Origin of the sequence: Collinsella sp. HCP28S3_B9 (assembly GCF_052066095.1) — a bacterium.
GTDB lineage: Bacteria > Actinomycetota > Coriobacteriia > Coriobacteriales > Coriobacteriaceae > Collinsella.
In genome coordinates this window covers 1-57671 of the sequence record NZ_JBQHST010000002.1, presented here as the reverse complement: position 1 = coordinate 57671, position 57671 = coordinate 1, and the positions used below count along the sequence as shown (strand labels likewise).

The window sequence follows — 57671 nt, the reverse complement described above, 5'->3', positions numbered from 1 at the left end:
CCGGGGACGTCATGCAAACGCCGGCGCAGTCATGAAAGGAACTCACAATGAGCGTGGAAAAGCAACTCAAGGCCAAGTCGGGCTACGGCATGCTCGTCTCCGTGGCGGTGGCGCTCATCGTCATCATCGGCCTCTTTATCTGGAGCACCATCGGGCTCGCGAGCACGCCCGACGGCGTCGACGCGCCCGCAGTCTACGGATGGGGGCTCGGCCTCAGCATCCTCGCGTTTTGCCTGTGGTTCATCCCACTCAACGGATTCTTCTCGCTGCAGCCCGGCCAGGCGCGCGTGTGCATCCTGTTCGGCAAGTACGTGGGCACCGTCCGCGACGAGGGCTTCTTCTGGGCCAACCCGTTCTTTAGCAAGAGCATGGGCGGATCGGCCGGGATCGGCGAGATGATCGAGCTCGAGATGAGCGATTCCAAGGCCGCCAAGGCCGCGGCGCAGAAGGCCGCCAAGGGCAACCCCACCACTATCTCCACCCGCGTGCGCACCCTGAATGGCGAGCGCCTGAAGGTCAACGACAAAATGGGCAACCCCATCGAGATCGCAACCGTCGTGGTGTGGCACGTCGCCGATACCGCCAAGGCGCTCTTCGACGTCGACGACTACCAGAGCTATGTCGCCATGCAGGCCGAGACGGCGCTGCGCCACGTGGCGAGCGTGTACGCCTACGACCACCTGGAGGACGAGTCCGATGCCGCCGGCGCCATCACGCTGCGCGCCAATGTGGAAGAGGTCTCCGAAGCCCTGCGCCGCGAGCTCGCGATGCGCCTGGCGCCCGCCGGCGTCGAGGTCGACGATGCACGTCTCACGCACCTCGCCTACTCCCCCGAGATCGCCCAGGCGATGCTGCGCCGCCAGCAGGCCGAGGCCGTCATCGCCGCACGCAAGAAGATCGTCGAGGGCGCGGTCTCCATGGTCGACATGGCCGTGAAGGAGATGGCTGCCGGCGGCACCATCGAGCTCGACGACGAGCGCAAGGCGCAGATGGCCAGCAACCTCATGGTGGTGCTCTGCGGTGAATCCGAGGCGCACCCGGTGCTCAACGCAGGCTCGCTGTACTAACCCCAACACCAATGAGTAATATGGGGACGGGTGCAAAATTGCACATTCGACAAGAAGGCACGTCATGGCACGCAAGCAGTATCCACTCCGTATAGACCCCGCTATCTGGGAGGCCGTCCAACGCTGGGCGGACGATGAGATGCGCAGCGCCAACGGTCAGGTGGAATGGATCTTGCGAGACGCCCTCAAACGCGCGGGAAGGCTGCCGAAGAAAGAGCCCTCGTTCAAGGGCACGCCCAAAGGCGAAGAGGGCTAAGCCGGGAAGACAGGGCTCGGCCGCTGCCGACGTCGGGACAAAGCCGCGCCCCGCGCCGCGGTCGAGGCAGAGCTGAGCCCCGCCGCTCCAAAGTCGAGCCGAACGGCGGGGCCAACACCAACCCAAAGCAAGCTCGCCCCCTCTATACGCACCAACCGGTCCCCGGAGGCATCCGCCTTTGGGGACCGTTCTTTTCCCAGCTAGATGTCGTATATAAAGCCTTTTGACAGCTCGATTTTGCCCCGTGGGGGTCAAATATAAAGACCTTTGATGGTACGATGCTCGCGTCAATGACATGGTGGCTCTCGACAGGGGTCACCCCGACCCTCTAGGGAGCAAACGCATGGAGCTGGGCTCGCACATCAAGGAGCATCGCACGGAGCTCGGACTGTCCCAAGACGATCTGGCGGAGCGCATCTACGTGTCGCGCCAGACCATCAGCAACTGGGAGTGCGGCCGTACGTATCCGGATGTCCAGAGCCTGCTGCTGCTTTCCAACGTGTTCGGGGTGACCGTGGACTCCCTCATCAAAGGAGATGTGGAAACCATGGCACAGGTAATGAACGAAGCGGTCAAGAAGTACAACGCCCTATCCACAATCACGGTCGTGAGTGCGGTCGTGTTTTTGGTGCTGAGCGCGTGGGCGGCGTTCCAGTTCGAATGGGGCTGGGGCATGCACATCGCGCCCACCGCGGCGTTTGCCGCCGTGGCGCTCGTCGTGATGCTCGTGGCGTTCGTGTATATGGAACGCATGAAGAAGCAGCACGACCTCGTCACGTACCGCGAGGTGTTGGCGTTTAGCCGCGGCGAGCAGGTCGATCGCGACACGCTCGAGGGGCGCCGTGAGCGCGAGATGAACCCTTGGGTCAAGGGCACGCGCAACGCGGTGCAGATCATCATCGGCGCCATCGCCGGCGGACTGGTGGGCGTCGGCATCGGCATGCTCGCCAAGATGCTGAGTTAAAAGCGCGGGTACGCACCCGTTCCCCGAAATGGTATCCCCCTTAGCCCCCATTCTGAAGATGTATGCCAGAATGGGGGCGATTCCCGTTAGGAGGTGCCCCATGAACGTCACCGTACGCGCGTCCCTCATCGCATTGATCGCAATCGTTGGCGCCTGCTGGGCAATCCCCGTCCTCCTGGTGAGGGTCGTCCCACCCGATGCCGGCATGATCGCCATGATGGAGCTGATCTACCCCGTGCTCCCCGCAACTGCAATCACCCTCGGCCTGCTCGCCGCGAACTCCGCGAGGACGCTCTTCTGGGTACCCGCGGCGCTCGGAATCGGACCCGCGGTCCTGTTTCCCCTCAAGGTCGAGGGCAGCCAGGACCTTGCGTTCCATGGGGTTGCCTATACCGCAATCGGCTACGCCGCCATGGGCCTGTACACTTGGACGATTGCTCGACAGCATCGCTAAGCCATCGCCCCGCAAGCCTCCACAAGCCAAATCTCCCCGCGGCGATGGCACGCATCGCAGCAACAATCATGCAGGTAAACCCCGTGCAAAACAGTTTTTGCAGCGCCCGGCAAGCCTTGCCGCATATGATGTACAACAGATTCGATAGCGCACCCTACGTGTTCGCGGGACGCTCCTTCACGACCGGGAGGTGACGATGGACATCAGCAACCAGATCAAGACGCGGCGCGAGGCGATGGGGCTCTCCCAAGAACAGCTCGCCGAGAAACTCTACGTGTCGCGTCAGACGATCTCGAACTGGGAGCGGGACAAGACGTATCCGGACGTCCAGAGCCTGCTCATGCTGAGCATCCTATTCGACACCTCCATAGACACGCTCGTGAAGGGAGACGTAACCGTTATGGAAGAGGCAGTCGAAAGAGATCGCAAGCGCATGGGAACGCGGATGCTGCGGCTGGCGGTGGCGTTCGCACTGATACTGTCGCCGGCGTTTAACTGGATGGAGGGCACCTGGGGCGCCGGCTTCGCCGCGGCTGCGGCGTTCCTGCCGGCGATAGCGGCGCTTGTTGTCGCAACCGTCCTCGAGCGCATCAAGCGCGAGAACGACCTGGTGACCTACCGCGAGATCCTCGCTGTCCGCAATGCAGACAGGTGCTTTACAGCCACAAGCGCGATAGTTTCAACAACAAGATGCAGTGCCCCAGAGCCCCTAGCAGTCGACGATGGTCTTGCCGATCATGATGTTGAGGATCTCGACGTCGGTATCCTTCATGCCAACGCGGCCCACATAGCCCATGCTGGCGATCGTCTCTTCCACCGTATCCTGAATCAGGCCCTCGCCGGCACGGAAGCCGCGGCCCTGCATGGCCATATCGTGGCCCAGAATCGCCGCATCAACGGCAGCGGAAATCTTAGCGGCGCAGCTTGCCTTGGCGCCATCGCACACGATGCCGCCCACGTTACCGAGCGTATTGGAGACCGTCGCGCCGATCTGCTCGCGCGTGCCACCGCACAACCAGGTAATCGCCGCGCCGGCACCACACGCAGCGCAAATAGCACCGCAAAACGCCGAGAGCGCACCAATATAGCTCTTGATATGCACGGCAATAAGATCAGACAGCATCACGGCGCGCACCAGGCGCTCGTGGTCGCAGCGCAGGTAGTCGGCATATTCCATAACGGGCAACGCACAGGTAATACCCTGGTTGCCCGAGCCGCACACAATGGCGACCGGCAGCGCACAGCCGTTCATGCGGGCATCGGACCCGGCGGCCGCACGGGCACGGGCACGGCAGGCGACGTCGTCGGCACGAGCGCCCAGCAGCGTACGGCCTACCTCAGCGCCCCAAGCGTGCGCCAGGCCCTCGGCGCTTATTGCGCCGTTCAGCTCAATCTGACGTTCAACGGCGGCGCGAGCACCCTCGATGTCGCCGTCCTCGATAAAGTCGATGATGGATTCGATCGACATGGGCGTGTCGGCCTTATCGGCGGCACGCTCGGCCACGACGCGCTCGGCGCAGGCGTCACACTCCCCCGCCGACTTGCCACACACCGGAATACCGTCGAGCGTATGGCACGTAACATTGGTGTGGTGGTCGGTGATCTCGACGACCGCGGTATGGCCCCCGGCAGTGGCAGTTACCTTGATATAGAGGTTAGGCACACCCTCGACAAGCGACACGTCGCAGTAGTCAGCGTCGGCGAGCAGCTCGGTCACGCGAGCGCGGTCTGCATCGTCAACACTCTCGAGCACCTCGAGCGCGCTCTTGGCGTCACCGCCCACGGCACCCAGCACGGCCGCAGCCTCGATACCGTGCATACCGCCCGAGTTGGGCACGGTCACGCTCTTTACATTCTTGATGATGTTGCCCGAGCAGGCAACAACCATATGTTCGGGTTCGCAACCGAGCGTCTGGCTCGCCAGCGCCGCCGCATAGGCAACGGCAATGGGCTCGGTGCAGCCGAGCGCACAGACAAGCTCGCGGTTCAAAACATCACAAAACGCGGTATCACGGATGGAATCGGTAGGCATAGGTATCTCCTACATGTATAACGGGTTGCTCTCGCAAGTATCAACTTCTCCATTTGATAACAAGGCACCAAAAACCGCAAGTCGAGTTCCGGCAGACGGCCGCCAGAAGCAAATTGGCGGCATTTTTCGTGATGGGCTAATGTTCGCGTCCGCTAAAGCGTTTGACCAAAAAACGCCCGAGTGTTTAGGCAAAAGACGCGCTATCATGCAGTCGAACGCGGTAAAACCTTTAGCAATTCCGCCGCACGGACCAGAGAGGAACCACTCATGAAGATCGGTATCGGCAACGACCACGCCGCCGTCGAGCTCAAGAACATCATTTCCGAGCACCTGAAGGAGCGCGGCTGCGAGGTCGTGAACTTTGGCACCGACACCTCCGAGAGCTTTGATTACCCCATCGCCGGCTACAAGGTGGGTAAGGCCGTGGCCAACGGTGACGTCGACCTGGGTATCCTAATCTGCGGTACCGGCGTCGGCATCAGCCTGGCCGCCAACAAGGTCGAAGGTGTTCGCGCCGTCGTATGCTCCGAGCCCTTCAGCGCCAAGCTCTCCCGCATGCACAACAACACCAACGTGCTCGCCTTTGGCGCCCGCGTCGTGGGCTCCGAGCTCGCCAAGATGATTGTCGACGAGTGGCTCGATGCCGAGTTCGAGGGCGGCCGTCACGAGCGTCGCGTTAACCTCCTCAACGAGATCGACCACACGCGCGGCCTCAAGGTCGTCGACGAGGCTTAAAGACCTACAAAGCCATACGCTAACGCCAGCCCCCGCCCGGAAGAAACATCCGGACGGGGGCTGTTTAGTAGATTTTTGGGATATACCTAGAAATCTACTGGAATAAAAAGGGCGCCGCGGATGGAATTCCGCGGCGCCAAAGCCACACGCTAACAGCTTTGAGGAGTCAAAGCTGGTTTAGCCAAAGAAGCGCTTGATCTCGATCTCGGCGTTCTCCAGGCAGTCGGAGCCGTGGATCACGTTGGCGTTGACATCGACAGCGAAGTCGCCGCGAATGGTGCCGGGGGCAGCGTCAAGCGGGTTGGTAGCGCCCATAAGGGTGCGCATCTTGGAGACAGCAGAAAGACCGGAAACGACCATCTTGACGACCGGACCGCTCGTCATAAAGTCGCAGAGACCGCCAAAGAAAGGCTTGTCGGCCAGATGAGCGTAGTGCTCCTCGACGGTAGCGCGCTCGAGCGTGGTCATCTCCATGCGCTCGATGACAAGGCCGCTGCGCTCAATGCGAGCAACGATCTCGCCGATCTTGCGATCGCGCACAGCGTCGGGCTTAATCATAATGAAGGTCTTCTCGATAGCCATAAGGTAGCCTTTCAAGTAGGTTCGCGCGTGCCCAAGTCCCATTCCGGCACCCGCCTGGACTGCATCGTAACAGAGTTTTAGCTGCAGTTAAACAAAAAACTGTTTATTGAAACACTACAATTTATTAAAACGTTCCATATGTGTCACTTCTGTTTCGAAGCCCGATTAGAGTACCATCCGACCGCGCATCAACCGCACCGAACCGAGCGGACGGTCGGTTGCCGCCCGTGAACGTAGCCCCTTCACAACCTGCCCAAAGGTCCTACAGAAGTTATCGACAAGCCCCTTTCCCATTGCAACAAAATACGGGCGTCCACTGCAGCAGACGCCCGTAAAGGCAAAAACGATTTATCAATAAATGGCCAAAGCCGCTTCAACTAAACCCTTACTTTGCCCCATGGCCCATCTCGACGACCTTGGTCAGCGATCCAAGCACACCTTCGTCGGCAACGAGTTGTGCCTGGGCACGCTGCAGCTGCACGGCAACGGCGGCAGGGGCGGTACCGCCCTCGGTCGTGCGTGCAGCGACAATCGACGGGATGTCGAGCGCCTCGGTAATGTCGTGCTCAAAGAGCGGGCTTGCCTCTTGGAACACCTCAAACGGCAGGTCCTCAAGATTGCAGCCGCGCTTCTCGCACATCAGGACCAAATGGCCCACCACGGCGTGGGCCTCGCGGAACGGCAGGCCACGCTTGGCCAGGTAGTCGGCAACGTCGGTGGCGGCAAGGTGCCCCACGCCGCACTCGCGCGCCATGGCATCCTCGTTGACGGTCCAGGTCGAGATCATACCGGCCATAACGGACAGGCACTGCATGAGCGTATGGGCGGTATCGAGCGCGCCCTCCTTGTCCTCCTGCAAGTCCTTGTTATAGGCGAGCGGCAGGCCCTTCATGGTCACGAGCAGCTGCACCAGGTTGCCATAGACTCGGCCGCTCTTGCCGCGGATAAGCTCGGCAAAATCGGGGTTCTTCTTCTGCGGCATGATGGACGAGCCAGTGGAATACGAGTCGGAAAGCGTGATAAAGCCAAATTCGGAGCTCGACCACAGCACGATCTCCTCGGAAAGACGCGACAGGTGCATCGCCATGACGGAGCCGGCGTAATGCAGATCGAGGAGGAAATCACGGTCGGAAACCGCATCGAGCGAGTTGGGAATCACGCCCGCAAAGCCAAGTTCGGCGGCCGTCATCTGACGATCGAGCGGATAGCTCGTACCGGCAAGCGCGGCAGCGCCCAGCGGGCAGTTGTCGGCAGCATCAAAGGCGGCCTTCAGGCGTGTAAAGTCGCGCGCGAACATCCAAGAATACGCCAGCAGATGATGCGACAGCAGCACGGGCTGAGCATGCTGCATGTGCGTGTAACCCGGCAGAATCACCTTGTCGTACTGTTTGGCCGCATCCACCAGCACGTGGCGCAGCTCAAGATTGGCCTCCATGAGCTCCTTGGCCAGCGCCTTGACGCCCAGGCGTGTATCGGTCGCCACCTGGTCGTTGCGCGAACGCCCGGTATGCAGGCGCTTGCCCGCCTCGCCGATGCGACGGGTCAGCTCGCTCTCGATGGACATATGAATGTCCTCGTCGTTGATATCGAAGGTGAAGTTGCCGGCATCGATATCCTGTTCGATTGCGGTCAGACCCTCGGCAATCGCCTGCTCGTCCTTTGCACTGATAATGCCCTGGGCCGCCAGCATCTTGGCATGTGCCTTAGAGCCAGCGATATCCTGCTTATAGAGATGTTTGTCGACCGGCAGCGACGCGCCAAACTCCTGCGTGACCTCGGCCACGCCTGTCTCAAAACGACCGCCCCAAAGAGCCATGGAACCGTCCCCTTTCTCCAAATACCAAAACAAGCGCCCAAAGCAAAGCGCCATGTCGCTAAAGCGATTTATCAACCGCTAGTTTTGCACATTCCCCACCGAGCGCGAGACCATGTGGCTAATTTGCAAAGAAGTGACGCACCAGGCACTTGGCGCCCATCGACTCCCGCCAGCCGTTGCTCGCCGAGCCGTCAATCCATGTCTTCAGGCTCATAGGGACATCCTCGACCTTTGCAGCATCGAACTCGGGCGCGAGGGCAAGTAAAGCATGCGCGATAGCATTGAACATAATGGATACTCCTCAGATATATATAGGCGCAGAGCCGTCAAATTGATAGAAGGAGCCCCGCCGGACAACCCCGGCGGGGCTCGGACTCAGCCGCAGGCGCGGCATCATATATGCGGGCGGAATGTAGGGGCCACCGATGTTAAGAAGTGTCAGCAAGCATAACGAAAGGTAGGGACCCCATGCGCCCGTTATGTATCACGCGGATGGGCCGCGCGGATACCAAGGGAGAAAGACTTAAGCCTAGGCGGCAGCAGAGCTGGGACCCTGGACCTTGGCCCACGTCTTGAGCGACAGCGTGTCGATCTCGATAAAGCCGGCGCTGGCCTTCTCGTCAAACGTGGTGTCGCGGTCGTAGGTGGCCAGACCGTAGTCATAGAGGCTGAAGGGGCTCTTGCGGCCGACAACATGGCAGTTGCCCTTAAAGAACTTCAGGCGGACGGTGCCGGTCACGAACTTCTGGGTATCGGCCATAAAGGCGTCGAGTGCGTTTTTGAGCGGGCTGTACCACTGGCCGTTGTACACGGCGGTGGCCCAATCCTGCTCGAGCTTAATCTTGGTCTTGAGCAGATCGCCCTCGACGCAAATATCCTCGAGCGCCTTGTGGGCGGTGATAAGCGTCAGGGCGCCGGGAACCTCATAGCACTCGCGGCTCTTGAGGCCCACCAGGCGATCCTCGACCAGGTCGAGACGACCAAAGCCGTTATCGCCCGAAATCTTGTTGAGGGCGATGACGATCTCGGAGAGCTTCATCTTCTTGCCGTCGACGGCGACGGGCTTGCCGGCCTCAAACTCAATCTCGGTGTAGGTCGGGGTGTCGGGCGTGTCCTCGGGATTCTTGGTCATAACCCAGGCGTCGTCGAGCGGCTCGTTCCAGGGATCCTCCAGGTGGCCGCACTCAATGGCACGACCCCACAGGTTGTCGTCGATGGAATAGGGGTTGTCGTTGGCACCCTCGGGAACCGGCACGTTGTGGGCGTGAGCATAGGCGACCTCGTCGGGACGGCACTTCAGATCCCACTCGCGAACCGGGGCGATAACCTTAAGCTCGGGGTCGAGGGCCTTGACGGCAGCCTCAAAACGAACCTGGTCGTTACCCTTGCCGGTGCAGCCGTGGGCGACGTAGGTCGCGCCAAACTCGTGGGCGACCTCGACAAGCTTCTTGGCGAGCAGCGGGCGAGACAGAGCGGAAAGCAGCGGGTACTTGTTCTCGTACATGGAATTTGCGGCGATGGCCTTGGTCAGGAACTCATCGGAGAACTCATCGCGCAGGTCGAGCACCTGGCAATCAAGAACGCCCAGGTCGAGCGCTTTCTGTTTCTTGGCATCCAGGCCGGTCTCCTCCTGGCCCACGTTGCCGCAGACGCAAACGACATCGAGATTCTTCTCGTCCTGGAGCCACTTGACACATACGGATGTATCAAGTCCACCGGAATATGCGAGAACGACTTTTTCCTTGCTCATGGCTGTTTCCTTTCGCCCTTGGTAGCTAGTTAGAACATCGGTCAGTTGCAAGTCATTTCAAGGTCACGTACCGTGCAATATCAGGTTAAATAGCAAAAATCAGCACATACATGCCCTAGAAACATGCAGCAATGTCGTGCTAAAACCCAACGACCTTAAAATGACTCTGTTGAGGCAATTCGCCCCATGCGGACAGAGACGATTGTTATCGTCGTCGGGAAATTGCGCGCTGGCGTCGGATGGCATTGTCTGCAGTGGTGATGATCTTTACGAACTGCATCTGCCTCTCCTTTCACACATCGCCGGGCGCAATTCTAATATCGCAAACGGTACCTTTTCCTCGGTAAGCGGCTCTTTTGCCGTCTCCGTTTTCGATGGTCGCTATATTACGCTAAAGTGCCCGCTGCACAAGCGACAAATTCAAATTTCTGAAAAGTTATTTCATTAGTTTGTGAAATGCAGTGCAAATACGCTCCGTTCCTGCGAAAATACGCCTGATTACGAGTTGATGGTTATAACGTCTGAAACAATTTCGAAACGAAAGGCTCGCTTTTATGCAAACTTACGAATCGGACGCCAATATCGGAAACATTAAGCTCATCGCCGTCGACATGGACAAGACGCTGCTGACCGACGAGCGCGTGCTGCCGCAAGGCCTTGACGAACGCCTGGACAAGCTCGCCGAAGCCGGCATCGTATTCTGCCCCGCCAGCGGACGTCCCGCCCCCAAGCTCGAGGAGATGTTCGAGGGCATCAAGAACCGCCTCGCCTTTTGTCCCGACAACGGAGCCTGCGTCATCTATCGCGGCAACTATATCTATAAGAGCAATATCGATGTGGCGCTGTATCAACAGGTGCTCGCTCGTGCCTCGGAGGATTCTCGCGCCGTTCCCGTCCTGTGCTGCTTCGACGAGTTCTACGTGCTTGCCCGCGACCATCAATACCACGACGAGATCAGCGTCTACTACAACACAATCAACTACGTCGACAGCTTTGAGGGCATTGATTTCGAGTCCAACAAGATTTCGATCTTCTTCCCCGCCTACGATGCCGAGCCTGCGTTCCGCGAGACCTATAACCCCGCGTTCTCGGACAAGCTCTACGTCACCAATGCGGGTCGCGAGTGGATCGACTTTATGAACCTGGGCGTCGACAAGGGCGCCGGCGTCGCGCATCTGTGCGAGCACTTGGGCATCGATATCGCCGATGCCGCCGCCGTGGGCGACACCTACAACGATATACCTATGCTCGAGCGCGTCGGGCATAGCTTTATCGTGGACAATGCCGAAGAGCATATGAATGCGCACGCCAAGTGGCGCATTCCGAGCAACAACGACGGGGGCGTACTGACGCTCATCGACGCCATCTTGGCGGCTCGGTAACGTAGCTCGTCGGACCTGGCCGGGCGAGGCGGGTAAGTTTTTCGCTCGGTCAGGTCCTGGGCTCGCTCGGAAAGCACATTAAGTGCTTTCCGGCTCGTGCGGAATCTACGAAAAACTTACCCGCCTCGCCCGGCCAGGTCCTTGGGTGACTTACTTGCCGCCTGGATGGCATCTTGGCGCCTAGATACTTTGGCTGAATTTAATTGAACGAAGGACGCTCCTTGTTGATGAGGGGCGTCCTTCTGTTTTTGGTTACTTTGGAATTGTGGGCGCTTTCCTATTTCGCGTCGGCCCAGGTTATGCCGGTGCTGGCTTCGGCGATGAGGGGTACGCGGAGGTCTACTACGTGCTCCATGACGTCTTGGACCATGGCGGTCAGGCGCTCGACTTCGTCGACGGGGCACTCAAAGTCCAGTTCGTCGTGCACCTGCAAGATCATGTGGGCGGCAAAGCCCTCTTCTTCCAGGCGGCGGCTTACGCGGGCCATGGCGATCTTGATGATGTCGGCGGCGGTGCCCTGCATGGGGTGGTTCATGGCCGTGCGCTCGCCAAAGCCACGGAGTTGCGGGTTTTTGGCCTTGAGCTCTGGAATATGGCGACGACGACCATACATGGTCTCGGCATAGCCCGTCTGCTTGGCGCGCGCCACCACGTTGTCGAGGAACGTGCGCACGCCCGGGTAGGCCTCGTAGTAGCGATCGATCATGCCGCGCGCCTCGGCCATCGAGATATGTAGCGACTGCGACAGACCGTACGCCTGCTGACCATACACAATGCCAAAGTTCACGGCCTTGGCGCGACTGCGCAGGTCGGGCGTTACCTCGGACACGGAAACGCCAAACACGCGCGCGGCCGTCTCGGCATGGAAGTCCTCGCCCTCGTTAAAGGCGCGCACCAGGTGCTCGTCACCCGAGAGATGCGCGAGCAGACGCAGCTCGATCTGCGAGTAGTCCACCGCCAAAAAGACACTGCCCTCGCCTGCCGAAAACGCCGTCTTAACGGTACGGCCCAGCTCAGAGCGCGTCGGGATGTTCTGCAGGTTCGGGTCGCTCGAGGACAGGCGACCCGTTGCCGTGATGGTCTGGTTGTACGTGGTGTGCACGCGACCGTCACCACGGCGCAGCGGACCTAGCGTGTCCAGATAGGTCGACTTAATCTTGGACTTCTCACGCCAGTCCAAAATCAGGCGCACGATTTCGTGGTCACGGGCAAGGTCGCTCAGCACCTTGGCGTTGGTCGAATAGTACCCGCGCTTGGTCTTTTTGAGGCCCTTGGTCGGAAGCCCCATAACGTCAAAGAGCACGTGCGAGAGCTGCATGGGACTGCCGATGTTAAACGTCTCATCACCTGCCAGGTCGCGAATGCTGCGCTCGACCTCGGCAATCTGAGTCGCCAGGCCCTCGGACAGGCTGCGCAGCCGGTCGGGATCTACGAGCATGCCCGCGCGCTCCATCTTGGCAAGCACCGGCACGAGCGGCATCTCAATGCCATCGAACACGTTGGCGGCGTTCTCGCGGGCCATGCGGTCGCGAAGCGGCGCCACGAGTGCCAGCGTCAACGCCACGGTACGGGCAGCAGGAGCAGGAGCGTCCTCGCCAGCACCATCCGCACCGCGCGCCGCAGGCAGCGCCATCTGCAGATAGGTATCGGCCAGATATGCCTCGTCAAACTCGGAACGGTCGGAATCCAACAGGTACGCGGCAACCACGGTATCAAAGATGCGCACGGAATCGACTGCCAGCGGGTCCATGAGCTCGGGCTCAGAAGAATCGATGGGCGAAAGCTCATGCAGCAACGCCTTCATGTCCGGGCTCGCCACGCGGCCCTCCATAAACAGGCGCGCGAGCACGCCAGCGATAACGCCGTGGGCAGAATTGAAGCCCTCGACAGCGGCAGGCGTGCCGTCATCGGCTTCCTCGAGCGCAAAGAGCCCCTTGGGCGTCGCCAGCCACAGCGTACGCGTCAGGCCAAAGAGCGCACCCTCCTCCTTGTCATCGTCCACCACGGCGGCGACCCACTCGCCCGCATCAATCGCGCGAGAGATCTCGGCCGCCACAGCAGCAAGTGCCTCAGCATCGCCGGCGGCGGCACGCGAAACCGCGGGTATCTCGAACGCGCTGGCAGCGGGCACGACCCCGCCCTCGCCGCCAATCAGCGCCAGGAACCGGTTCTGCATGGCCGTAATGCCAAGGGCGCCCAGCGCCGCGGACACCTCATCGGCAGAAAACGATGGGAAGGACGTCGCGTCAAAGTCGAGCTCGACAGGTGCATCGGTGCGGATGGTCGCAACCTTGCGGCTCAGCAGCGCATCGTCGATGTGTGCACGCAGGTTCTCGCCCATCTTGCCCTTGACCTCGTCAGCATGCGCAATGACCTCGTCCAAGCTGCCGTACTGCGCGATGAGCGCGCTCGCCTTTTTGGGGCCGATGCCCGGTACGCCGGGAATGTTGTCCGACGTATCGCCCTTCAGACCGTAAAAATCGGGCACGAGCGCCGGCGTAATGCCGTGATACAGGTCGTCCACGCTCTCGGGCGTCATGATCGCCACGTCGGACAGGCCCTTGCGAGTCGAGACCACGTTGACGTGCTCGGTCACAAGCTGATACATGTCACGGTCGCCGGTCACCAGCAGCATGTCGCAGCCGGCCTCCTCACCCAGGCGCGCCATGGTTCCCAGGATATCGTCGCCTTCCCAGCCCTCGGACTGCAGAATTGGCACGTTGAGCGCCGTGAGCAGCTCCTTAATCATGGGAAACTGCGCATGCAGATCGGGGTCCATGGGCGGGCGCTGCGCCTTATACTGCGGCAGCATCTCCATGCGCACGCGCGGCTTGCCCTTGTCAAACGCCACGACCACACCGTCGGGGCTAAAGGCATCGATCATCTTAAGAAACATGTTCAGAAAGCCAAAGATCGCGTTGGTAGGGCGACCGTCCGGCGCGTTCATGGTCGGCGGCACGGCGTGGAAGGCGCGGTGCATGAGCGAGTTGCCGTCGATAACGGCAAAGGTGCGGCGCTTGTCAGACATATTGAATACCTCGCTTTGGACTGGGCACGGCTTGCTCACTCCAGTTTACACGCTCCCCGCCCCGCGGCCACCGCACATCAAGCTCCCCCGCCACCGCGCGTTCCCGAGTGATACGATGGCTCACGGTACAACAACCAGCACGATCGATCCGAAAGGAGCCTGCGTCATGGAGCGTCCCTGCGCATGGAAAAAGTACACGCCACAGCAAATCGAGGAGCTCGAGGAGCTTTGCCGCGGCTATAAGCAGTTTTTGAGCGAGAACAAGACCGAGCGCCTGTGCGTCAAGACCGGCATCAAGATGGCCGAGGAGGCGGGATACGTCGACCTGGAGACCGTGATCGCCGAAGGCCGCGAGCTCAAGGCAGGCGACAAGGTGTACGCCGCCAACCACGGCAAGGATCTTATGCTCGTCAACCTGGGCACCGCCCCGCTCGAGCAGGGCTTTAACATCCTGGGCGCCCACGTGGACTCGCCGCGCCTGGACCTCAAGCAGAATCCCGCGTTCGAGGCCGGCGACATGGCCTACCTCGACACGCACTACTACGGTGGTGTCAAGAGCTACCACTGGGTGGCCTCCCCGCTCGCACTCGTGGGCGTCATCTGCAAAAAGGACGGCACCACCGTCGACATCAACATCGGCGACAAGGCCGACGATCCGGTCTTTACCATCTCCGACCTGCTGATCCACCTCTCGAGCGAGCAGATGTCCAAGCCCGCCAAGGACGCCGTCGACGCCGAGATCCTCGACGTGATCGTGGGCGGCCGTCCCGTAAAATTTGACGAGGACGACAAGGACGCTCCCAAGGAGCCCGTCAAGCAGATGTTCCTGGATATCCTCAAGGAGCAGTACGACGTCGAGGAGGAGGACTTCCTCTCCGCCGAAATCGAGGTCGTGCCCGCCGGCCCCGCCCGCGACATGGGCCTCGACCGCTCCATGATTTTGGGCTATGGCCACGACGACCGCGTCTGCGCCTACCCCTCCATGCTCGCCCAGATCAATGTGGCCAACGTGGAGCGCACGAGCATCACGCTCATCGTCGACAAGGAGGAGATTGGCTCCGTGGGAGCCACCGGCATGACAAGCCGCTTCTTCGAGAACACCGTCGCCGAGATCATGACGCTCGCCGGCGAGGGCAGCCCGCTGGCCCTGCGCCGCGCACTCGCCCGCAGCCGCATGCTCTCCTCTGACGTATCCGCCGGCTTCGACCCAGGCTACGCCGGCAAGTTCGAGACCAAGAATGCAGCCTTTATGGGTCGCGGCCTGTGCTTTAACAAGTACACGGGCAGCCGCGGCAAGGGCGGCTCCAACGACGCCGACGCCGAGTATATGGCCCTCATCCGCGACATTATGGACGAGGCCGGCGTGGACTTCCAGACCTGCGAGCTCGGTCGCGTCAACGCGGGCGGCGGCGGCACCATCGCCTACATCATGGCCAAGTACGGCATGAACGTCATCGACTCCGGCGTTGCCGTCCTGTCCATGCACGCCCTGTGGGAGGTCGCCAACAAGGCCGATATCTACGAGGCCTATCGCGGCTACAAGGCCTTCATCGAGCGCGCCTAATCAACCCTTCATCAGTTGCGGTGAGATACGGACTAAACTGGCCCATAAACGGCCAAAACAGACCGTATTACACCGCAACTTCCTTTTTGACAGAGGAGAGTCCATGCTGCAGGTCATCATTTCGCCCGCCAAGCAGATGCGCGCGGCCCAAGATGCTTTTGAAGTCCTGGGCATTCCACCTTTTGTGCGCGAGACGGCTCGCCTCCACCGCGCACTGCTAGATATCGAGCGGAATGAAGGCAGCGGCAGCCTGCAGGCGCTGTGGAACGTGAGTGACAAACTGCTGGGGCCCTGCCTCAACACCCTGCATGAGTTCGAGCCCATCTTGCAAAGCGGCGATCTCGACAATCCCGCACTCGCCCGTCACCTCTCCCCTGCCGTCATGTCCTATCACGGCATTCAATACCAAAGCATGGCGCCCGAGGTGATGGATTCCGCACAGCTCGCATGGCTGCAAGACCATCTGTGGATCCTCTCGGGCCTTTACGGATGCGTACGCCCCTTTCATGCCGTTGAACCGTATCGGCTGGAGATGGGCGCGAAGCTTGCCGTCGACGACGCCCGAGACCTCTACGCGTTTTGGGGCGACAAGCTCGCACGGGTCATCGCTCCGGCAGGCTCCAACGCCACGATCGTCAACCTCGCCAGCGCGGAATACGCCAAAGCCGTTCTGACCCGCCTCACCACCGACGCCACGGTCGTCACATGTCTCTTTGGCGAAGGCATCCGCAACGGCAAGCCCATCCAACGCTCGACCGCCAGCAAAAAAGCGCGCGGCTCCATGGTGCGCTGGATGGCAGAAAACAAGTTCGAGGATGTAAGCGGGCTCACCGCGTTCGACGTTGGTTATCGTTACTTTCCCGAGCTTTCAAATAAAAACACTTTGGTCTTCCTGAACGAACAGGCCTTGTAGGACTACCGCTACTCTTGAATGTGCTGCCTAGGCACGGCGTCTATTCCGCCAGGCCGTCGGCTTTTGCAATCTCGCTCGTCGAGCCATCTTGGTAGGTAACCTTAACGTGCTCCACCTCGGACGCCTCAACACCCGACGGAGGCTCCAGGCGCCATTCCGTCAGGGCTATATCCATGGTCGTGGGTACATCCCCCTGATCTTTGAGCTCGACCGACAACGTCCTAAGCGACGCATCGAAGGTCACACGCTCGATCTCTTCACCAGGAATGGAACCACCGCTCAGCTGCAGTTGCACAAACTTGTCGCGCGGATACCAATAGTCGCCCGGCGCGGCAACGGTATTGCCACCCGCGACCTTCGCCGTCATAATCGGCAGGCTATCGTCCGCCTCAAACGTCCAGGAAACTCCCCCACGCCCGCCAAATGTCCAGATACAACAGGCAATCACCATCACGACAAGAATCGCGAAACCAATTGCGACCAGCCCATGATGGGCGCGGCTCTCCTCGGCCGACACATCCCACTGCGTCTCTCGATACAGATGCTTGTCTTCCATGTTCGCCTCCCCGCGGGCATGCTCGTCGCGTCAATCGTACCCATTCGAGCTATACTTGAGCCCGCCACATAAACGGGGAGCTTGCAGGACAAGACGGCAGGCTGAGACTGGGCGCGCCCGCCCTGACCCGCAAACCTGATATGGGTAATGCCAACGAAGGGAGCCGTGCCAATGAGCACACAGACCGAGCCCAAGCTCGTCACGCAAATCGATTTCGCCCGCGCCGGACAAATCACACCGCAGATGAAGGAGGTTGCCGAGCGCGAGCATCGCGACCCCGAGTACATCCGCGAGCGCGTGGCCGACGGCCGCATCGCCATTCCCGCCAACATCGTGCATATCAAAAAGGGCATGCGCGCCTTTGGTGTCGGCGAGGGCCTGTCTACCAAGGTCAACGTCAACCTGGGCATCTCGGGCGACAAGGCCGATGCCGCCGAGGAATGGAAGAAGGTCAAGATCGCCGAGGACTTTGGCGCCGACGCCATCATGGACCTCTCCAACTCGGGCAAGACGCGCCAATTCCGCCAGCAGCTCATCGACGAGACGCCGCTCATGGTAGGCACCGTCCCCATGTACGACGCCATCGGCTACATGGAAAAGCCGCTTGTCAAGCTTACCAAGGACGACCTGTTCGAGGTCGTGCGCGCGCACGCCGAGGACGGCGTGGACTTTATGACCATCCACTGCGGCATCAACAAGTCGGTCACCAAAACCTTTAAGGAGACCGGCCGTCTCATGAACATCGTCAGCCGCGGCGGCTCACTGCTGTTTGGCTGGATGGAGGTCACCGGCAACGAGAACCCCTTCTACGAGTACTTTGACGAGCTGCTCGAGATCTGCCACGAGTACGACGTGACGATTTCGCTCGGCGACTCCTGCCGCCCGGGCTGCCTCTACGACTCCAACGACGCCACCGAGACCGCCGAGATGATCGAGCTGGGCAAGCTGTGCAAGCGCGCTTGGGCCGCCGGCGTCCAGGTCATGGTCGAGGGCCCGGGTCACATGGCGCTCGGCGAGATCGCCGCCAACATGAAACTGCAGAAGCGCCTGTGCCACAACGCCCCGTTCTACGTGCTCGGGCCGCTGGTGACCGATATCGGCGTGGGCTACGACCACATCACCGCAGCCATCGGTGGCGCCATCTCCGCGAGCTCGGGTGCCGACTTTTTGTGCTACGTGACACCGGCAGAGCACCTATGCCTGCCTAACGCCCAGGATGTGCTCGACGGCCTCATGGCCACCAAGATTGCCGCACACGCCGCCGACATCGCCAAAAAGGTGCCCCACGCCCGCGACATGGACGACAAGATGGGCCAGGCACGCCGTAAGCTCGACTGGGACGCCATGTGGAAGTGCGCGCTCGACCCGGTCACCGGCAAGAAGCGCTACGAGGAATCCCCTGCTGCCACCGAGGGCACCTGCACCATGTGCGGCAAGATGTGCGCCGTCCGCACCGTCAACAAGGTGTTCGAAGGCACGACGATCGACCTCGGCATGGAGGACTAACTCGTCACCGGATCCATAATCGGCCACAAGGCGTTCGTCAATTGTTGACGTGTGAACATTTTCTTACATTTACGTAAAGATTGCGCCACCCGCCCGGGATCGGCATACAGCCGGCCCGGGCAACTTTATAATGCGGGCAGGAGACCCATTTGAATCCGACCGAACAAGGGAGCGAACATGGATCGTAGTAAGGTACCTGCCGTCCTGTCCATCGCAGGATCCGATTCCAGCGGCGGTGCCGGCATTCAGGCCGACATCAAGACCATCACGGCGCACCGCCTGTATGCCGAGACGGTCATCACGGCCATCACCGCACAGAACACCCTAGGCGTCACCGCCGTGCAGAACATCTCCCCGGATATTGTCGCGGCGCAAATCGATGCCGTTTTTGACGATATCCGCCCCAGTGCCGTCAAGATCGGCATGGTTTCTTCTGCCGAGATTATCGAAGTCATAGCCGACCGCCTGAGCGCCTGGGACGCACAAAATATCGTCGTCGACCCCGTCATGGTCGCCACTTCGGGCGCTCGTCTCATCGCCGAGGACGCCACCGAAGCGCTTACACGCCGCCTGTTCCCGCTGGCGACCGTCATCACGCCCAATATTCCCGAGGCCATGGCGCTGCTCGACTACGAGGTCGATTCCGAGCGCACGCAGCAAAACGCTGCCATGCTCCTCACCCGCCGCTTTGGCTGCGCGTCCCTCGTTAAGGGCGGGCATTTTGTCAACGAGGCCAACGATGTGCTAGCAGAGCCCGCGCCGCTCGATGACGAGGGCAACCACCTGGGCGATCCGCTCACCACGTGGTTCCGCCACAAGCGCATCGAGACCGACAACACGCATGGTACCGGCTGTACGCTTTCGTCCGCCATCGCCTGCGCGCTGGCCCAGGGCATGGATCTTGCCGATGCCGTCAACGCCGGCAAGGCCTACCTAACCGGCGCTCTCGCCGCCGGCCTGAACATGGGCAAAGGCTCCGGCCCCGTCAACCACATGTGGCAGTACTAAAAAAGCCAGCAGCCAAAACCACCGCACAAACCACCACAAAGGCGCCTGTCCCTTTGTGGTGGTTTGGGGTCGCGCTACTGACCGAGCATCTCTTGGAGCTTGGCTGCCACGGCGTGGCCCAGGCTCTCGTGGCTTTCGGGCATCATGTGCAGATAATCGATATCGCCCAGGTCGCGCTGGGCCACGCCGCACCAGCGCACATCGTGCGCATAGCGCACCGCGGTGCCATCGCGCATGCCCGCCGGATCGTAGCCATAGGTATTGCTGTCACCAAAGCACAGGACGTTTTTCATCGCAAGCCCCTCCTTCAGTAAAAAGCCGACGGGAGCAGCCCCTCCCGCCGGCTCGACCTATCTGTCAGCGCGCACCGATTACAGATACTTGCGCCAGTCGTCATCATCCTCGTCGTCCTCGGCAGCGGCATGAGCCTGCTCGGCGGCACGGGCGGCCGCGGCACGGGCGGCAACCTGGGCATAGGACTCCTCGTTGCGCTCGGGGAAGCTTGCCAGCACGTGCTCGAACTTGGCAAAATCCTCGTCCCAGCGCGTAGAGGGCACGGCAAAGAAGACCTGCTTGACCTTAAAGTCGCCCGATGCGAGCTCCTTGCGGAAGAGCTCGGCCACGGCCTCGGCGTCAAAGCCGTTGTTGTCACAGCCCCAGGCGCCCAGCACGAGCTTCTCGCGACCAAGCTCGTCGCAGATGGCCAGCACAAAGCGGATGCGATCGCGCAGGGCGTCCAGCAGGGCATCGTCACCCACGCGATACTCCTGGCGAGCGCGCTTGGCGTTGGGCGCAGCGGCAACGATCACGTCGGCGTACGCATGCACGTGGTTGCGGTCGAAGCGCACCGCAGGCACCACCAGCGCACGGTTGCGGTACAGCTCACAGTTGATGTTGCGGCGACGGTTCTCGCCGTACCATTTGCGCTGTTTATCGAGCACATTGTACAGATACGAATCGGCACAGAGCGTGGCCTCCTGACCCAGATAGCCCTGGATGTAGCCACCGCCCGGGTTGGTGAACGAGGCAAAGGCGAGCACGGCCATGTCGCAGAACTGCGCGTAGCCTCGGCCGTTATCCAGAATGGCCTGCGTGGCAGAGGCGTCGAGCACGGTGACCTCGGGCAGGACCGGAGCGGGCTCCTCGGCAGCAGGCGCGGGCTCGGTCTCCGTGGCTTCCTCTGCGGGCACAGGCTCGGCCACAACCTCGGTCTCGGCAGGCGCAACCTCGGCGGCCTCAGACTCATCGGCAGCCTGCTCTTCGGCAGCAGCCACCTGGGCCTTAGCCTTCATCGCCGCGACAAATCCGGCAGGCATACCCTCGAACTCGCGCACGCCGGCAAGCGAGCGCTCGATATCCTTTGCGCACGCTTCGGACACAGTCGCCACGTGACGCTCGGCGGCCTTGGCACGGGCCTCGCGCTTGGGATTGGGCTGTCCCGCGCGGTTGGGCCTACGGTTACGGTTCCTGTTGTCGACGTCTGCCATAAGTGGTCACCTTTCTCGGTCGCTGCCGCTATCGGCTTTTCCCATCCATGATACCCCGCCGCGTACAAAAAAGGCGGCCCCGAAGGACCGCCTTTCGCATCGATTTGCGCGCGGCAAGCACCGCTGCAATCTGGCACTAATCGCGACGACCAAGGATGTTCAGGATGCGCAGGAACACGTTGATAATGTCCACGAACAGGTTGGACGCCATGAGCACGGCGTTGGGCAGCGTGGGCGGCACCGTCGTGGCCACATAGGTGTCGTAGCCAATAAAGCCGGCGAACACCACAATCACGATCAGGTCGGTGATGGTCTGCGAGACGCCCATGAACATCAGCACGATCTCGACCAGAATCGTGGCAAGCAGAATGCCAAAACCAATGCCATACACATGCTGGAAGAATTTGGGGAAGGTCACGCCCAGTGCGCCAAAGACAAAGGTGATGGCGGCAGTGGCGATAAAGGCGGTGTTGATGGTGGGCAGGTCGTAGTTGGCAAGGCCAAACGACGCGGTCAGACCAAAGGTGCTCGCAAAGATTGCGTAACCCGCGAGCGACAGGCCCACGGACTGTTTGCTGGCGGCGGCCGACATCATGACGATGCCGACAATGGTCAGGATAAACGAGCCAAAGACCAGCGGCAGGGCGGCGCCACTCATCATCATGCGCGCAAACGACATGGTGCCCGTAAAGTAGGCGCCAGCGCCCATAGCGCAAAAACCCAAAAAGATCAGGGCAGACATGGCAAGGTTGTACGCGCGCGGCGACATCTCCTTGGCACGGCTTGCGCCGGTCTCGATGGGGCCGTTCTGATAGCCCTGGATATCGTTCATAATTTCGTCCTTTCAAAAAGCGCCGCGACAGCGCCGTAGGTGACAAGATTCCTGCCATTGTACCCGAATGGCGCGCGCTCTTACCCGCGGCGCTCACTCTCGAGTGTGCGGTCGAACGCCCACACCCACCACCGCATCAGATGAGCCTGCGAGCCATCCGGTCGCTCACGCGCCTGGTCTTCCAGATACAGCTCGGTCGTATGTCCGCCAAAACGAACCTTATAGGTTGCCGTACGAATGCCGTGAACCGTCAGGCCAAAACCGGTAGACGAGACAATCTCGTCAATCGTAAAGCAGCGACCGTCGACCCAGCAGACGGTAACCGGCACAACTTGTCCGCCCGCGAGGATGCGGGCCACGACGTCCACATACTGCTTGTGCACGCGCCGAGTTTTGCCATCTGTCTGTCGATATTCCATGCCCCTATTATCGAACGCATGTTTGCATATTGTAAAGCGAACAGACTGTGGTTTTGGGGTGTCGGAGCGAGCGCACGTGTCCTCACGGCGTGTTAGCAAAAAGAACACCCGCGGTCAACAGGGCTAATATTCAATTTTAGTGCCAAAAAATTCACTTCTCCCGTCAGAACTCGGTAAAGAAACCCGCAGGAGGTGATACGATTTATCATGTTTTTGTAACGTTTCTGCAAACTTCGAGAAAGCCCATATATGGACGTAACGTTCTCAGCCTTCCTCGGCCAACTTGTTTCGAACCCAGTCCTTGCCGTCACCGTGTTCCTCGCGCTCGGCGCCATCTTCGTCAACGGATGGACCGACGCGCCCAACGCCATCGCGACCTGTGTCACCACGCGTTGCATGCCCGCCCGCGCCGCCATTCTCATGAGTGCCGCGTTCAACTTTTTGGGCGTGCTCATCATGACGCACTTTAATGCCAGCGTTGCCAACACCATCTCCCATATCGTCGACTTTGGCGGAAACAGCACCATGGCGCTCGCGTGCCTCTGCGCGGCCCTGTTCTCCATCGTCGTCTACGGCGCCACGGCATCGCGTTTTGGCATCCCCACCTCGCAGAGCCACAGCCTCATCGCCGGCCTGACCGGCGCTGCCATCGCCCTCGGCGGCGCCAGCAGCGTCAATGTCCACGAGTGGATGAAGGTCATCTACGGCCTGGCGCTCTCCATCGGTCTGGGCTTTGTCATGGGCTGGGTCCTGTGCAAGCTCGTCTCGATTCTTTTCGCTGCCGCCAACAGGCGACGTGCCAACGTCTTCTTTAAATATGCTCAGATCGCGAGCGCCGCGGCCATGAGCTTTATGCACGGCGCGCAGGATGGACAAAAGTTCATCGGCGTGCTCTTTTTAGGTGTCGCCTTTGCCAACGGACAGACCGGCGTCGGCGACGCCGGCATCCCCATCTGGATCATGCTGCTGTGCTCGGCCACCATGGGCATCGGCACCAGCGTGGGCGGTGAGCGTATCATCAAGTCCGTCGGCCAGAGCATGGTTAAGCTCGAAAAGTATCAGGGCTTCTCTGCCGACCTGGCAGGAGCCGCAAACCTGCTGCTTGCCACGCTCACCGGTATCCCCGTGTCCTCCACGCACATCAAGACCTGCGCCATCATGGGCGTCGGCGCCGTCAAGCGCCTCTCGGCCATCAACTTCGGCGTGGTCAAGGACATGATGTTCACGTGGTTCTTCACCTTCCCCGCCTGTGGACTCATCAGCTTTGTCATGGCCAGGCTGTTCATGATGTTCCTCTAGTCAAACCGAATGTCCATCCGGACCGCATTACCTCGCCCACCCGTCTTCGCCCCGAAAGGACCACTCATGGCAAAGAAACCCGATTCGTTCTACTTTGACAACTACGTCGCCTGCGCCGACTTCGCCGTTCAGGCAGCCGAGCTGCTCACCAAGATTTTTGAGAACTTTGACCCCGCGCAGATCCACGACATGCTCGAGAAGATGCATGCGATTGAGCATGCAGCAGACAAGAAGCACCATGAGCTCGAAGACGCCCTGCTCACGGCCTTTATCACCCCGCTTGAGCGCGAGGACCTTAACCTCATGAGCTGCTCGCTCGATACCGTGCTCGACCGTATTGAGGGCGTCGTGCAGCGCCTCTACTTCACCAACATCCAGAGCATCCACCCCGATGCCATCGTGATCGCCCACAAGGTGACCGACGCCTGCCGCGCCATGAAGGACCTGATGGTCGAGTTGCCCAACTACCGCAAGTCCAAAACGCTGCGCGAGCTCGTCATCCAGATCAACACCATCGAGTCCGAGGCCGACGAACTCTACATCAACGCCATGCGTAACCTGCACGTCAACGGCAAGGACCCGCTCGAGGTCATCGCCTGGCGTGACGTGTACGCCTTCTTGGAGTACTGCGCCGACTGCTGCGAGAATGTGGCCGATGTCGTGGATTCGATTGTCATGAAGAACAGTTAATTGGGGGTACGTATCCCACCGGCGAAGGGCCGGCACCTGTTTGCTTTCTCACTCCGGCTGCGTAGCAGAGTCGTTCGAAAGCGGTTAATTAGTGGTATGCGTCCCACCGGCGAAGGCCCGGCACCTATTTGCTTTCTCTCTCCGGCTGCACGGCAGAGTCGTTCGAAAGTAAATAGGTGTCGGGCCTTCGCCTTGCGTACCGCCATTGGGAACCTTGGCTGATGATTTGAATTCAATGGGGGTTTGGCTGATGCGGCCTTTTATACCTGATTGAATACTTTGGAACTGTACCGAGCGTTTGGGTGGATGGTGCTTTGGGTACCCTTTATTTTACTTTGGATTTGTTTGCTGACTTTGGAGGGTTTGGTTATGGGGTATTTGGATCTGGCTCGGTCTCGGTATTCTTGTCGTTTGTTTGAGGATCGTTCTGTTGAGCAGGCTGTAGTGGATACCATTGTTGAGGCTGGGCGCATTGCTCCTTCTGCTTGCAATAATCATCCAACCCGTGTGATGGTGTTGGATACGCCTGAGCTTCTGGAAAAGGCGGCTGCTTGTCAGCCTCGGTTTGCTCGTGATGGGTCCATCTTTGGCGCTCCGCTCATCTTCCTCGTTTGCAGCGTTACCAACGATGCTTGGGTGCGTCCCTATGACCAGATGAACTCCAGCGCTATCGACACCTCGATTGTTTGCGATCAGATGATGATGGAGGCCGAGGAACAGGGCCTGGGAACGTGCTGGGTATGCCATTTTAAGCCCGAGCTAGCCCGCGAGCAGTTCAACCTGCCCGAGGGCGTTTATCCCTACCACATGCTCGTCTGCGGCTATCCCGCCGACCATATCGCCGACCCCGAGCATCGCGAGGCCCGCACCATTCCCCTATCCAATTTCCTCCTCAAGTAGTTTTTTGGCCCATGCCCTAAAATCTACCTTTTACCGCTCAAACGTTCGCCGAGTTCTGCCCTATCGCACGCAGAGCTCGGCGTTTTGTTTCCCAACCCGTATACAGCTACAAAAAAGGAGCTCGCAAGCGCGAGCCCCTTTTAAGAGCTAGATTGTAGTTTTGGCGCTAGTCCAGGTCGTCCGCGGCAAAGTTGTCAATCGGGGCGAAGGGGTCGGCCACGGGGACAACCGGATCAGCGACAGGCAGCGGCTCGGCGGCAGGCATGGTCACGGCAGGAGAAGCCGCAGAACCGACCGGCGTAGAAGCCAGCAGATCGGCCGGGAAGGAATTCTGAGCATCGTCCATAAAGTGCTGAATGAGCTTGAGATACTCGGCCTTGAACTCCTCGCGGGAAGCCTTCAGACGGTCAATCTCCTCGAGCTCGGCCTGCTTCTCGGTCAGGGCCTGACGGATGACCTCGCGGGCCTTGGCGTCGGCCTCGTTGCGGATGCGGTCAGCATTCTCGTTAGCGTCGTTGACAATCGCCTCGGCGGTCTGCTGAGCCGCAATGAGAGCGGCGGAAATCTGACGCTCCTGAGCGGAGAAATCAGGAGCGGGAGTGGCGACAGGGGCAGCCTGAGCGGCAGAATCCTGGGCCTGCGCAAGCTGAGCCTGCGTATCGGCAAGCTGCTGCTCGGTGGCGGTCAGGCGACCCTTAAGATCAACGATCTTGGCAAGCATAGCGTCGACCTCGGAGGACAGGGTCTCCAGGAAGACGTCGACCTCGGCGGGATCGTAGCCGCGCTTGGCCTCAGAGAAGGTCTGAGCCTGGATGTCAGCAGGGGTAATAGCCATAACAAGTTCTCCTTTATCATCGCCTTGGCGCTAAGCGCCCGACATAGGTTACTGAGCCAGTCCTATACGAGTATACCTATAAGTAGCTGCAGAATGAGCTTCTGCACCAACTGCAACGCAATAATCGCAACGACCGGTGAAAAATCGATACCGCCCATCGGCGGCATAAACCGGCGAAACAGGTTGAGCCAAGGGCCGCAAACGCCGTCGAGCACCGCCGCGATATCCTGTAGCAAACCACCCTGCTTCATGGGAATCCACGTCATAAAGCAGTAGACCACAATCAACGTGGAATAAAAATTAAACAGCGTGTTGACAAGCTGAACGATGGTGTAGATGTTGATGGGAATCTCCTCACCTTGTCTTTACTTGAGATAGCCGTCGGCGCGAAGCTTCTTAAGATCCGAATCCTTGACCTCGCAGCCGGCGGGCAGCACCATAAACACGCGATCGCCCACTTCTTTGACCGAAGCGCCCAGTCCGCAGGCAAAGCCATAGCTAAAGTCCAGGACGCGTTTGGCGACCTCGGTGCGAACGCCCACAAAGATCAGCGCGACAGGCTGCTTGGTACGCACGCGGCGCACGACCGTCTCCACGTCGTCATAACTCTCCGGACGAAGAACGTAGGCCGGCAACTGAGGCGTGGCGTTGATGATATTGCTCGCATAGGCAGAGGCATCGCTCGGCGTTGAAGCAGGAGCGGGCACAGCGGCCGCGCGGACCCGAGCGTTCTCGGCGTAGCTTGACGGCGTGTCATAGGCGCCGGGACGATAACCGCCTGCAGCGGCATCCTGAGAGCGCGAAGGCGGATTGTACGTCGTAGCGTGACGGGAGTCGTCGCCGATCAGTTGACCGGAACGCGTGTACACAGCAACTGACTCAGCCTCTCCGCGGCGTGTCTGCCCCAGCAGTCCATTGCTCGGTTCATCTTGCGTGTAGAAGCCCTCGCCCGAAGCACCGCTGTAGCCGTTGTTCTGATAGCCGTCGTCATAGCCGTCATCGTAACCGTAGTCATCATCCTGGCCATAACCCTGGTCATAACCCTGCTGGCCGCCTAGGTGCATTTTATTTTTAATTTCGTCAAGGAAACCCATGGTTGTGTCCTCTCACGGTCTAATGCAGGCGCTCTGACAATCAGCGCGCACTTCAGGCTCTTATTTTACTTCAAACTCCGGGCTGAATACTACCCTGCCCAGGCGAACAAGCGTCGAGCCTTCCTCAAGGGCAGGCTCAAAGTCCTCGCTCATGCCGCAAGAAAGCTCAGGCAGACACAGATCGGGGTGTGCCGTCTCCAGCTCATCCCTCAACTCACGCAGCCCGGCAAAGGTGCGGCGCGCCACATCCTTATTCCCCCGGGGTGCCATGGTCATAAGCCCCTGCACACAAATTCCCTCAAGTTCCGCAAGCTCGCCAGCCGCGGCACGAACCTCATCGGGCGAAAAGCCGCCCTTGGACTCCTCCCCGCTTACATTGACCTCGATCAGCACCCGCTGGGGAGCAAAAAGCTCGCCCGCTTTCATCTTGCGGACGGCACGGCTCGAGATAGCCTGCGCCAAATGAAGCGACCCCACCGAATGAATCAGCTCGGCCGCACCCAGCACCGCATTGATCTTGTTGGTCTGAAGATTACCGATCATATCGAAGCGCACCTCGGGCAGCTCCGGATGCTCCGCCAGCCCCGCAAGCTTGCGAACAAGCTCCTGCGGACGGTTCTCGGCAAAATGACGATACCCTGCCTGGATGGCGGCAACGGTCTCATCGACGCCAACGGTCTTGGAGACGGCAATCAGACGTGCGGCATCGTGAGAACGGCCCGCGCGATCGAGTGCGGCATAAAAGCGTTCGAGAATCTGCTCGCGGCGAGCGCGCATCACGTTCAAATAATTATCCATTGCCAATCGCCTCCGCTAACAGCCATACAAGTAGTCCCATGCTAACGCAAGAGCGCGGCCCTGCATGTGCAAGGCCGCGCTCACTTAGGTATTTACAATCTTTCGACGAACGGAGCTACCCTACTCCTCGTCATCCTCGGTATCGTCCTCGTCCTCGAGGTGCTCGAGCAGGTAGCGAAGACCCTCGCTCACCTCGTTAGCGGGCACCTTGGCAACAAAGCGCGCATCGACAGCGGGCCTCATGATGACGCCCTCGCCCGAAGGCACGCGCATGCTCTCGAGCTCATCCTCGTCCGTACGGGCGATATCGCCCGCGTTCATGCGCTGGCCGGTCAAAAGGAAGGTCAGACGGCAGGCGGCATCGATGGAAATCGAGGCGATGCGATCGAGGTAGCGCGAAACCATGATGGCGCGGCGCAGATCGTCATAGTTGCTGTCGTCGTCCATAAACTCGCCCGCGTCCATGCGGTTGAAGGTACGGAAGAACTTCTCATAGGCCGCATGCACCGGCTCGTCCTCGACGGCCAGGTTGCAGATGATGGACATGTCGTTGGTGACGAGCGCGGAAAGCGACGAGCCCAGCACCTGGTATACGGCTTCGGCCTCGGCCTCAACCGTACCGACGAGCTCCTGGGGCAGCGAGATATCGGCCTTGACCATATGACGCGTGGCGCGGCAGATCTGGCGAACCTTATCGGTCATGCGCTGCAGGTTAAAGTCGACGTAGATGATCGTCTGCAGCAAGCGGAAGTCGGAGGCGACCGGCGACTGCGTAGCGATCAGGTTGTAGCACACGGCCTCCAGGTTGGCGCAGCGCGCGTCAATCGAAAGCGTGCGCTTCTTGGTCTTGGTGGCGAGCTTGCGGTCGTCGGTCACATAGGCCTTCACGGCGTCATGAAGAGCCAGGTCTACAGCCTCGTAGATGCTCAACATCTCGTGACGAGCCTCGACGAGCTGACGGGAAAACAGTTTGCGCATGGTTCACTCCAATCAGTTGGGTGCGGTCATGCCGCCCGCACAGTGAATACGCACCGGACCAGGTCCGATCGGCTTGGGACTAGTCGCACCGATCAGCCAAAGCGGCCGGTGATATAGTCTTCCGTCCGCGAATCCACCGGGCTGGTGAAGATCGCGTCGGTTTGACCATACTCGATGAGCGTGGCGGGCTCGCCGGCAACCTCCTGCAAGAAGAAGGCGGTGTAGTCGCTAATGCGAGCTGCCTGCTGCATTGAATGTGTGACGATGATGATCGTCATCTCGGGCGCCAGCTCGGCCATCAGATCCTCGACCTTGGAGACGGACGTGGGGTCGATGGCGGAGCAGGGCTCGTCCATCAGAAGGACATCGGGCTGCACCGCGAGCACACGCGCGATGCACAGACGCTGCTGCTGACCGCCCGAAAGCGCCAAACCATCCTTGTTGAGCTGATTGGATACCTCTTTCCAGAGGTTGGCGCGCTTGAGCGATTCTTCCACGATGTCATCGAGGTCGCTTTTGCTAGTCACGCCCTGCAGACGAGGGCCAAAAGCAACATTCTCGTAGATGGATTTAGGGAACGGGTTGGGCTGCTGAAAAATCATGCCCACGCGGCGGCGAAGGTCGACCGGGTCGACGCCCTCGGCATAGATATCGTTGCCGTCGAGCGTCATGGTGCCCTCGACGCGCGTGCCCTCGATAAGGTCGTTCATACGGTTGATACAGCGCAAAAACGTCGATTTGCCGCAGCCCGAAGGGCCGATAAACGAGGTAATGGCGTTTTTGGCGATGTTGAGGTCGAGCCCCGTCAGCGCATGAAAGTCACCGTACCAAAAGTTGAAATCCTTGGCCGTGATGGCCGCTTGCTCCAGCGTGGGAGCGGACTGATAGACGGACATGGGACTCCTTAACTAGCGGCGTTTGCGCGACAGATAACGCGCAAACAGGTTGAAGGCCAGAATAATCGCCATCAGCAAAAGCGCGGTGCCGTAGGCTGCGTTCATGTTGATGCCGTCATTGGCAAGCAGATAAAGGTGAACGGTCATGGGACGGCCGGAATCGAGCGGCGAAATAGGCAGGTTGATGGCCTGGCCCATGGTGTAGAGCACCACGGCGGTCTCGCCGATGGCGCGGCCGATGGCAAGTACGATGCCGGTGGCGATGCGGCCAAAAGCCGAAGGAAGCACGATCTTGGAGACGACCTGCCACTTGGTGGCACCCAGGCCATATGCGCCCCAACGGATATAGCGCGGAACGGCGCGGATTGCCTCCTCGGTGGTACGCATGACAATGGGCAGCATCAGAAGTGCGAGCGCCAGGGCGGCCGAAACCATCGAAAGACCCAGGCCCATGGCCTCGACAAACAAGGCGTAGCCAAAAAGGCCCATAACAATGGAGGGCACCGAGGCCAGGGCATCGGCAGCATAGCGAATGATGTCGACAACCTTGCCCTGCTTGGCATATTCAGCCAGATAGACCGCAGCCAAGACGGCAACTGGCGTGCAGATGAGCATGGCGAGCGCCGTCACGTAGACGGTCGAGACGATAGTGGGCCAAATGCCGCCCTCGGCGTTTACTCCCTGCGGCCAGCCAAAGATAAAGTCGAGCGAGATGTGCGGCAGACCGTTGATAACTACATAGGCGATGATGGCGACCAGGACCAGCGTGGTGATATAGGCCGCGGCACGAAACACGCCGAGCATAATCTTGTTGGACAGATCCTTGTTGATGCGGCCCTTCTTACCATGGGAAAGGGCACGCTTGATGCGTTCGCGCGACGAGGTCGTATCGACCGTCGTGTCAACGGAATCGGACATAGCCTACCCCCTCTTCTTCTTGGAAATCAGACGGACGATGCCCACCAATGCGGCGGAAATGATAAACAGGACCACGCCCATGCCAAACAGAGCCGAGCGGTGCAGGCCCGAGGAGTAGCTCATGTCGAGCGCGATCTGGCTCGTGAGCGTCGAGATGGGGCTCGAGATGCTGTCCGGGATGACCGGAGCGTTGCCAACGACCATGAGCACGGCCATGGTCTCACCGATGGCACGACCCATGCCCAAGACAATCGCATCGACGATGCCCAGCTTGGCTGCAGGCAGCACGACCTTGTAGATGGTCTGCCACTTGGTGGCACCCATGGCATAGGATGCCTCGCGAATGCCCATGGGAATGGAATTGAGGGCATCGATGGTGAGCGTGGTGATGGTGGGAACGATCATGATGGCGAGCACGAACCACGCCGTCAGCGCACCAAAGCCAAGACCGCCGGTCAGCTGCGCGATAAACGGACGGATGATGACCATGCCAAAGAAACCGTAGATGATGGAGGGGATACCCGCCAGCAGGTCGACGGCGGGGCTGATGAGACTGCGCACGCGCTTGCCGGCGATCTCGACCAGATACACGGCCGTGCCCACACCCAGGGGCACACCCATGGCGAGAGCACCGACCGTCACCAGACCAGAGCCCGCCAGCAGCGACATGATGCCGTAATGGCCCTCGGAGGGCGCCCACGTAAAGCTAAAGAAGTCCGCCAGACCGATGTCGGTAAAGACGGGCAACGCCGAGTACGTGGTAAAGACAAAAATCAGGATGACGGTGACGACCGCCAAGAACGCGCAAGCAAAGAAGATCCACTGCAGCGCCTTCTCTTTGAGATAGGTGCTGCGCGACACCAACGCCAACTCACGTTTTTTGGGCGCCTGAGCCTCTCGCTCAATCTGGGGGGTTTCCTGCGCTTCCATGCTACTCACTCCCCTTTCCGTCGTTGGTGACGGGAATAAAGCCCGCCTCGCGAATCTGCTTGTCCATCTTCTCCGACGTCACATAGTCAATGTAGTCCTGTGCACGCTGCGAAGGCGTACCCTTCACAAAGAAGTAAAGGTCGCGCGAGATGGGGTAGCCGCCACTTGCGACCGTCTTCTCGGATGCCTCGACATGGTTGACCGAAACAGCCTTAACCGAAGTCTTAGCGTTGAGGCTCTCGACAAAACCCAGCGAGATGTAGCCAATGGCACCACGCGAACGGGACACGACATCGCGTACCTGGCCCGTGCCCGAAAGAACGGCAGAGCGACGATCGAACGGCGTGCCGTCCATCACGATGGTACGGAAGGCCTCGCGCGTACCGGACGCCTCATCGCGGTTAATAACCTGAATCTTCAGGTCCTCTCCGCCGACTTCCTTCCAGTTGGTAATCTTACCGGCGTATATGTCGCGAAGCTGCTCGGTCGAGAGGTTGTCGACCGGATTATCGTCGTTCACGATGACTGCGATGCCGTCGTGCGCGATTACAATCGGGGTCAGGCCCAGATCCCGCTCGTCGGCATTGAGGCCACGAGACGAGCTGGCGATGTCAGCCGTGCCGTTGCTGACGGCCTCGATACCGGCAGAAGAGCCAAGGCCAGAGACGAGCACGTCGGTGCCGGTCTCCTCCTTAAAGCCCTCGGCCGCAATCTCGGCAATGGGAAGGCAAGTGGTCGAGCCGGCCACGGTGATAGAAGACGTGGAAGATCCCGAGGAGCAGGCACACAGCGTAAGCGTGAGCACTGCCGCGCTTAGGACCGATGCGATCTTTCTCATAGCATCACGCCGATCGCAGCATGGCGCCCACAGGTGCCGCCCTCGTTGCGGTAGGAATAAAAGCGGTCGTTCTGACGAACGGTGGAGAGCTTGGTGTCCACAATGCCGTTCGCTTCGACGCCGGCGTCCATCAGCGCCTCGCGAATGGCGGCGGAAAGATCGAGCATACGAGAAGCGGCAGCATCGATGCACGCGAACTCGGAGGCAAAGCGGTCCATAAGTTCTTGGGACACCTCGTACTCGTCACCCAGGATATGGGGCCCAATATAGGCAGAGATGTCGTCTGGCTTGCAGCCAGCCGCCTCGCAGAGCGCTTGGCACGCCTTGGCGGAAATGCGCGCAATCGTGCCCTTCCAGCCAGAATGCACCACGGCAAAGCCGCCGGGAGCCACCAGCACAACGGGAACACAATCGGCAAAGCAAAGCATCACGGGCACCTCATGCGCCGTGCAGACGAGGGCATCGCAGCCCTCGGCAATCTGCTCGCGAATGTTCTCGAGATCATCGGCGCCGTTCGAGGTCACCGTCACGACATTGTCACCGTGTACCTGATTGGGGACAAGCAGGTTGTGCTCGCACTCGGCAATACCCATGGCCTCGAGTACGCGGCGACGATTTTCTTGAACGGCAAAGGGGTCATCGCCAACATGCGAGCCCAGATTGAGTGAGGAGTACGCATCTTCGGAAACACCGCCAGTGCGTTCGGTGAAGGCAAAGCGGACATCGTGCGTCGCGCCCTCTACCAACGTAACTCCATCATGGTCGACACGCGAAACGTTGTCCGCACGTGCTGCCATACTAAAGCCTCCTAATAACACGAGTATCGCGGCCAAGCCGCAGCAGTCCGTGCCATACGGCTGCCATACTTCTACAAAAGGATACCCGCAGCGGTAGGGACCAAACGTAAGGGGAACGTAAAGAGATTGGAGACTTTCGTTTACAAACGAGAAACAAAACGGGGTGCATCCAAATAGATACACCCCGTGCAGGTCGTTGAGAAAAACGAACTAGAAGCTACCACGCTTAAGGAAGTCGGGAAGCTCAAACTGGTCGTTACCAAAATTGGGAAGCTCCGTACCGCCGACATTGCGGGTCGGGGCAGACTGAGCCGAGCTTGCAGCGGGAGCGGTACGCTGAGGCTCGACAACGGAAGCCTTGCTCTGGGACTGCTGGGCAGCGAAGAGCTCGTCCTGACGGTTGACATTAGAGTCGGAGAAGCCCGTAGCGATAACAGTGATGCGCACCTGATCGCCCAGGGACTCGTCGACAACGGTACCGAAGATGATGTTGGCCTCGGGATCGACGGCGTTGGCGACAACGTCGGCAGCGTCGCTGATCTCCTGGATGCCCAGATCCTTGGAGCCGGCGATGGAGAGCAGGACGCGCGTAGCACCATCGATAGAGCTCTCGAGCAGCGGGCTGGAAATAGCCTGCTGGGCGGCGTCGACGGCACGGGTGTCCCCAGAAGAAGTACCGATACCCATCATGGCGGTGCCGGCCTGCTTCATGATGGTCTTAACATCAGCGAAGTCCAGGTTGATGATGCCCGGGACGGTGATGAGGTCGGTGATGCCCTGGGTACCCTGGGAAAGGACGCCATCGGCAATCGCGAAGGCCTCGAGCATGGTGGTCTTCTTCTCGGCGATGTCGAGCAGCTTGTCGTTAGGGATAACGATCATGGTGTCGACGCAATCGGAAAGGGTCTTAATGCCCTCTTCGGCGCTCTTCTTACGCTTGCGGCCCTCGAAGGTGAAGGGCTTGGTCACGACGGCGACGGTCAGCGCACCGACCTCGTTCATCGCGATATCGGCAACGATGGGAGCGGCGCCGGTGCCGGTGCCACCGCCCTCACCGCAGGTGATGAACACCATGTCGGCGCCAGCGAGTGCCTCGGCGATGTCATCGCGGGACTCATCGGCAGCCTTGCGACCAACCTCGGGGTTGGCGCCAGCGCCCAGGCCGCGGGTAAGGTCGGTACCGATATGGACCTTGATATCGGCATCAGAGATCGCAAGCGCCTGAGCATCGGTGTTGATGGCAACAAACTCGACGCCACGAATGCCCTCTTCGATCATTCGATTGACCGCGTTGGTACCGCCGCCGCCGACGCCGACCACCTTAATGACGGCAAGGTAGTTGTTGATCTCTGTCTCGTGCATGTCGGTCCTCCGAACAAAGGTTATAGCCATAGCATGGGTTGACCCCTGCGCACATTAACCTTCAGGTTGAAAGTAAATGCAAAGGTAAACCGTATTATGTTTGCACATTATGAACGTATCAGTCAAATAATTGACCGTGAAAACCAAACAAACCAGATAAACGGCGTGGTATGGCCCCTCAACAAAGCCACGCACCGACGCTAAGCGGTCGGTGCGTTTCTAAACGTATAGTTACCGGGAGACCGAACGTTAATGTAGGTTACGCCCTCTACCTGCGACAGAAGCTTGGTCACGACGCGTTCCTTCTTGGCGATATCATCAGAATCGCCCAGCGAGACCTCAACGCCATTATCAAGATTCGCCGAGATGGCCTCGACCGAAGGTATAGAAATATCCTTGATCTGCGCCAAGAATTCGCCGGAAAAACCACGCACGTAATCCAGGCCCGCTTTAACGGCCTTGGAAGAAACAGCCCGCCCCGAGACCGGCTCGACATCAGCCGAGACATCGGTAAGCAGCACGGCCCCGTAGTGCTTGGCCAGCGCCAACGCAGCATCGATACCGCTCAACGTGTTGGCGCCCTCACCCGAAGTGACGACATTTCCCTGGTCGTCCACCTCCACAGAGGTCGAAAGCGGTGCGATCCAGGTGTCATCGTCGCCGATGGCCCAGGCAAGATCGTCGGAACTTATATAAGCGATCGCGGTGACCTTGCGCTCCGTCGGCGTAATGACGAGCGTGTGGGGAAACTGCCGTTGAACGTCCACGCCCGAAACCCACGGGTTCTGCTTGAGATCTTCGGTAATCTGGTCGGGATTTACGTTGAAGAGCGATGTGTTCTCGGGCAGACTGATCAGCTGCATGGCATCGTGCTTGGTCACATGCTCGCTGCCCTCGATCTGAATATCGGTAGCGGCAAACAGGCCGGAATTGATAACGACGATGGCAACGACGGCAAGCACGGCCACAGCCGCCAAGATACCGCCCACGATTTTGCCCTTGCCCTTAACGGCAGAGGCGGCCTCGGACGTCTTACTCGCCATGGCGCCAAGCGACGACAGCGGATTGATACCCTTATTGGTCGCAGGTGCCTTAGTGGCGGGCACCGACGTCAACGAGCGCGGCTTGGCAGCGCCCAACGTACGACCGGGATGCGTCGCTTTAGCCCCCAGCGAGGGCTTGGGCGTCACTATGGGGCGAGAGGGCTTGGCACCCATCGCCGACTTAGACGTCACCGAGGGGCGCGGAGCCGGGTGAACCGTCTTTTTTGCGGCAGTGCGTCCACCAAGTTGCGAGCCGACGACCGGACGTTTGGTGGACCGTACGGATCCAGCGGGCTTGGAGGACACAGGGGGCTTGCGTTGAGGCTGGACGGGTGCGCCGGAACGCCCTCCGGCGCGGCGGAAGGTAGGTTTCGATGCTCTAGAAGCCGAGGAATTTGACTTCCGGTCTGAGCTCGATGCCATACGCCTCCCTCACCTTTCCGTGCACATGCCTGATAACCGCGGCCACGTCATCGGCCGAGGCGGTACCGTTATTAACGATAAAATTAGCGTGTACGGGCGAAACTTCCGCACCGCCAACCGAAAAACCCTTTAATCCACAATCCTCAATCAGCTTGCCAACGCTCGCGTCGGGTGGATTGCGAAAGACCGACCCGCAAGAAGCGCGACCCATGGGCTGCGTGCGTTTGCGCCTCGTCAGGTACCGCTCCATACGCTCGCGAATGTCGGCCTTAGGCGCAGGCTTGAGCTTAAGCACGCACTCGAGAATAATCTCGTTACGCGGCAGGCTGCACTCACGGTAGCCCCAGGCAATCTCGGACCCCGCATAATGCTTAATGCCGGATGCCGGGTCAAACGTGACCACATCCTCGACAAGCGAACCTATCCACTCGGTACGCGTACCGGCGTTCATAGATACGGCGCCGCCGACCGAGCCGGGGATGCCAACCGCAAACTCAAGGCCCGAAAGCCCGCGCGACAGGGCATCGTTGACCAAACGTGCGAACATAACGCCCGCGCCAACGGTCAGCGTGCAACCGTCCTCGGCAACAACGGTGCGCTGAAACTCACGCCCCAGCGAAATGACGGCGCCGCGATAGCCCGCATCGGCAACGAGCAGATTAGATCCCTTGCCGATAATGACCCACGGCACCTGCTCACGGTCGAGCACTGCCACGGCACGACGAAGGGCATGATAGCTATGGCACGTCACGAAGAGGTCGGCCTTGCCGCCGATACGATAACTCGTATGACGCGCAAGGCGTTCATCCTCGACTACATCCGTGTCAATCATGCCCGAAAGCGCCATAACGGCGTTAAACAGACCCATAGGGGCTAAGCGTCTTTCTTGGCAGTCAGATACTCGATGAACTCGGGGCCAACGGTCGTAACGTCGCCGGCGCCCATAGTAAGCAGCAGATCGCCCTCACCTACCATCTTCTCGAGCTCACGATTGAGCTCGAGACGGCTGGAGCAGTACACGACCTCCTTGCCAGGGTGCTTGGCGCGCACGGTATCAGCGAGCATCTTGGAGGTAACGCCCGGAATCGGCATCTCGCCGGCAGAGAACACATCGATGAGCAGCAGCTTATCGGCATTGGCGAAGGCATCGGCAAAGTCATCGCACAGCGCCTGCAAACGCGAATAGCGGTGCGGCTGGAACACGACGTCAACATGCTTGTAGCCCAGCGACGAGGCGGCGGCAAGCGTCGCCTTGATCTCGGTGGGGTGATGGCCGTAGTCATCGACCACGGTGATGCCGTCAATATCGCCCACATGGGTAAAGCGGCGGCGGACGCCCTCAAAGCTCGAAAGCGCCTCGGCTGCGGCGTCGACGTCGAGACCCAGGACATGGGCAACGGTTAGCACTGCCGTGGCGTTGAGCATGTTGTGGCGACCGGGGTTGCTCTTGATCTCGACAGCATGCTCGGTCCCATCCTCAAAGCGAACGATAAAGTCGCTCTGAATGCCCTTGACATCCGGATGCACGCAGACGACGTCGTTGGTTTCGGCAAAGCCATAGGAAAGCACGTGGCGACCCGTCGACTTGGCGAGTTCGACCAGATGCGGGTCCTCACCGCAAACGATGACGGTACCGCTCTCTCCAACCAGGCCCATAAACTTGGCAAAGGTGGCCTCGATCTCCTCGATGCCCGAGTAGTGGTCGAGATGGTCGGCCTCGACGTTGGTCACGATGACCACGTTGGGGTTCAGGAACAGGAACGAGCTGTCGGACTCATCGGCCTCGGCGACAAAGTAGTCACCCGAGCCGTTCTTTCCGTTGGTATCGTAACCCTCGACGATACCGCCGATCAAAAAGCTGGGATCCAGACCCATGCGGTCGAGCATGGTGGCACACATCGAGGACGTCGTGGTCTTGCCGTGCGTGCCGGCAACAGCGATGGTGGTGTAGCCGTGGCCCAGAGCCGAGAGCATCTTGGCGCGGGGCCACACAGGAATACCGAGCTCGCGAGCACGCACAAGCTCGGGGTTGGACTCGGGAATAGCGGTAGAGACCACGACCACGTCGGGCTTGACCTCATCGATCGTGGCGGCCTCGTGGCCCACATGAACCTTCACGCCAGCACGGGTAAGCTGACGAATGTAGCGCGAAGTCTTAAGGTCGGAACCGGTAACGGCATAGCCACGCTCGTGCAAAACGAGAGCGATGCCGCTCATGCCGGCGCCACCGATACCGATAAAGTGGGCGCTCTTGAACTCGGGCGCGGAGGTTGCAGTCTGGGAATCAGCCATGTGCTCGTGTACTCCTTGCGTAAACACTGCCTGTAACCCGTTAACTGTACCGCACCTACCGCATCCGCGCGAGCGCAAGCTCGATATCCCGTCTAACTAACGCAAACCCTCTACCGCATCGGCCAAAAGTGCGGCGGCGCGGTCCTGAGCCAACCCGCGCGCCGCCTGACGCATGGCATCGCGCGCTGTAGCGTCATCGACCAGATGCAGCAGCTCCTCGGCAAACGCCGGAGCATCGATATCGGCATCGGCACAAAGCACGCCGGCACCGGCATCGACCAGATAACGAGCATTGGTCGTCTGGTGGTCGGCCGTGGCATGCGGATACGGCACGAGCACCGAAGGCACGGCGAGGGCGGCAATCTCGGCCACGCTCGAGGCGCCGGAGCGCGAGAGCACCAGGTCAGCTGCAGCTAGCATGTCGCCCATGTTGTCAATGTAGGGCTGGACGCGATAGCGCTTCGTCTCATCGGACGTCAGCGCCAAAGCACGCTCGGTGTCTTCAAAGCCGTCGGCTCCCGTCGAATGCAAAATGTAGAGATTCTCGCGGGTCAGCAGCTCACTCTTGAGCGAGGCTACGCGCTCGTTGAGATGCTGGGCACCGAGCGAACCACCAAAGACGAGCAGAAGCGTTGCATCCTCGGGCACGCCAAGTGCCTCGCGGCCGCGGGCGCGATCGCCCTCAATGACCGAGCGGCGCACCGGATTACCGGTCATGAGCACATGCTCGGGGTCGCCCCCGCGCTCAAAGACAGAGCGCGCAGCCGGCACCGAGATACACACGCGGGCGGCATGGGAGCTCATCATCTTATTGGCCAGGCCCGGAACAGAGTTCTGCTCGTGCAGCAGATACGGAACGCCCGCATCCTTGCACCAGCCCAGCAGCGGGACCTCGACGTAGGCACCAAAACCGATGGCAGCATCGGGCTTGCCAACCTTTGAGAAATGGCTGGCGAGCGAGCGCTTGGCCTTATTGACGCGCCACAGCGAGCTCAGCGCGGTCCAAGGACGGGAGCGGTCGAAGCCCGTGACCGTGATAGGTACAAAATCAAACCCGGCCTCGGGAACCAAACGACCCTCGAGCTTGTGCGACTGGCCCACGAACACAACATGATGTCCGCGGTCGCGCAACTCCTCAGCCAAGGCAAGCGCAGGGTTGATATGTCCCGCCGTGCCGCCGGCTGCGATAGCAACGGTCATCTTATCGGTCATGAAAATCCCTTCGTACGCGCGGTCCCTGATCGTCGGTGCGCAGACGCGCCGACGGGTCCGAATTCAAATTGATTCGATTATATCCGCCGCCCGAGCTTCGGGGGTTCGGGCGTTGGGGACGCCCCTGCGGAGCCGTTCGCGGGCGCGGACGAGCCGCCGGCTCGGACGCAGAGCCATCCAAGACGGTAAAACCGTTGCGCGAAGGGCGATCGCCGCGCACATGGGGCACGCCGGCGGTGCTCTCGTCCATAACGGCAAAGCTCTCGCGGCGACGGTCGTACTCATCACGACGGGCGCTCTCGTGCGAGACGCGCAAGATCAGCCCCGCAAGCATAAGCGATACGATAATCGACGAACCGCCGTAGCTGATAAATGGCAGCGGCTTACCCGTCATGGGAAACACGTTGAGGATGCCCAGCGCATTGATCAAAAACTGTACCGCGAGAATGACTGCGGAACCCGATGCCATGAGCGCTCCGCGACGGTCCGCAGCCTGTTCGGCAATGCGAAACGCTGAGTAAATCAGCATCGCAAAGACCAGGAAGAGCAGCACGGTCCCGACAAAACCGACCTCCTCGCCGATAATGGCCAGAATATAGTCGTTGTGTGCCTCGGGCAGATACGAATACTTCATGGTGGAGTTACCGATGCCACGGCCGAACAAGCCGCCCGAAGCAAACGCCATGATGGCAAGCGTTGCCTGATAGCCATCGCCATACTCGTCGGCCCAAGGGTTCAGGGCAACCTGAACACGCACCATGCGGTACGGCTCTGCAACAAGCGCAAACACACTCATGACAATGACGAGAATGATCACGCCGATGATAAACTTGGGGTCTAGGCCCGCAAATAACGCCATACACATGAGGGTCAGCGAGATGATCAAGACGGTGCCATAATCGGGCTGGATAAAGATCAAAAAGAGCGAAATGCCCAAGTAGACGACCATCTTACGAAGGAACTCGTTGATATTGCCACCGGGCGAAAAGAAACGGTCGAGTATGATGGCCGAATACGCGATGGCAAACGGCTTTAAAAACTCAGACGGCTGGAACTGAATACCGGCGATGTTGAGCCAGCGCGTGGCGCCACGGCTGCCACTGCCGACAAGAAATACCGCAAACAGCAAGAGAATCATGCCGACAAGGAAGATCCTAAGTACATTTTCCCCAAACCAGCTGTCCGGCAAGACGCGAACGATCGCAACCATGGCAAGCACGCCAACCCCGGCAAAGGTAGCCTGTCGAACCAGGAAAAACGTCGCCGAGCCGTTCTCGTGCAATGCCTCGACCGATGACGCCGAGTACACCATCAGCAGCCCAAAGCACACTAAAGTAAACAGGCACGCCATGAATATCAAACGAGGGCGCATGATGCGGGCGGGGACGCCGGCAATATAGCGTTCACTGAGCGTCTGCCCGCCGCGACCGGAACGCGGCGTACTGCGCTGCGAGGAAGCACGGTCCGAGTCGGGCCTCCTCATACCTTGTCGGGGGCTCTCCTCTCTCACCGGCGGCCCCTATTCCATTTGCGATTTCGCTGCGGCGGCAAGCTGGGCCACGTAGTCCTTAAACACGCGGCCGCGCTCCTCGTAGCCCGAGAACTCATCGAACGAAGAACAGGCGGGAGAAAGCAGGATCACGTCGCCTCGGCTCGACAGCGAACGGGCAACGTCGACGGCGTCGCGCAGGTCGTCAGCCTGAGCGATATCAACGTCACCATCGACATCGGCCTCGTCCATAGCGGCGGTAAAGCGCTCGCGCGCATCGCCAAAGCAGACGACCGATCGCACGTTGTCCATGACAACGCGGGCGAAGGACTCGAGTGGCGTGCCCTTATCGTGACCACCGAGCAGCAAGATCACGTCGTCGTCGGGAAACGCCGTCAGGGCCTTTTCGACCGCATCGGTGTTCGTTGCCTTGGAATCGTTGACGTAGCGCACGCCATCGATCTCGCCACAGGGCTCAACGCGGTGCTCCAGCGGCTGGAATGAGGCCAGGCCGCGACACACACCGTCGACATCGGCACCGACGGCCAGGGCAGCCGTGGCAGCGCACAGGGCATTGATGACATTGTGATGTCCGGAGATTTTGAGCTCGGACGTGGCGATGAGCGGGGTCTCGACGCCCTTCAGGCGAATGACCATCTTGCCATCGCGCACAAATGCGGCGTCCTCGCCCGCAGGTTCGTCAAAGGCGACCTTGCAGATGCGACGACCCGGCGTGTAGACATACTCATCGAATTCATGGATACCGGCATCCTCGACGTCGATAACCACAAGGTCATCATCGACCATATTCTCGAAGAGCTTAATCTTGGCGAGCGCATAGTTCTTATGGCTCTTGTGCCAGCCCAGATGGTCGGGGGTAATGTTGAGCAGCACCGCCACACGGGGGTGGAGCTCGGTCGTCGTTGCGATCTGATAGCTCGAAAGCTCAGCTACAAACCACTCGTTATGCGCGCGGTCGTCGATTTCGTTCACCGGAGGCTCACCGATATTACCGACAGCAACGCTCGCCTCGCCCGCTGCCTTAAGCAGGTAGTCGGTCAGCGACGTGGTGGTCGTCTTGCCATTGGTGCCCGTAATGGCGATCCAATTTTGGGGAGACAGGCGGTAGGCAAACTCGGGCTCACCCATGATCTGGGCGGCGTGATCGCGGCCAGCCTTAAAGAATGGCGAGAACTCCGAGATGCCCGGACACGTCACACATACATCAAACGCGCCCTCGACCTGCTCGGTTCCGTAGACAAACGATACCCCGCGCGCCTCGAGCGAGCGCGTGGCATCATTGGGCTCGGACGTGCCGCCACCGTACACGGTAACGGTACTCACGCGCTCGGGGTGCGCAAGCGCCCAGCGAGCGACATCAAGACCGGACTTACCCTGGCCCAAGACGAGCAGGCTAAAGGAATCTGCAAGAGGCATGAAAAACCACTATCCCAACTGGAAAAACAGGGCAAGGCCCAGAGCGCCAAAAGCGGCAGCGACAATCCAAAAACGGATGACGACCTTAGTCTCGGCCCATCCCTTCTTCTCGAAATGATGATGAATGGGCGCCATAAGGAAGACGCGCTTATGCGTAAAGTGGAAGTAGACGACCTGAATCATGACCGACAGGGTCTCGACGATAAACAGGCCGCCGATGATGAGCGAGACGACCTCGGTGTTGGTCATAATGGACGTGCAGGCAAAGGCTGCACCCAAGGCAAGAGAGCCGGTATCACCCATAAAGATGCTCGCCGGATAGCAGTTGAACCAAAGGAAGCCCAGGCAAGCACCAGCACATGCGGTACAGAAGATAGACAGGTTTACGTCACCGTGCAAAAACGCCATGGCAGCCATGGCAAGCATGGCAATCATGGAGGTGCCACCGGCAAGGCCGTCCAGGCCATCGGTCAGGTTCACGGCATTAGAAAGACCGGCGATCATCAGCCAGCAAAAGACGATATAGAGCCACGGAAAGGTAAGGCCACCAATGGTGGTCGAGAAGACACCGAGGTCAATCGTCAGACCGCCGGGAAAACGAATCTCGGGGGCAACGCCGCACCAGCTGACGGCAAGCACGGTAAACGTGACGCAGATGATGGTGAGACCGATCATCTTGGCGTGGGGCGTCAGGCCGAGCGAACGACCGTGCGTGACAGAGGTCAAATCGTCGATAAGGCCCAGAACGCCGGTTGCAAGCGTGGCAAGCAGCACGAGCACAAGCTCGGTGGTGAGCTTGCCCATCAAAAGGCACGTCAGCGAAACGGCTACGAGAATGACAACGCCGCCCATGGTGGGCGTGCCCTGCTTAATCAGGTGGCGTTTGGGTCCATCGGCGCGGACCTGCTGGCCGATACCCTCGACCTTAAGAAGCTTAATCCACCACGGCATGAGCAGCAGCGCAATGGCGGCGGCGATGCCAAGTCCCAAAAAGGCCTGGTATGTAGGATACGCGGGGTTCCCGAACATGGGCTAGCACACACCTTCCACAAAGCGGTCGAGCTCGACAAAGCGAGAGCCCTTGACCAGCACAACGTCATGGTTCTCAAGTGCGCCGGACATACGGTCGAGCACCTGCTGATAATCGGAGAACACCTGGATGCGGTCCTCGTCCATGCCCATCATGCGCGCGGCTTCGGCCATACGAGCGGCCAGCTCACCGCCCACGCACGCCAGCATATCGAGCTTCTTAGCCGCGGCATAGGCGCCCACCAGCTCATGCATGCGGGGGGCCTCGTCGCCCATTTCGCCCATCTCGCCCAGAATCGCCATTCGAGAGCCAGAACACGAAAGCGAGCACAGCAGGTCAAGGCCAGCAGCCATGGATTCGGCGCTGGCGTTATACGAGTCGTCGATAATGCGGGTACCGCTCTTGGCGTGTTTGATCTCCTGACGATGACCGGTAATCGCGATACCCCTAAAGGCAGCATCGATCTGCTCGGGGGTCACACCCAAACGATAGGCAACTGCGGCGGCCTTAACGGCGTTGGGAACGGACTGGACGCCGGGAATGGCGAGCATGGTGTCAACGGACTCACCCATGCCAAAGTCAAGCGTAAAGACCGGGCGGCCCTCGTCATCAATGTGAATGCCGCGGGCGCAAACCTCATCAACATCCGAAACACCCGCCAGCATCACGTCGATACCCGCGGGCTCGGCAAACGTCTCACGAATGAACGGGGTGAAGTCGTCTTCGCCGCCCAAAACCAGCAACGGGAGAAGGTCGTCGGCGGCACACATGCCCCCAACAATCTCGGACTTAGCGCGGGCGATATTCTCGCGACTTCCCAGGATTCCAATATGAGAGGTGCCGATCTTGGTCACGATGGCAAGGTTGGGATTGGCGGACCGAGAAAGGCGCTCGATCTCGTGAAAATGGTTCATACCCATCTCGAGAACCAGCACCTCGGTGTCGGCAGGAGCGGCCAAAACCGTGAGCGGCATACCGATCAGATTGTTGAAATTACCCTTGGTGGCCCAAACGCGATAGCGCTTGGCAAGCACTGCCGCAAGGACATCCTTGGTCGTCGTCTTACCGATAGAGCCGGTAATGCCAACCACGAGGCAGCCAAGCTGCGTGCGATAGGCATGTGCCAGGCGCAGCAAAAATTCCTCGGGATCATCGGTGTGCAGGATGGCGCAGCCCTTACGCTGAGCCAGCGATACAAGCTCGGCATTGGGCTCGCGCGTCATCACAACAGCGCCGGCACCCGATTCGATGGCGCGGGAAGCAAAATCGTTGCCGTCGACTTTTTCACCCGGAAAGGCAACAAAAATCGTGCCTTCCTCAACCTGGCGCGAGTCGATAACGCACCCACGGCATACCCGATCGGCTTCTCCCGTCACGGTCCGGGCCCCTGTTGCGGCCGCGAGGTTGTTGACGGCGATCTCTATCATTGCAGCTCCCCTGTAAACCTAATAATGCTATCGGCGTATTGTATCCCAGCGCCGCGCATGCGTGGTGCAGGGCATGTGAACACCCTCCAGATTAATCGACAGCCCTTTTCAGGATTGTAACCCCCTACTTGGTGCGTGGGATACCCAACACATCGAGCGCGTTAGCCATAATGATCTGGAACGGCACGGCGGCAGCATCCGAACCGCTCGGCGTTCCGTCGAGCGTGATATAGCACAAAACCTTGGGTGCTTGCGCCGGGGCAAACCCCATAAAGGACGACATATAGCTCGCTTTGAGGTAGCCGCCTTTTTCATCGGCGCGCTCGGCCGTACCGGTCTTACCCGCCACGTCGTAACCGTCGACGGCGCCCCCGACACCCGTGCCCTCGGAAACGACCGTCTGCATGCACGATATCACCTGGGCGGCGGCGTCCTCAGAAATCGCCTGCTCGCCCTCGCCCCAGTCCTTCTCCTCGCCTTTGCTGGATTTATAAAAGTGCGGCGTCATCATCACGCCGCCGTTGGCAATGCCGCCCACGGCGCGCGCAATCTCGATCGGCGAGACAGACAGCGCTTGGCCAAAACTCATCGAGCCCAACGTGGCACCGTCATACTGGTCACGCTCCTTGACAATGCCAAGGCTCTCGCCGGGAAAATCGATGCCCGAACTGTGTCCAACGCCCCATTTGTCCACGTACGCGGCAAAATCGTCCGCGCCGATCTTACGCCCGACCAATACAAAGCCAACATTGGATGAGCGGCGCATCATCTCGCGCACATCCATGGTCATGGCGTAGTCACGCTTATCGACATCGGTGACGGTATCGTCGCCGACCTTAATGCTCGCCGGCACCTCAAACGACGTACTCGAGCGCACGACGCCCAAGTCGAAACCCGCACCCGCAACGAGCGTCTTAAAGACCGAACCGGGTTCATACGCATCGGTGACCAAGCGCAAGTTCATATCCTCGGTCTTGGCGTTCTCCAAATTGGTCGGGTCGTAGGTCGGATACGAACAGGCGGCCAGAATCTCGCCGGTAGTAGGGTCTGTCACCAAAGCCGAACCGTTCTTGGCTTTGGTCTTCTCGACCGCCTCCGCCAGAGCGTCCTCTGCTGCACGCTGGATATTGACATCCAGCGTCGTCACGATGTCAACGCCATCGATGGCGGCAACCTTTTTATAGGCGCCACCCGCAATATAGCTATCGTCCCTCGCACGCTCTCGTACCAGCGTGCCGTTTGTTCCGGTCAGCAATTTGTCATATTGCTTTTCAAGGCCCGTTAGGCCCACGTTGTCAACGTTCACCACGCCTAGAACCTGCGAAGCCAGATTGCCGTATGGATACACCCGCTTCATCGCCTGCTCAAAGAGCACGCCGGGCAGATTTTTCTTCTTCAATGCCGCGGCATCGTCCTCGTCCACCTGGCGCTTGATATACACCCAAGTGCCATCGGACTGAACCAGCTTGCGGCAAGTCTTCTTATCGATTCCAGTCGCCTTAACCAAGGCCGATACCGTTTTATCGACATCCTCGATCAGCTGTGGATTCACGGCGACATTGCTGCACTCGACCGATGACGTCAGCACGTTGCCGTTTCGGTCGTAGATCGTGCCGCGTTTGGCGTAAAGCGTCTCCGCAAGCAGGCGTCGAGCATCGGCGCGCCCGCGTAACTCATCGGCATTTACGATCTGGTAGTCGGTAAGGCGGATGGCGCCCGCAGCCAGGCCCAAACCGATACAACCCATGACGACATTACGGCGAGGCAATGGCGTCCCCGTAAGCCATTCGGTCGAAGATCGTCTATTCGATCTGCTATTGCGTACTTGAGGGTCATCCGAGCCGCGAAGGCGCGACGTTGGGTCGTTGCCACGATTCGACCCCAAGTTGTAAGATGACCGACCCGATCCTTGATAACCAGAACGTCCCCGCGAAGAGGGACGTCCCTGCCCGCGACTCCCGTCTGGACCGCGGCGATAATCATTTGTCATACTCAGCTACCGTCTTATTACTGGACAGCCGCAGCCGAGCTAGCGCCCGCGGCTGCATCCTGCGAAAAATCAAGTGTAACGCTCTCGCTGGGCTCCACCATGCCATAAGCGCCCGCAAGATCGCGAATGCGCGTATCGGCACCATAAACAGAGTGCATGACCTCAAGGTCAGAGCTCTCATCGGTCGCCTTCTCGAGCGTGTTGGTAAGCTCGGCGTTGCTGTTGAGCACCTGGGCCGTAACGCTTGCAAGCGCCACGCGGGCGACGCCAATCGTCATGAAGATAGCCGCAATGATGCAAAACGTTTTAAGAACGCTCATGAAAACCGGGCTTACCGCCTGGTTTGCCTGACGGCCCGCGCCCGTGTAGACATCAAAGCGCGGTGTGCGCTGCTCACGAGGAGCAGCGGGCGCCTGCGGTGCCTCGCGGTAGGCGGGCATGGCGTTCATATCATAGGCGAGCGCTGCGTTTGAGGTGTTGTAGCCCATGATATGCCGCCTCCCATCCCGAGTACGTTGGTAGTGTGTTTAAGCTTCGTTTATGGTGCGAGCGGGAGGTCCAATATCGCGCGCGTAACGCTACAAGCGCTCCGCCACGCGGATTTTGGCTGATCTCGCCCGAGGGTTGCGCGCAACCTCATCGGGTTGGGCAACCAAGGGTTTGCGGGTGATGACCTTGAGTATCGGCACGTTGCCGCACACGCACACCGGAATCTCCGGCGGACACGTGCACCCCTGGCTCATCTCCTTAAAGTGGTTCTTTACGATACGGTCCTCGAGCGAGTGATACGAGATGACGCAGATGCGTCCGCCCGGGTTGAGCCACCTGGTGGCGGCGTCAAGTCCTCTCTCGAGCACATCGAGTTCATGATTGACCTCGATGCGAATGGCCTGGAAACTTTTCTTGGCCGGGTGTCCGCCATGCCGACGAGCGGCAGCCGGAATGCCAGCCTTGATGATCTCGACAAACTGACCGGTGGTTTCAATCGGTTCGGACTCGCGTCGACGCACGATCTCGCGTGCGATCTGCGAGGCGAACTTCTCTTCGCCATAGACGCGTAGAATCCGGGCGAGGTCGTGTTCGTTATAGGTGTTGATGACCTCAGCTGCGTTTAGGGTGTTGTTACCCGGATCCATCCGCATGTCCAATGGGGCATCTTCGTTATACGAAAAGCCCCTGCCAGGGATATCGAGTTGCGGTGACGAAACGCCCAAGTCGAACAGGAAGCCATCGACCCCGGGCACCTCGGCCGAGCAAAGCAGCTCGTCCAAGTCGCCAAAGTTGCCCTTCAGTAGCTGATGCGGGACGCCGGGGACCTCGCGGTCCAGACGGGCACCAGCGGCGTCGAGGGCCATGTCGTCCTGATCGACGCCAAGCAAAAGACCCGTCTCCCCCACCTGCGCGGCCATCTTTACCGAATGACCGGCACCGCCAAGGGTGCAATCGCAGACGACAGATCCGCTCTTTAGCTGCAGCGACTCAAGCACTTCGCCGAGCATGACAGGTTCATGCCGATATTCTTGTGTCAAGATCCCACGCTCCATCCGTTACTCATGCCTTGCCCTTACGAGAAGAAGAGGTCCAGCAGAGCCTCATCGTCATCGTCCTCATCGGCCGTAGCACGGTCCCAAACCTCGAGGTGGTCGTAGTTGCCCACAACCGTGACCTCGCGGTCGAGGTTCGCCTGCTTGCGGAGAGACTCAGAAAGACCGATACGACCGGCGCTGTCCACATCCATCGAGGTGGTGCGCTTGTTGATCGCCCTCATGAGTTTCTGGTCGTTGATGTCACGCGGGTTAAAACCCTCGTGGCCCTCACGACCCGCGAAGAGTCCTTCGACCCACTTATCGAAGGCCTCGGCAGAGAACACGTACAGAGCATCGACATCCAGGGCTTTGAACACGCGAACATGCTCTCCAAGCTCCTCGCGAAGGGGTGCAGGCAGGGACAGACGACCTTTTGCATCGAGATTGCGCTCGTATGCACCCGTCATTCCCATGTGCGCCCTCCCCTCGGTTACTCAGATGGCACGTACGCGGGGAACCACCCCGCCTGTCGACGTCATTAATAATATGGGGAACTGCCCCATTTTTCAACATCTTTCCCCACACCTTCCCCCACAACACCCCACCACTCCACCCTCTATATGCTGTAAAACACCCTCGTTCATATGTTCGAAAACACAATATGTTGTGCTTACAGCACAGCCGAGATGCCATCTGTAGCAGCCCGGCTTTCAACCTCAACCTTCAAGTTGACCTTGAGGCGAATTTTGTGTCCCTTTACGCGCCGTTCACATCGCCCCCCAAACTTCCCCACCAACGTCATGCGCGACCCACCGGCGCATCGGCGCAAGACAAAAGATGGGGCGGACCCCAGATTGCCGATACGCGCACAAAACCGCGTCACGACAACCTGGGGTCCGTCCCCCATTAGTTGTAAATATGCAGGTCAAAGAGTCGCTAGCGATGCGCCAACGGATGAGCCGCCAGGTAGACCTCGGTCAGCTGCGTGCGGTCGACATGCGTGTAGACCTGTGTGGTCGAAATGTCGGCATGTCCCAAAATCTCCTGTAGCACGCGCAGGTCGGCACCGCCCGCAAGCATATGGGTCGCAAAGGAGTGACGCAAGGTATGAGGATGAAGCCCCACCAGTCCCACCTGACGCCCGTATCGCTCGCATATGACATGAACACTCTGACGCGACAGGCGACCACCGTTCTTATTTAAAAAGACTGCCGGTGTCTTTGACCCGCGGGCATGAGCGGCCAGGCGCCGACGCCCATCAGCAATATATTGAGCCATAGCCCGTGCGGCACTTCCCACGAGTGGGGCAAGCCGCTCCTTCGAGCCCTTGCCGCGCACCAGCACAAAGCCGTCGTCAAAATGGACGTCGCCCACATCGAGCCCCACCAACTCGCTCACGCGCAGGCCACATCCATAGAGCACTTCCAAAATGGCATGGTCCCGCAAACCCATCTCCCCTTCCGGGAAATCTTGGTCGAGGAGCGCCGAGACATCCCCTACCGAGAGACACTCCGGAAGGCGCTCCGCCTTTTTGGGCAGGCGCAGTGCAGCCGTCGGGTTTTGGGCGACGATTCCATCGCGAACCAAAAAGGCATGCAAACCTTTCACGGCCGCAACTGCACGCTCCACCGAGGCATCGGAGTAGCCCCCGTCGCGCCGATCACCGACAAAACCCTCTATTATCTGACGGTTCACGCCTTCAAAGGACTCAACACCGACCCGCTCCAGGTAGGAACAGTAAGTCGTCAAGTCACGACGATATGCCGCGATCGTATTGCGCGCCAAGCCTCGCTCGACCGCAAGGTAATCAAGATACTCCCCCGTCACCGTATCGAGCAACGAGGGAGTATCTTCGGTATGTCTTTCGTTCGCTGACACCCTTAGTCCGTCGCGAGGTTCATGGGCGTCACCTGCAGGCGATCGACACCCTCGTGCTGGCCAATCGAGGCGCGCACGAACTCGCGGAACAGAGGCTGCGGCTTGGTCGGACGGCTCTTAAACTCGGGGTGGGCCTGGGTGGCCACATACCACGGATGCACGTCACGCGGCAGCTCGACCATCTCGACCAGACGCTCGTCAGGCGAAAGACCCGAGATAACCAAACCCGCGTCCTCGAGCTGGTCGCGGAAGGCATTGTTGAACTCAAAGCGATGACGGTGGCGCTCATAGACAAGCTCCTCGCCATAGGCCTCGCGCGCAAGGGTATCGGCGGCGAGCTTGCACGGATAGGCGCCCAGGCGCATGGTGCCGCCCTTCTCGGTCACGTCCTCCTGCGAGCTCATCAGGTCAATTACGCTAAACGGACCGTCCGGATCGAACTCGGAGGAGCTAGCGCCGGCAAGGCCGACCACGTTGCGGGCAAACTCGCACACGGCGACCTGCATGCCCAGACAAATGCCCAGATACGGAATCTTATGCTCGCGAGCAAACTCGGCAGCAAGAATCTTGCCCTCCAGGGCACGCTTGCCAAAGCCGCCGGGCACCAAAATGCCCGATGCGTCGCCCAGCACCTCGGAGACGTTCTGCTCGTCGAGGCTCTCGCCGTCGACCAGCTGCACGTCCACATGACGATCATAGAAAACGCCTGCATGATGCAGGGCCTCGATAACCGACAGGTAGGCATCGGGGAGCTGGGTGTACTTGCCCACAACGGCGATCTTGACCTTGTCGGTATGGTGGTTGGCATGATTCTGTTTGCGCAGGAACTCGTTCCACTCGCTCATGTCGCGCTCGCGCGGGTCCAAGCCCAGGCGCTCGCAAATGCGCAGGTCAAAGTCCTGCTCGGCGAGCAGCTGCGGCACGTCGTAAATACTCGCGCAATCTTCGTTGGTAAAGACGCAGTCGGTATCGACGTCGCAGAAGCTTGCGATCTTGCCACGGATGGCATCGTCGATATGGTGATCAGAACGCAGCACAATGATGTCGGGCTGAATGCCAAAGCTGCGAAGCTCCTTGACCGAATGCTGCGTGGGCTTGGTCTTGACCTCGTGCGCGGCGGCGATATAGGGGACGAGCGACACGTGGATGTAGCAGACGTTCTCGGGACCGGCCTCTTTACGGTACTGGCGGATGGCCTCCACGAACGGCTGCGACTCGATATCGCCAATCGTGCCGCCCAGCTCGGTGATGACCACGTCGGAACCGGTCTGCTCCTCGATGCGGCGGAACTTATCCTTAATAGCGTTGGTGACGTGCGGAATCACCTGAACGGTGCCGCCTAAAAAGTCACCGCGACGCTCGCGGGCAATCAGGCTCTTGTAGATAGCGCCGGTCGTAAAGTTGGAATCACGGGTAAGATTCTCGTCAATAAAGCGCTCATAATGGCCCAGGTCCAGGTCGGACTCGTAGCCATCCTCGGTCACGAAGACCTCACCATGCTGAAACGGGCTCATGGTGCCGGGGTCGACGTTCAGATACGGGTCGGCCTTCTGCATCGTCACCTTGTAACCGCGTGACTTGAGCAGACGGCCCAACGAGGCCGCGGTGATGCCCTTACCCAAGGACGAAACTACGCCGCCGGTTACAAACACATGCTTGGTCATATTGAATTACCTGCGCTTCCCGTAGAAGTTTTCCATTCACATCTTACGGGTCTTCATTGTAATACTCGAAAAGCAAGCCGCTCGCTATTTTTCACCCGCATGCCCGCATTTCTCCATCTCGAAACAAAACACCGCCCAAGTAGCTTTGGGCGGTGCAGGCTCGTCGAAACTGCCGTGTTGTTACCGATCGGCAGTCTCATCCTTCAACATATCTTGAACAAGCATGCCGGCACGAACACCCTTAAGGTACCACTCGCCTCGCCCGGTCAGGCATATGCCGTTTGCAAGCTGGCCGCCATCATCGTTATAACGAGAAACGACCTCGATAAGGCCATCAGAATCCAAACGGTCGATTGCAGCGCGGGCACGATACGGCGAAACCCCTACGCACTCGGAGAGTGTCTTGCGCGAGAAACCGTACGGCACACCGTTTCCCTTAGATTGCCGAGCGATCTCCATCAGCACCAGCACCTCGACACGCTTCATATCGTTGACACTCGCACGACCCTTGCCCGCCATGGCAGCCTCCTCAAACCGAGCACGAGCATCAAAAGCACCGCGCATGACCGGCGCATCCCTCGATGGCCGGTAACATCCATCATGGGTAGCCCCGCAAAGGATGAATCCACTGAGGTAATTGTATACCGCGCAAATCGCTTTTGGGCAGGTAAACGGCCTAAATTTCGGCAAATTAAGCCCTAAAACCCCCTAAGCGCCGCATCGGGTGCGCACTCCGATGCGGCGTTTCATCTCAATCTTAGCGATGGAAGAAGCCGCGGCGCTCAAACTTGGGCTCACAGCACACGTTAATGCCCAGCTTGCGCAGCACCGTCTCGTCCGTAGGCGAGATAATCACGCTAAAGAAGGCGTCGCAGCCGCGCAGCTGCTCAAGACCCGAAAGAACACGAGTAGCCGTCTCACTCGTGGCCGAGGTGATAGAGAGCGCCATGAGCGTCTCGTCAGTGTGGAGACGCGGGTTTTTGCTGCCAAGGAAATGCGTCTTGAGCTTGCTGATAGGCTCAATCGCCTCATCGCTGATGACCTCGAGCTCAAGATCGACGCCCGAAACATGCTTAAGCGCGTTCATGATGAGCGAGCTCGCGGCACCCAGACGCGTTGAGGTCTTTCCGGTCACTACCGAACCGTCCGGCATCACCATGGCACCCACGGGACCGCCCGTCAGTTGCTCCCTGGTGAGAGCAGCCGAGCGTGCCGGCGAATAGTTCTTGTCGATGCCGGCTTTTTTCATAATGAGTTTGAGACGGTCGACCTGCTCATCGCCCACGCCAGTACGGCGCACGCTTTCAACCGCGGCAAAATAGCGGCGCACGATCTCCATCTTGGAGGCATCTCGGCATGCATCGTCATCGGTAATGGCAAAACCGACCATATTGACGCCCATGTCCGTGGGGCTCTGATAGGGGCTCTCGCCCAAGATCTTTTCCATCAGGGCGCGAACAACCGGGAACGCCTCAACGTCTCGGTTGTAGTTGACCGTGGTCTTGTTATATGCCTCAAGGTGGAACGAGTCGATGATGTTGGCGTCATCGAGGTCTGCCGTGGCAGCCTCATAGGCAATGTTCACCGGATGCGTGAGGGGGAGATTCCAGACCGGGAAGGTCTCAAACTTGGCATAGCCGGCAGCGGTCCCATGCTTGTGCTCGTGATACAGCTGCGAAAGGCAGGTGGCGAGCTTACCCGAGCCAGGGCCGGGCGCCGTCACGACAACGAGCGGACGCGTGGTCTCGACAAACTCGTTCTTGCCGTAGCCTTCATCAGAAACGATCAGGTCGACATCGTGCGGATAGCCCTCGATGGGATAGTGCAGCTTGGCGGGAATGCCGAGCGCGTTTAGACGATTGCGGAAGACGTCGGCAGCGGGCTGACCGGCATACTGCGTGATGACCACGGCGGCAACGGCAAATCCGTTCCCGCGGAACAGATCGACCAGACGCAGGACGTCCTCGTCATAGGTAATGCCCAAGTCGCCACGGGCCTTGTTCTTCTCGATATGGTTCGCATTGATTGCGATGATGACCTCGACGTCGTCGGCAATGCTCTTGAGCATGCGGAACTTGCTGTCCGGTTCAAAACCCGGCAGCACGCGGCTCGCATGATAGTCATCGAACAGCTTGCCGCCAAACTCCAAATACAGCTTGCCGCCAAACTGCGAGATGCGCTCCTTAATGTGAGCAGCCTGCAGCTCGATATACTTCGCGTTGTCGAAACCCTGGCGCATGTATGGCTCCCGTCCCGTTTCCATTTAATGTCCTAGGCGATTATAGCGGAGCAGACCCTCCCCCACCGACGAGGCCGGGGCAGCTAATTTGGGACGGGGCTTTTTTGACTACCCTTTATGTGGGGGTAGTCAAAAAAGCCCCGTCCCAAATTAGCTGCCCCAAACGCACTTCCCCTGCACCAGCAATGGCAACATCGCAGGCTGAGCATAAGTCAGCGAAAGCCCGCCAGAGCGAGCAAGGTGACGTGAAAGAGGAGGGCATAGGCCTTTTGGCCATGCCCGACGATTGAACGTCAGATTGCCGCTCTGGCGGGCTTGCAGCGTCGGCCCGTTCCGGCGTTTGGTAAAACGCCGGAACACAAGAGCGCCCCCTCCCGCGCACGGAACGGGAGGGGGCTAAAGGTAGGAGTCTACCGGTGGGTTGACCCCACCGGACAGACGATGACCAAGTGATCCTCTACAGGATCGTCAAGGTTTCCGTGGGGCACCCGTTGGGTACTTAGATCAACACGCAGGCGACGGTCAGGATGATGGCGCAGACGACGGAGAGAACGACGATGAGCTTAAGGGCAAACTTGAGCCAGGTCGTCCACTCGATCTTGGCCAGGGCGAGACCGCCCATGATGGCACCGGAGGTCGGGGTGAACAGGTTCACGACACCGATGGCGGCGGAGAAGATCATGACCATGACCTCGGGCGAGAAGCCGAGCTTAACAGCCAGCGGTCCCATGATGGGCATGGAGACGGTAGCCATACCAGAGGTCGACGGGATCAGGAAGGACAGGCCGAAGTAGACCAGGAAGCTCATGGGAGCGAAGATCACGCCGGACAGACCAGCCAGGGCACTGGCGGCAGCGTCGAGGACGTAGACGTCGAGACCGGTGTTGGCCATGAGGACGGAGATGCCACGGGCGAGGGCGATGACGAGAACAACGGACATCATGTCGGCAGCGCCGGTGATGAAGGTGTTAACGATCTGCTTCTCGGACAGGCCACCGATGATACCGATCAGGATAGCCATGAGGAAGAACCAGGTGGAAGCCTCGTCGAAGTACCACTGGCCAATGGGCAGGCCGGTGATCAGGGCAGACCAGCCCTGGACGACGGTGTTACCGTCGGCATCGTAGACAGCGCCAGCGTCAAAGAAGTTGGCAACGCCCTCGTTGAGGTCGGCCAGCGGAATGAAGCCGACGATCATGACGACGAAGGTGAAGGCAAAGGCGATCAGAACACCCTTCTGACGACCGGTGAGCTTGACCTCCTTGTTAACCTCGGAAGCAGCCTTGCCGTGAGCCTCTTCGGCGTCCTTGAGCTCCTGCATCGACAGGATGGTGGAACCCTTGTCAGCCTTGACCTTCTTGGCATAGCCCATGACGAAGAAGATGGAAATGGCCGTGGTAACAATCCACAGGACGGCACCGAGGCCGATGATGATGGACTGGTTGACCTCAATGCCAACGCCGGTCAGAGCGTCGACGGCAGCGCCGACGGCGAACGGGTTAACCGTGGAGCCCAGGCAACCGCAGCCAGCGCCGAGCAGGACGGTAGCGGCGCCGACCATGGGGTCGAAGCCGGCAGCCATCATGGTAGCGGCGAGCAGGGCGTAGAAGGGAACGGTCTCCTCGCACATACCATAGGTGGTACCACCGAGGGAGAAGATGAGCATAAGGACAGGAACGAGCATGATCTCGTTGCCCTTAAGCTTCTGCACCAGAACGGCGATGCCGTTGTCCAGAGCGCCAGTCTCGGTCATCATACCGAGGAAGCCGCCCAGGATCATAACGAAGAGGCAGACGGGCAGAGCGTCAGCGAAGCCCAGGATCGGGGCGGTGCAGAAATCGCTCAGACGGGCTGCAGTAACAGCGCCGCCGGACGTGCCGGAGACGATAACGGTAATCACTGCAACAATTGCCAGCAGAGCTAGAAGAATGGTGAACGATGAAGGCATACCGCGCTTTTTCTTAGCGGTCTCAGTCATAGTTCTCATCCCCCCTTCATAAATCATTTAACTTTCTCGCGCGAAGCGGATCTTCCGTGCCGTGCCCACCGCCCGACGCAAGATATTTACCAGACAAACCGCTCGGGGTGTGCAGCAATACACCCCGAGCGAAATGCTTAAAGGCTCTTACTTGAGCGTTGCGTACATGACAGCCTTGATGGTGTGCATGCGGTTCTCGGCCTCGTCGAAAACCTTGGAAGCGGGGCTCTCGAAGACCTCGTCGGTGACCTCCTGCTCGGTAATGCCGAACTGCTCGCACTTCTCGGCGCCAATGGTGGTGTTGGTGTCGTGGAAGCTGGGCAGGCAGTGCAGGAAGATGGCACCCGGGTTGGCCATAGCCATGACCTCGGAGGTGACACGATACGGGGTGAGCTGAGCGATGCGCTCGGCCCAGACCTCGTCAGGCTCGCCCATGGAGACCCACACGTCGGTGTAGATAACGTCGGCACCGGTGACGCCGTCCTTGACGTCGGTGGTCAGCTTGATGGTGCAGTCGTTAGCCTCGGCGATGGGCTTGCAGGCCTCGATGACGTCGTCAGCGGGCATGCACTCCTCGGGGCCACAGGCCACGAAATTCATGCCGAGCTTGGAGCAGACAACCATGAGGGAGCGAGCAACGTTGTTCTTGCAGTCGCCCATGAAGACGAGAGTCTTGCCCTTGATGTCGTAGTTGAAGTTCTCCTGGACGGTCAGGATGTCGGCGAGCATCTGGGTGGGATGCCACTCAGTGGTCAGGCCGTTCCACACGGGCACGCCGGACTTAGCGGCGAGCTCCTCGACGTCGTCCTGGGCAAAGCCACGGAACTCGATGCCGTCATACATGCGGCCGAGAACGCGGGCGGTGTCCTCGATGGACTCCTTCTTGCCCATCTGCGACGAACCCGGATCGAGGTAGGTGACGCCCATGCCCAGATCCATGCCGCCGACCTCGAAGGCGCAGCGGGTACGAGTGGAGGTCTTCTGGAAGAGCAGAACGATGTTCTTGCCCTCGAGATAGCGGTGCGGAACGCCAGCGCGCTTCATGTCCTTGAAGTTCTTGGAGAGCTTGAGCAGGTACTCGATCTCCTCGGTGGTGAGGTCGAGGAGCTTGAGGAAGCTACGGCCGGAGAGGTTAACACCCATGGTTCGTTTCCTTTCGAAAAATGAATTACGCAAGTATTAGTGTTGCCCGTTTGACGGGCGAAACCGGTGCGGTTGTAGGGGGACCGCACCGGAAACGGAAAGACTTAGAGGTCCTCGCGCCAGAAGGGCATGCTCATGCAGCGCGGGCCGCCACGGCCGCGGGAGAGCTCGGCGGAGGGCACGACGAGAAGGTCCAGGCCCTCCTTGTACAGCA

Annotated in this window: 54 protein-coding genes and 1 pseudogene; 14 read left to right on the top strand and 41 right to left on the bottom strand. The window is 59.7% G+C overall.

The window, feature by feature from the left end:
- The first annotated feature begins 47 nt into the window (after positions 1–47).
- The 5 genes and pseudogenes from ACTNBB_RS01175 to ACTNBB_RS01155 all read left to right on the top strand — a co-directional run.
- On the top strand, positions 48–1067 hold the full coding sequence (locus tag ACTNBB_RS01175; RefSeq protein WP_441056169.1) for an SPFH domain-containing protein: 1020 nt from the start codon (positions 48–50) through the stop codon (positions 1065–1067).
- A 64-nt stretch (positions 1068–1131) separates the two neighbouring features.
- Positions 1132–1323, top strand: coding sequence for an Arc family DNA binding domain-containing protein (locus tag ACTNBB_RS01170; protein WP_117734980.1), 192 nt, complete (start codon positions 1132–1134; stop codon positions 1321–1323).
- Between the two features lie 343 nt (positions 1324–1666).
- On the top strand, positions 1667–2287 hold the full coding sequence (locus ACTNBB_RS01165; RefSeq protein ID WP_117762863.1) for a helix-turn-helix domain-containing protein: 621 nt from the start codon (positions 1667–1669) through the stop codon (positions 2285–2287).
- 100 nt (positions 2288–2387) lie between these two features.
- Entirely contained in the window at positions 2388–2741 is a 354-nt protein-coding gene (locus ACTNBB_RS01160; protein WP_441056170.1) for a hypothetical protein, read from the top strand.
- Positions 2742–2937: 196 nt separating this feature from the next.
- Positions 2938–3108: pseudogene (locus ACTNBB_RS01155) on the top strand (helix-turn-helix transcriptional regulator); the annotation flags it as partial.
- Positions 3109–3450: 342 nt separating this feature from the next.
- On the opposite strand, the gene ACTNBB_RS01150 reads toward ACTNBB_RS01155, so the two are convergent.
- Positions 3451–4773: an L-cysteine desulfidase family protein gene (locus ACTNBB_RS01150; RefSeq protein WP_441056171.1), complete on the bottom strand. Its 1323-nt coding sequence runs from the start codon at positions 4771–4773 to the stop codon at positions 3451–3453.
- A 267-nt stretch (positions 4774–5040) separates the two neighbouring features.
- On the opposite strand from ACTNBB_RS01150, the gene rpiB reads away from it, so the two are divergent.
- Positions 5041–5508 carry a ribose 5-phosphate isomerase B gene (rpiB, locus tag ACTNBB_RS01145; RefSeq protein WP_006234151.1) on the top strand — a complete coding sequence of 156 codons (468 nt, stop codon included), beginning with the start codon at positions 5041–5043 and terminating at the stop codon, positions 5506–5508.
- A 177-nt stretch (positions 5509–5685) separates the two neighbouring features.
- Here rpiB and ndk read toward each other — a convergent pair whose 3' ends face one another.
- From ndk to ACTNBB_RS01125, 4 genes are all read right to left on the bottom strand, one after another.
- Positions 5686–6090, bottom strand: a complete 405-nt coding sequence (gene ndk, locus ACTNBB_RS01140) for a nucleoside-diphosphate kinase (RefSeq protein WP_055251725.1) — start codon at positions 6088–6090, stop codon at positions 5686–5688.
- Positions 6091–6475: 385 nt separating this feature from the next.
- A complete protein-coding gene (gene argH / locus ACTNBB_RS01135; RefSeq protein WP_427747767.1) occupies positions 6476–7906 on the bottom strand; it encodes an argininosuccinate lyase in 1431 nt (476 codons plus the stop codon).
- A 118-nt stretch (positions 7907–8024) separates the two neighbouring features.
- Positions 8025–8195 carry a hypothetical protein gene (locus tag ACTNBB_RS01130; RefSeq protein WP_441056172.1) on the bottom strand — a complete coding sequence of 57 codons (171 nt, stop codon included), beginning with the start codon at positions 8193–8195 and terminating at the stop codon, positions 8025–8027.
- 240 nt (positions 8196–8435) lie between these two features.
- Complete coding sequence (locus ACTNBB_RS01125) at positions 8436–9656, bottom strand: argininosuccinate synthase (protein ID WP_441056173.1); 1221 nt, start codon at positions 9654–9656, stop codon at positions 8436–8438.
- Positions 9657–10210: 554 nt separating this feature from the next.
- Between ACTNBB_RS01125 and ACTNBB_RS01120 the strand changes: the two genes are divergently transcribed.
- Entirely contained in the window at positions 10211–11038 is an 828-nt protein-coding gene (locus ACTNBB_RS01120; RefSeq protein WP_441056174.1) for a Cof-type HAD-IIB family hydrolase, read from the top strand.
- A 277-nt stretch (positions 11039–11315) separates the two neighbouring features.
- On the opposite strand, the gene polA is transcribed toward ACTNBB_RS01120, so the two are convergent.
- Positions 11316–14066 (bottom strand): DNA polymerase I, encoded by a 2751-nt coding sequence (polA, locus tag ACTNBB_RS01115; protein ID WP_441056175.1) that lies wholly within the window; start codon positions 14064–14066, stop codon positions 11316–11318.
- A gap of 166 nt (positions 14067–14232) precedes the next feature.
- On the opposite strand from polA, the gene ACTNBB_RS01110 reads away from it, so the two are divergent.
- On the top strand, positions 14233–15630 hold the full coding sequence (locus ACTNBB_RS01110; protein WP_441031862.1) for an aminopeptidase: 1398 nt from the start codon (positions 14233–14235) through the stop codon (positions 15628–15630).
- A gap of 103 nt (positions 15631–15733) precedes the next feature.
- Positions 15734–16543, top strand: a complete 810-nt coding sequence (locus tag ACTNBB_RS01105) for a YaaA family protein (protein WP_427795802.1) — start codon at positions 15734–15736, stop codon at positions 16541–16543.
- A 40-nt stretch (positions 16544–16583) separates the two neighbouring features.
- Here the strand turns inward: ACTNBB_RS01105 and ACTNBB_RS01100 are convergent, their stop codons facing one another.
- Complete coding sequence (locus ACTNBB_RS01100; protein WP_154515290.1) at positions 16584–17099, bottom strand: hypothetical protein; 516 nt, start codon at positions 17097–17099, stop codon at positions 16584–16586.
- A gap of 171 nt (positions 17100–17270) precedes the next feature.
- Between ACTNBB_RS01100 and thiC the strand changes: the two genes are divergently transcribed.
- Both thiC and thiD read left to right on the top strand, forming a co-directional pair.
- Positions 17271–18605, top strand: a complete 1335-nt coding sequence (gene thiC / locus ACTNBB_RS01095; protein ID WP_441056176.1) for a phosphomethylpyrimidine synthase ThiC — start codon at positions 17271–17273, stop codon at positions 18603–18605.
- 177 nt (positions 18606–18782) lie between these two features.
- On the top strand, positions 18783–19613 hold the full coding sequence (thiD, locus tag ACTNBB_RS01090) for a bifunctional hydroxymethylpyrimidine kinase/phosphomethylpyrimidine kinase (RefSeq protein ID WP_441056177.1): 831 nt from the start codon (positions 18783–18785) through the stop codon (positions 19611–19613).
- A gap of 74 nt (positions 19614–19687) precedes the next feature.
- Here the strand turns inward: thiD and ACTNBB_RS01085 are convergent, their stop codons facing one another.
- The 4 genes from ACTNBB_RS01085 to ACTNBB_RS01070 form a co-directional block, all read right to left on the bottom strand.
- Positions 19688–19906: a hypothetical protein gene (locus tag ACTNBB_RS01085; RefSeq protein ID WP_441041699.1), complete on the bottom strand. Its 219-nt coding sequence runs from the start codon at positions 19904–19906 to the stop codon at positions 19688–19690.
- 78 nt (positions 19907–19984) lie between these two features.
- Complete coding sequence (locus tag ACTNBB_RS01080) at positions 19985–21100, bottom strand: TIGR02452 family protein (protein WP_441056178.1); 1116 nt, start codon at positions 21098–21100, stop codon at positions 19985–19987.
- A gap of 136 nt (positions 21101–21236) precedes the next feature.
- Positions 21237–21932: a Bax inhibitor-1 family protein gene (locus tag ACTNBB_RS01075; RefSeq protein ID WP_441056179.1), complete on the bottom strand. Its 696-nt coding sequence runs from the start codon at positions 21930–21932 to the stop codon at positions 21237–21239.
- Positions 21933–22012: 80 nt separating this feature from the next.
- Complete coding sequence (locus tag ACTNBB_RS01070; RefSeq protein ID WP_195838523.1) at positions 22013–22315, bottom strand: hypothetical protein; 303 nt, start codon at positions 22313–22315, stop codon at positions 22013–22015.
- 285 nt (positions 22316–22600) lie between these two features.
- Between ACTNBB_RS01070 and ACTNBB_RS01065 the strand changes: the two genes are divergently transcribed.
- From ACTNBB_RS01065 to ACTNBB_RS01055, 3 genes are all read left to right on the top strand, one after another.
- Complete coding sequence (locus ACTNBB_RS01065) at positions 22601–23650, top strand: inorganic phosphate transporter (protein WP_427719222.1); 1050 nt, start codon at positions 22601–22603, stop codon at positions 23648–23650.
- Between the two features lie 66 nt (positions 23651–23716).
- Entirely contained in the window at positions 23717–24340 is a 624-nt protein-coding gene (locus ACTNBB_RS01060) for a DUF47 domain-containing protein (protein WP_427719219.1), read from the top strand.
- Between the two features lie 369 nt (positions 24341–24709).
- The gene (locus tag ACTNBB_RS01055) at positions 24710–25240 is read left to right on the top strand and encodes a nitroreductase family protein (RefSeq protein ID WP_441056180.1); all 531 of its coding nucleotides are present in this window, start codon (positions 24710–24712) and stop codon (positions 25238–25240) included.
- A gap of 166 nt (positions 25241–25406) precedes the next feature.
- Here ACTNBB_RS01055 and ACTNBB_RS01050 read toward each other — a convergent pair whose 3' ends face one another.
- The 30 genes from ACTNBB_RS01050 to ACTNBB_RS00905 all read right to left on the bottom strand — a co-directional run.
- On the bottom strand, positions 25407–26075 hold the full coding sequence (locus ACTNBB_RS01050) for a DivIVA domain-containing protein (RefSeq protein WP_154515270.1): 669 nt from the start codon (positions 26073–26075) through the stop codon (positions 25407–25409).
- A 62-nt stretch (positions 26076–26137) separates the two neighbouring features.
- Positions 26138–26383, bottom strand: a complete 246-nt coding sequence (locus tag ACTNBB_RS01045) for a YggT family protein (RefSeq protein WP_427719264.1) — start codon at positions 26381–26383, stop codon at positions 26138–26140.
- Positions 26384–26440: 57 nt separating this feature from the next.
- A complete protein-coding gene (gene sepF / locus ACTNBB_RS01040; RefSeq protein ID WP_154515266.1) occupies positions 26441–27169 on the bottom strand; it encodes a cell division protein SepF in 729 nt (242 codons plus the stop codon).
- 60 nt (positions 27170–27229) lie between these two features.
- Positions 27230–27967, bottom strand: a complete 738-nt coding sequence (locus tag ACTNBB_RS01035; RefSeq protein ID WP_441056181.1) for a YggS family pyridoxal phosphate-dependent enzyme — start codon at positions 27965–27967, stop codon at positions 27230–27232.
- A gap of 120 nt (positions 27968–28087) precedes the next feature.
- Positions 28088–28945 (bottom strand): phosphate signaling complex PhoU family protein, encoded by an 858-nt coding sequence (locus tag ACTNBB_RS01030; RefSeq protein WP_427719211.1) that lies wholly within the window; start codon positions 28943–28945, stop codon positions 28088–28090.
- Positions 28946–29037: 92 nt separating this feature from the next.
- Complete coding sequence (gene pstB, locus ACTNBB_RS01025; protein WP_089571588.1) at positions 29038–29841, bottom strand: phosphate ABC transporter ATP-binding protein PstB; 804 nt, start codon at positions 29839–29841, stop codon at positions 29038–29040.
- A 12-nt stretch (positions 29842–29853) separates the two neighbouring features.
- Entirely contained in the window at positions 29854–30759 is a 906-nt protein-coding gene (pstA, locus tag ACTNBB_RS01020) for a phosphate ABC transporter permease PstA (RefSeq protein WP_427727613.1), read from the bottom strand.
- A gap of 3 nt (positions 30760–30762) precedes the next feature.
- Entirely contained in the window at positions 30763–31689 is a 927-nt protein-coding gene (gene pstC, locus ACTNBB_RS01015) for a phosphate ABC transporter permease subunit PstC (protein WP_427719203.1), read from the bottom strand.
- A gap of 1 nt (position 31690) precedes the next feature.
- Complete coding sequence (locus ACTNBB_RS01010) at positions 31691–32527, bottom strand: phosphate ABC transporter substrate-binding protein (RefSeq protein ID WP_441056182.1); 837 nt, start codon at positions 32525–32527, stop codon at positions 31691–31693.
- Positions 32524–33324, bottom strand: coding sequence for a polyphenol oxidase family protein (locus tag ACTNBB_RS01005; RefSeq protein WP_154515254.1), 801 nt, complete (start codon positions 33322–33324; stop codon positions 32524–32526). Before ACTNBB_RS01005 ends, ACTNBB_RS01010 begins: the two co-directional genes overlap by 4 nt.
- 210 nt (positions 33325–33534) lie before the next feature.
- A complete protein-coding gene (gene ftsZ / locus ACTNBB_RS01000; RefSeq protein WP_427719199.1) occupies positions 33535–34686 on the bottom strand; it encodes a cell division protein FtsZ in 1152 nt (383 codons plus the stop codon).
- A 200-nt stretch (positions 34687–34886) separates the two neighbouring features.
- A complete protein-coding gene (locus ACTNBB_RS00995; RefSeq protein ID WP_441056183.1) occupies positions 34887–36035 on the bottom strand; it encodes an FtsQ-type POTRA domain-containing protein in 1149 nt (382 codons plus the stop codon).
- Between the two features lie 73 nt (positions 36036–36108).
- On the bottom strand, positions 36109–37020 hold the full coding sequence (gene murB, locus ACTNBB_RS00990; RefSeq protein WP_154515248.1) for a UDP-N-acetylmuramate dehydrogenase: 912 nt from the start codon (positions 37018–37020) through the stop codon (positions 36109–36111).
- Between the two features lie 5 nt (positions 37021–37025).
- Positions 37026–38444 (bottom strand): UDP-N-acetylmuramate--L-alanine ligase, encoded by a 1419-nt coding sequence (gene murC / locus ACTNBB_RS00985; protein WP_154515246.1) that lies wholly within the window; start codon positions 38442–38444, stop codon positions 37026–37028.
- Between the two features lie 96 nt (positions 38445–38540).
- A complete protein-coding gene (gene murG, locus ACTNBB_RS00980) occupies positions 38541–39656 on the bottom strand; it encodes an undecaprenyldiphospho-muramoylpentapeptide beta-N-acetylglucosaminyltransferase (RefSeq protein ID WP_441056184.1) in 1116 nt (371 codons plus the stop codon).
- Positions 39646–41166 (bottom strand): putative lipid II flippase FtsW, encoded by a 1521-nt coding sequence (ftsW, locus tag ACTNBB_RS00975; RefSeq protein ID WP_441071002.1) that lies wholly within the window; start codon positions 41164–41166, stop codon positions 39646–39648. The genes murG and ftsW overlap by 11 nt, the downstream gene beginning before the upstream one ends.
- Before the next feature lie 9 nt (positions 41167–41175).
- The gene (gene murD, locus ACTNBB_RS00970) at positions 41176–42582 is read right to left on the bottom strand and encodes a UDP-N-acetylmuramoyl-L-alanine--D-glutamate ligase (RefSeq protein WP_441056186.1); all 1407 of its coding nucleotides are present in this window, start codon (positions 42580–42582) and stop codon (positions 41176–41178) included.
- Between the two features lie 9 nt (positions 42583–42591).
- A complete protein-coding gene (mraY, locus tag ACTNBB_RS00965; protein WP_441056187.1) occupies positions 42592–43611 on the bottom strand; it encodes a phospho-N-acetylmuramoyl-pentapeptide-transferase in 1020 nt (339 codons plus the stop codon).
- 3 nt (positions 43612–43614) lie between these two features.
- Complete coding sequence (locus tag ACTNBB_RS00960; RefSeq protein ID WP_441056188.1) at positions 43615–45039, bottom strand: UDP-N-acetylmuramoyl-tripeptide--D-alanyl-D-alanine ligase; 1425 nt, start codon at positions 45037–45039, stop codon at positions 43615–43617.
- A 124-nt stretch (positions 45040–45163) separates the two neighbouring features.
- Positions 45164–46807, bottom strand: a complete 1644-nt coding sequence (locus ACTNBB_RS00955; protein ID WP_441071000.1) for a peptidoglycan D,D-transpeptidase FtsI family protein — start codon at positions 46805–46807, stop codon at positions 45164–45166.
- A 239-nt stretch (positions 46808–47046) separates the two neighbouring features.
- Complete coding sequence (locus ACTNBB_RS00950) at positions 47047–47517, bottom strand: hypothetical protein (protein WP_427719178.1); 471 nt, start codon at positions 47515–47517, stop codon at positions 47047–47049.
- A 90-nt stretch (positions 47518–47607) separates the two neighbouring features.
- Positions 47608–48573 carry a 16S rRNA (cytosine(1402)-N(4))-methyltransferase RsmH gene (rsmH, locus tag ACTNBB_RS00945; RefSeq protein ID WP_441056190.1) on the bottom strand — a complete coding sequence of 322 codons (966 nt, stop codon included), beginning with the start codon at positions 48571–48573 and terminating at the stop codon, positions 47608–47610.
- Positions 48574–48593: 20 nt separating this feature from the next.
- Complete coding sequence (locus tag ACTNBB_RS00940; RefSeq protein ID WP_035137949.1) at positions 48594–49028, bottom strand: division/cell wall cluster transcriptional repressor MraZ; 435 nt, start codon at positions 49026–49028, stop codon at positions 48594–48596.
- Positions 49029–49491: 463 nt separating this feature from the next.
- Positions 49492–50433, bottom strand: coding sequence for a site-specific tyrosine recombinase XerD (xerD, locus tag ACTNBB_RS00935; protein WP_370450556.1), 942 nt, complete (start codon positions 50431–50433; stop codon positions 49492–49494).
- Positions 50434–50435: 2 nt separating this feature from the next.
- Positions 50436–52097, bottom strand: coding sequence for a CTP synthase (locus tag ACTNBB_RS00930; RefSeq protein WP_427727635.1), 1662 nt, complete (start codon positions 52095–52097; stop codon positions 50436–50438).
- Between the two features lie 180 nt (positions 52098–52277).
- Positions 52278–52661, bottom strand: coding sequence for a hypothetical protein (locus ACTNBB_RS00925; RefSeq protein WP_154515229.1), 384 nt, complete (start codon positions 52659–52661; stop codon positions 52278–52280).
- A gap of 193 nt (positions 52662–52854) precedes the next feature.
- Complete coding sequence (locus tag ACTNBB_RS00920; protein WP_154515227.1) at positions 52855–54336, bottom strand: DUF1846 domain-containing protein; 1482 nt, start codon at positions 54334–54336, stop codon at positions 52855–52857.
- Between the two features lie 499 nt (positions 54337–54835).
- On the bottom strand, positions 54836–56323 hold the full coding sequence (locus ACTNBB_RS00915) for a YfcC family protein (RefSeq protein ID WP_370450555.1): 1488 nt from the start codon (positions 56321–56323) through the stop codon (positions 54836–54838).
- Positions 56324–56461: 138 nt separating this feature from the next.
- Positions 56462–57457 carry an ornithine carbamoyltransferase gene (argF, locus tag ACTNBB_RS00910; protein ID WP_154515223.1) on the bottom strand — a complete coding sequence of 332 codons (996 nt, stop codon included), beginning with the start codon at positions 57455–57457 and terminating at the stop codon, positions 56462–56464.
- Positions 57458–57561: 104 nt separating this feature from the next.
- On the bottom strand, positions 57562–57671 hold a 110-nt coding region (locus tag ACTNBB_RS00905), incomplete at its 5' end, for an arginine deiminase family protein (protein ID WP_148332920.1).

Bases quoted from the DNA above. Each gene is read 5' to 3' on its own strand.
- ACTNBB_RS01175 (WP_441056169.1), top strand. From the start codon at position 48: ATGAGCGTGGAAAAGCAACTCAAGGCCAAGTCGGGCTACGGCATGCTC.
- ACTNBB_RS01170 (WP_117734980.1), top strand. From the start codon at position 1,132: ATGGCACGCAAGCAGTATCCACTCCGTATAGACCCCGCTATCTGGGAG.
- ACTNBB_RS01165 (WP_117762863.1), top strand. From the start codon at position 1,667: ATGGAGCTGGGCTCGCACATCAAGGAGCATCGCACGGAGCTCGGACTG.
- ACTNBB_RS01160 (WP_441056170.1), top strand. From the start codon at position 2,388: ATGAACGTCACCGTACGCGCGTCCCTCATCGCATTGATCGCAATCGTT.
- ACTNBB_RS01150 (WP_441056171.1), bottom strand. From the start codon at position 4,773: ATGCCTACCGATTCCATCCGTGATACCGCGTTTTGTGATGTTTTGAAC.
- rpiB (WP_006234151.1), top strand. From the start codon at position 5,041: ATGAAGATCGGTATCGGCAACGACCACGCCGCCGTCGAGCTCAAGAAC.
- ndk (WP_055251725.1), bottom strand. From the start codon at position 6,090: ATGGCTATCGAGAAGACCTTCATTATGATTAAGCCCGACGCTGTGCGC.
- argH (WP_427747767.1), bottom strand. From the start codon at position 7,906: ATGGCTCTTTGGGGCGGTCGTTTTGAGACAGGCGTGGCCGAGGTCACG.
- ACTNBB_RS01130 (WP_441056172.1), bottom strand. From the start codon at position 8,195: ATGTTCAATGCTATCGCGCATGCTTTACTTGCCCTCGCGCCCGAGTTC.
- ACTNBB_RS01125 (WP_441056173.1), bottom strand. From the start codon at position 9,656: ATGAGCAAGGAAAAAGTCGTTCTCGCATATTCCGGTGGACTTGATACA.
- ACTNBB_RS01120 (WP_441056174.1), top strand. From the start codon at position 10,211: ATGCAAACTTACGAATCGGACGCCAATATCGGAAACATTAAGCTCATC.
- polA (WP_441056175.1), bottom strand. From the start codon at position 14,066: ATGTCTGACAAGCGCCGCACCTTTGCCGTTATCGACGGCAACTCGCTC.
- ACTNBB_RS01110 (WP_441031862.1), top strand. From the start codon at position 14,233: ATGGAGCGTCCCTGCGCATGGAAAAAGTACACGCCACAGCAAATCGAG.
- ACTNBB_RS01105 (WP_427795802.1), top strand. From the start codon at position 15,734: ATGCTGCAGGTCATCATTTCGCCCGCCAAGCAGATGCGCGCGGCCCAA.
- ACTNBB_RS01100 (WP_154515290.1), bottom strand. From the start codon at position 17,099: ATGGAAGACAAGCATCTGTATCGAGAGACGCAGTGGGATGTGTCGGCC.
- thiC (WP_441056176.1), top strand. From the start codon at position 17,271: ATGAGCACACAGACCGAGCCCAAGCTCGTCACGCAAATCGATTTCGCC.
- thiD (WP_441056177.1), top strand. From the start codon at position 18,783: ATGGATCGTAGTAAGGTACCTGCCGTCCTGTCCATCGCAGGATCCGAT.
- ACTNBB_RS01085 (WP_441041699.1), bottom strand. From the start codon at position 19,906: ATGAAAAACGTCCTGTGCTTTGGTGACAGCAATACCTATGGCTACGAT.
- ACTNBB_RS01080 (WP_441056178.1), bottom strand. From the start codon at position 21,100: ATGGCAGACGTCGACAACAGGAACCGTAACCGTAGGCCCAACCGCGCG.
- ACTNBB_RS01075 (WP_441056179.1), bottom strand. From the start codon at position 21,932: ATGAACGATATCCAGGGCTATCAGAACGGCCCCATCGAGACCGGCGCA.
- ACTNBB_RS01065 (WP_427719222.1), top strand. From the start codon at position 22,601: ATGGACGTAACGTTCTCAGCCTTCCTCGGCCAACTTGTTTCGAACCCA.
- ACTNBB_RS01060 (WP_427719219.1), top strand. From the start codon at position 23,717: ATGGCAAAGAAACCCGATTCGTTCTACTTTGACAACTACGTCGCCTGC.
- ACTNBB_RS01055 (WP_441056180.1), top strand. From the start codon at position 24,710: ATGGGGTATTTGGATCTGGCTCGGTCTCGGTATTCTTGTCGTTTGTTT.
- ACTNBB_RS01050 (WP_154515270.1), bottom strand. From the start codon at position 26,075: ATGGCTATTACCCCTGCTGACATCCAGGCTCAGACCTTCTCTGAGGCC.
- sepF (WP_154515266.1), bottom strand. From the start codon at position 27,169: ATGGGTTTCCTTGACGAAATTAAAAATAAAATGCACCTAGGCGGCCAG.
- ACTNBB_RS01035 (WP_441056181.1), bottom strand. From the start codon at position 27,967: ATGGATAATTATTTGAACGTGATGCGCGCTCGCCGCGAGCAGATTCTC.
- ACTNBB_RS01030 (WP_427719211.1), bottom strand. From the start codon at position 28,945: ATGCGCAAACTGTTTTCCCGTCAGCTCGTCGAGGCTCGTCACGAGATG.
- pstB (WP_089571588.1), bottom strand. From the start codon at position 29,841: ATGTCCGTCTATCAGTCCGCTCCCACGCTGGAGCAAGCGGCCATCACG.
- pstA (WP_427727613.1), bottom strand. From the start codon at position 30,759: ATGTCCGATTCCGTTGACACGACGGTCGATACGACCTCGTCGCGCGAA.
- pstC (WP_427719203.1), bottom strand. From the start codon at position 31,689: ATGGAAGCGCAGGAAACCCCCCAGATTGAGCGAGAGGCTCAGGCGCCC.
- ACTNBB_RS01010 (WP_441056182.1), bottom strand. From the start codon at position 32,527: ATGAGAAAGATCGCATCGGTCCTAAGCGCGGCAGTGCTCACGCTTACG.
- ACTNBB_RS01005 (WP_154515254.1), bottom strand. From the start codon at position 33,324: ATGGCAGCACGTGCGGACAACGTTTCGCGTGTCGACCATGATGGAGTT.
- ftsZ (WP_427719199.1), bottom strand. From the start codon at position 34,686: ATGCACGAGACAGAGATCAACAACTACCTTGCCGTCATTAAGGTGGTC.
- murB (WP_154515248.1), bottom strand. From the start codon at position 37,020: ATGGGTCTGTTTAACGCCGTTATGGCGCTTTCGGGCATGATTGACACG.
- murC (WP_154515246.1), bottom strand. From the start codon at position 38,444: ATGGCTGATTCCCAGACTGCAACCTCCGCGCCCGAGTTCAAGAGCGCC.
- murG (WP_441056184.1), bottom strand. From the start codon at position 39,656: ATGACCGATAAGATGACCGTTGCTATCGCAGCCGGCGGCACGGCGGGA.
- murD (WP_441056186.1), bottom strand. From the start codon at position 42,582: ATGCCTCTTGCAGATTCCTTTAGCCTGCTCGTCTTGGGCCAGGGTAAG.
- mraY (WP_441056187.1), bottom strand. From the start codon at position 43,611: ATGTTCGGGAACCCCGCGTATCCTACATACCAGGCCTTTTTGGGACTT.
- ACTNBB_RS00960 (WP_441056188.1), bottom strand. From the start codon at position 45,039: ATGATAGAGATCGCCGTCAACAACCTCGCGGCCGCAACAGGGGCCCGG.
- ACTNBB_RS00950 (WP_427719178.1), bottom strand. From the start codon at position 47,517: ATGGGCTACAACACCTCAAACGCAGCGCTCGCCTATGATATGAACGCC.
- rsmH (WP_441056190.1), bottom strand. From the start codon at position 48,573: ATGGAGCGTGGGATCTTGACACAAGAATATCGGCATGAACCTGTCATG.
- ACTNBB_RS00940 (WP_035137949.1), bottom strand. From the start codon at position 49,028: ATGGGAATGACGGGTGCATACGAGCGCAATCTCGATGCAAAAGGTCGT.
- ACTNBB_RS00930 (WP_427727635.1), bottom strand. From the start codon at position 52,097: ATGACCAAGCATGTGTTTGTAACCGGCGGCGTAGTTTCGTCCTTGGGT.
- ACTNBB_RS00925 (WP_154515229.1), bottom strand. From the start codon at position 52,661: ATGCGCGGTGCTTTTGATGCTCGTGCTCGGTTTGAGGAGGCTGCCATG.
- ACTNBB_RS00920 (WP_154515227.1), bottom strand. From the start codon at position 54,336: ATGCGCCAGGGTTTCGACAACGCGAAGTATATCGAGCTGCAGGCTGCT.
- ACTNBB_RS00915 (WP_370450555.1), bottom strand. From the start codon at position 56,323: ATGAGAACTATGACTGAGACCGCTAAGAAAAAGCGCGGTATGCCTTCA.
- argF (WP_154515223.1), bottom strand. From the start codon at position 57,457: ATGGGTGTTAACCTCTCCGGCCGTAGCTTCCTCAAGCTCCTCGACCTC.